The sequence below is a fragment of the Roseateles hydrophilus genome (genome assembly GCF_026712245.1).
Taxonomy (GTDB): Bacteria; Pseudomonadota; Gammaproteobacteria; order Burkholderiales; family Burkholderiaceae_C; genus Pelomonas; species Pelomonas hydrophilus.
The window spans coordinates 510,784-566,798 of sequence record NZ_JAPPUY010000004.1 but is presented as its reverse complement, the minus strand read 5'-3'; the positions used below and the strand labels follow the sequence as shown (position 1 = coordinate 566,798).

The window sequence follows — 56,015 nt, the reverse complement described above, 5'->3', positions numbered from 1 at the left end:
TGCCCAAGGCGCGCCAGACGCTGCTGTTCTCGGCGACCTTCTCGCCGGAGATCAAGCGGCTGGCACAGAGCTATCTGCAGGACCCCATCCTCGTGGAGACTGCCCGTCCCAACCAGACGGCATCGACGGTCGAGCAGCGCTTCATTAGCGCCACCGACGACGACAAGCGCGCCATCATCAAGCAGATCCTGAAGGAGCGTGAGATCCGCCAGGCCATCGTCTTCGGCAACTCCAAGCTCGGCGTGGCGCGCCTGGCGCGTTCGTTCGAGCGCGATGGCTTGCGCACGGCGGCGCTGCATGGGGACAAGTCGCAGGACGAGCGCCTGAAGTCGCTGGATGCGTTCAAGCGCGGCGAGGTGGACCTGCTGGTGGCGACCGATGTGGCCGCCCGTGGGCTGGACATTGCCGACCTGCCGGCGGTCTTCAATTTCGACGTGCCATTCAACGCGGAGGACTATGTCCATCGCATCGGCCGCACGGGGCGCGCTGGCGCATCGGGGCTGGCGGTCACGCTGGTCACCAAGTCGGACGCTCGACTGGTGGCGGATATCGAGAAGCTGATCAAGCGCACCATCACGCTGGACACGTTCGAGGTGGAGCCTGAGCGTCCTCGCTTCGAGCGCCGCCGTCGGGACGAGTCTGTCGAGCGTGAGGATCGGCCGGCGCGGGCCGCAAGCCCGGCCTTGCGCACGCCGGCGCCGTCGACGGCCGATCCGTTCTTCAACAAGCCCTACGAGGCCAGCTCGCGCGACGAGCCGCCGGCGTGGGAAAAGGCCAAGGCTGCCTCGCCGGTCAAGGGCCTGTCGAGCTATATCAAGCCGAAGCGGCAGGTGGCGGCGTTGTTTGGTGCCAAGAAGCCGGCGCCTGCCGAGGGCTAGGCCAGCAGCGCGAACACCGCCGGAATGCGGTCGGGGAGGGCCGTGTTGCTGCGCTTCCAGTCCGCCACGGTGGCGGTGCGCGTCCAGCCGCCGGGCAGCGTCAGGCCGACGCTGATGGACAGGCGTGTGCCGGGCTTGAGGGCGCTCAGCAGCGCCTGGCGCATGGCGTCGTTGCGATATGGGGTCTCGATGAGCAGCTGGGTCTGCTGGGCCTTGGCTGACAAGGACTCCAGTTCGCGGATGCGCGCGGCCCGGCTGGCGCTGTCGACCGGCAGGTAACCGACAAACGCAAAGCTCTGTCCGTTCAGTCCGCTGGCTGCCAGCGCGAGCAGCAGTGAGCTGGGGCCGGACAGCGGCGTCACCTCGATGCCTGCTTCGTGGGCGAGGGCGACCAGGCGTGCGCCTGGGTCGGCCACGGCCGGCAGGCCAGCCTCGGAAATCAACCCCAGATCTGCGCCCTCCATGGCGGGGGCGAGTAGCGCGCGCCAGGCGGCTGTGTCGTCGCCGGCTGACTTGCCACCTTTCGGCGGCCGTGGCAGTTCGCTGATCTGGATGGCTTGCAGCGGCTGCGCGAGGGGTGAGATGGCGTCCACCCGCTTCAGCAAGGCGCGAGTCGTCTTGGCGCTCTCCGCGGCCCAGTGGGTCAGTCGCGCGGCCGTCTCGATGATGCGCTGGGGCAGCACCTCGCGCAGGTCCAGCGAGTCGTCAACGCCGAAGTCCAGCGTGTTGGGCATCAGGATCAGGCGTCCGCGTGTCATGCCAGTGGCTCCAGGCCGGCGCGGCGCAGCAGCGCGCAGGTGCGGATCAGCGGGAGGCCGATCAGCGCGGTGGGGTCGTCGGATTCGACAGCGTCCAGCAGTGCGATGCCCAGGCTCTCCACCTTGGCGCTGCCGGCGCAGTCGTAGGGCGTGTCGGCGCGCAGGTAGGCCTCGATGGCCGCGTCGCTCAGTTCGCGCACCCGCACCCGCACCTCGGCCCGCTCGATGGCAGCGAAGCCGGGGGCAACCACGGCCACGGCAGTCTGGAACACGACCTCGCGGCCACTCATGCGGCGCAGTTGCGCGGCGGCGGCGTCGTGGGTGCCCGGCTTGCCCATGGCCTCGCCCGCCAGGTCGGCGACCTGGTCGGACCCGATGACGATGGCGCCCGGGTGTTGCGCCGCCACGGCCCGGGCCTTGGCCAGCGCCAGGCGCTCGGCCAGCGCCGCCGGTGCCTCGCCGGGCAGGGCGGCTTCATCGACGTGTGGCGCCATGGCGTCAAAGGGCAGGCGCAGCCGGGCCAGCAATTCCTGGCGGTAGCGCGATGTCGAGGCGAGGATCAATCGGGGCATCGCAATATTTTCGCCCGCCTAAACTTCGGCCCATGAAACAGCGTGCCTTTGTTCCCGAGAAGCTTGGCCTTGCCGCCTTTGCCCGAGATGGGGCCAGCCTGGAGGGCGAGTGGCCGGCGGCGGCGTTCGAGCGCTTGGCGGAGTCGGGGGCGCCCGAGTCCCCGGCCTCGCAGTGGCCGGCGTTGCGTTGGTCGCTGCATGCGGAGTTGCGCCAGCCCAAGGGCGGCAAGGTGCAGACTTGGCTGCACGTGGCGGCGCATGCGCAGGTGGCGCAGACCTGCCAGCGATGTTTGCAGCCGGTGCAGGAGTCGCTGGTGGTGGATCGCTGGATCCGGTTCGTCGAGACCGAGGCCGAGGCCGCCGAACTGGATGCGGACAGCGACGACGATGTGCTGGCCATGCCGCGCCACCTCGATGCACGCGAGCTCATTGAAGACGAGTTGCTGCTGGCATTGCCGCTGGTGCCTCGGCATGAGGTCTGCCCCGAGCCGCTGCCGCAGCCCGATGCGGATGTGCCGGACGCCGCCGAGGATGGGCGCCCGAATCCGTTCGCCGCGTTGGCCGCGTTGAAGCAAAGCGGCAAGGCCTGAGGCCATGGGCGATCGGGCGCTTGCCCGTCCGGCGGCGGTGGGGGCTTGGCGACTTCAGCAAGCAGCGCTATACTCGCGGGCTTTTCTGCGGCCTGGAGTTCGAGCCTTGTTCTCACTCCCCGGGGTCGCAAGCCCCAACCCCGCAGATTTCGGAGAATTTCATGGCCGTTCAGCAAAACAAGAAGTCGCCTTCCAAGCGCGGCATGCACCGTTCCCACAACGCCCTGGTCACCCCGGGCACGGCCATCGAGCCGACGACGGGCGAAGTGCACCTGCGTCACCACATCAGCCCCACCGGTTTCTACCGTGGCCGCAAGGTGCTGAAGAGCAAGGCCGACGCGGCCTGAGCCCGGCCAGGCCTGTGACGGGCCTGAGGCTGACGCGCTGCACTGCCGTGGCGCGCACCGATGAATTTGCCGACCCGGCCTGCGCCCAGCGCTGTGCCGGGTTTGGTCTTTTCTGAGTAGCTTTCGTCTCGATGACCCACGCGCCCCTGCCCGATCCCGTTCGCCTTGTCGTCGACTGCATGGGCGGCGATCACGGCCCCTCGGTCACGCTGCCCGCCTGCCGGGCCTTCCTCGACAAGCATCCGGCGGCGGAGCTCATCCTCGTGGGCCAGCCGGAAGCGCTGAAGGCGGCTGTCGCCTGGCCGCGTTGCCGCATCGTGGCAGCCAGCGAGGTGGTCACGATGGACGATCCCATTGAGGTGGCCCTGCGCCGCAAGCGGGATTCGTCCATGCGCGTGGCCATCCAGCAGTTGAAGGCGGGGCGCGACGGTGAGGCGCCGCTGGCGCATGCCTGCGTCTCGGCCGGCAACACCGGCGCGCTGATGGCCGTGGCCAAGGTGCTGCTGAAGACCGTGGCCGGCATCGATCGCCCGGCCATCGCGGCTGTCATGCCCAATGCCAACGGGGGCTTCACCACGGTGTTGGACCTGGGGGCCAACGTCGACTCGTCGGCCGAGAACCTGCTGCAGTTCGCGGTGCTGGGCAGCGCGCTGGTGTCGGCCGTGGACGGCATCGAGGAGCCGAGCGTGGGCCTGCTCAACATCGGCGAGGAAGCCATCAAGGGCAGCGAGACCATCAAGCAGGCCGGCGAACTGTTGCGCGCTGCCGGCGGTGCTGGTCAGCTCAACTTCTACGGCAACGTCGAAGGCAACGACATCTTCAAGGGCACGACGGACATCGTCGTCTGCGACGGCTTCGTCGGCAACGTCATGCTCAAGGCCTCCGAGGGGCTGGCCGGCATGATGGGCGGCTTCATCAAGGCCGAGTTCACGCGTGACTGGCTGAGCATGCTCGGTGGCTTGCTGGCCAAGCCGGTGCTCAACCGCTTCAAGCGTCGCGTGGACCACCGCCGCTTCAATGGCGCGGCACTGCTGGGCCTGCGCGGCCTGGTGTTCAAGAGCCACGGTTCGGCCGACGCGTTCGCGTTCGAGAACGCGCTGGCCCGCGCTTATGATGCCGCCCGCAACCGGCTGCTTGACCGGGTACACGAGCGCATCGTCGCCACGCTGCAGGCCTCCACGGGCGCGGTGGCAGCCGATGCCGGAGACAAGGCGGCGCCCGCTGCCCAGGCTGCATGAGCCCCAACGCACACTCCTCTCCCCGCCATTCCCGCATCCTCGGCACCGGCAGTTTCCTGCCTGCCGACAGGCTGACCAACCAAGCGCTCGCCGACCGCCTCGCGGCCGACGGCATCGACACATCCGACGAATGGATCGTCGAGCGCACTGGCATCCGCGCGCGCCATTTCGCGGCGCCTGACCAGGCCTCCAGCGATCTCGCGCTGCCGGCCGCGCAGTCGGCGTTGCAGGCGGCAGGCATCACGGCCGACGATCTCGATCTCATCATCGTCGCCACGTCCACGCCCGACATGGTGTTCCCGTCCACCGCCTGCCTGCTGCAGAAGAAGCTCGGCGCGTTCGGCTGCGCGGCCTTCGACGTGCAGGCTGTCTGTTCGGGCTTTGTCTACGCGCTCAGCGTGGCCGATTCGATGATCAAGAGCGGCGCCGCCAACAAGGCGCTGGTCGTCGGCGCCGAGGTGTTCTCGCGCATCCTCGACTTCAAGGACCGCACCACCTGCGTGCTGTTCGGCGACGGCGCTGGCGCCGTGGTGCTGGGCGTCAGCGACACGCCGGGCATCCTCGCTACCGAGCTGCACGCCGACGCGCGCCACAGCGACATCCTGTGCACGCCCGGCACCGTGTCCGGCGGCCAGGTGCTGGGCTCGCCGCTGCTGCGCATGGACGGCCAGGCCGTCTTCAAGCTCGCCGTCGGCGTGCTGGAGAAGGTGGCCCGCTCGGTGCTCGACAAGGCCGGCATGACCGATGCCGACATCGACTGGCTCATCCCCCACCAGGCCAACATCCGCATCATGCAGGGCACGGCCAAGAAGCTGCGCATGTCGCTGGACAAGCTCATCGTCACCGTCGACGAGCATGGCAACACGTCGGCGGCCTCCGTGCCGCTGGCGCTGGACGCCGCCGTGCGCAGTGGCCGCATCCAGCGCGGCGATACCGTGATGCTGGAAGGCGTCGGCGGCGGCTTCACCTGGGGCGCTGCCCTGCTGAACTACTGAGATCTTTATGATTGCACCTTTTGCTGTTGTCTTCCCGGGACAAGGCTCGCAGGCCGTCGGCATGCTCGACGCCTTTGGCGACCACCCGGAAGTCCGCCGCACGCTGGACGAAGCCTCCGCCGCCCTCGGCGAGGACGTCGCCGCGCTGATCCATGCCGGCCCCAAGGACCAGCTGGACCTGACCACCAACACCCAGCCCGTCATGCTGACGGCCGGCATCGCCTGCTGGCGAGCCTTCGTCGCCGAGACGGGCCTGGTGCCCGTGGCTGCCGCCGGCCATTCGCTGGGCGAGTACACGGCGCTGGTAGCTGCCGGCGCGCTAAGCCTGGCCGACGCGCTGCCGCTGGTGCGCTTCCGCGCCCAGGCCATGCAGGAGGCCGTGCCCGTGGGCGTGGGCGCGATGTACGCCATCCTGGGCCTGGACGGCGACGCCGTGCGCGCCGGCTGCGCGCAGGCTGCCGCCGAGACGGGTGAGGCCATCGAGGCGGTCAACTTCAACGACCCCAAGCAGACGGTCATCGCCGGCAGCAAGGCCGGCGCCGAGAAGGCCGCCGAACTCCTGAAGGCCGCGGGCGCCAAGCGCGCGCTGCCGCTGCCGGTGTCCGCGCCGTTCCACTCCAGCCTGATGAAGCCGGCCGCCGAGCGGCTGAAGGAAAAGCTGGCGACGGTGCAGTTCGCCGCCGCTGCCTTTCCGGTCATCAACAACATCGACGTGGCCATCACCGACAACGCCGATGCGCTGCGCGACGCGCTGTACCGCCAGGCCTTCGGCCCGGTGCGCTGGGTCGAGGTCGTGCAGGCGCTCAAGGCGCGCGGCGTGGGCCACGTCATCGAGGCCGGCCCCGGCAAGGTGCTGACCGGCATGGCCAAGCGCATCGACGCCGAGCTGCAGGCCGCCTGCGTGTTCGACCCCGCCTCGCTGGCCGAGGCCCGCGCCCTGCTGGGAGCCTGAATCCATGACTGAATCCGCATCCAACGGCGTCGCCCTCGTCACCGGCGCCAGCCGCGGCATCGGCCGTGCCATCGCGCTGAACCTGGCCCAGGCCGGCTGGCGCGTCATCGGCACTGCCACGACCGAGTCCGGCGCCGCCGCCATCACCGAGGCGCTCGCTGCGCACGGCGGCCGCGGCATCGCGCTGAACGTGACCGACGCCGCCGCCAGCCAGGCCGCCGTGGACGACATCGTCGCCAAGGAAGGCCGCCTGGACGTGCTGGTCAACAACGCCGGCATCACGCGCGACACGCTGTCCATGCGCATGAAGGACGAGGATTGGGACGCGGTGCTGGACACCAACCTCAAGGCCGTGTTCCGCCTCGCCCGTGCCGTCACCAAGCCGATGATGAAGCAGCGCGCCGGCCGCATCATCAACATCACCTCCGTCGTGGGTGCGTCCGGCAATGCCGGCCAGGCCAACTACGCCGCCGCCAAGGCCGGCGTGGCGGGTCTGACGCGCTCGCTGGCCCGCGAACTGGGCAGCCGCGGCATCACCGTCAACTGTGTCGCGCCGGGCTTCATCGCCACCGACATGACCGAGGGGCTGCCCGAGGCCCAGAAGGCCGCGCTGCTGAGCCAGATCCCGCTGGGGCGCCTCGGTGCACCCGAGGAAATCGCCGCCGCCGTGGCCTTCCTGGCTTCGCCGGGCGGCGCCTACATCACCGGCACCGAACTGCATGTCAACGGCGGCATGTACATGGCCTGAGCCTGTGTGCGCCTGAGGCGCCACAGCCTGCCGACAGAGCAACAAGGCTGATCGAAAGTTTGGCCCGGGCGCACCGGTTTAGGGGCGCCCATCTAGAGCCCGTAGAATGCTGGGCTGTTTTCTGCAAACCTCTCCTGGAGGAGTTCATGAGCGATATCGAAGCACGAGTCAAGAAGATCATTGCCGAGCAACTTGGCGTGGCGGAAGCCGACGTCACCAACGAGAAGGCTTTCGTTGCTGACCTGGGCGCCGATTCTCTGGACACCGTGGAACTGGTGATGGCCCTCGAAGACGAGTTCGGCATCGAGATTCCCGACGAAGAAGCCGAGAAGATCACCACCGTCCAGCTGGCGATCGACTACGCCGTCAAGCACCAGAAGGCCTGAGCGCCTTTTTTCTCTCGCAACTCTGATCCGCACCGCATGACCCGTCGCCGTGTTGTTGTCACCGGCCTTGGCCTCATCAGTCCCGTCGGCAATACCGTTGCCGAAGGCTGGGCCAACATCCTTGCTGGTCGTTCCGGCATTGCCACCGTCACCCGCTTTGATGCCAGCAACCTGGCTTGCCACTTCGCGGGTGAGGTCAAGGGCTTCAACATCGAGGACTACATCCCCGCCAAGGAAGCCCGCCACATGGACGGCTTCATCCATTACGGGCTGGCGGCGGCGTTCCAGGCGGTGCGTGATTCCGGCATCCCCACCGGGGATCAGCTGACCGAAGAGCAGGCCGAGCGCATCGGCGTGCTCGTGGGGTCGGGCATCGGCGGCCTGCCGCTGATCGAAGACACCCACACCGAACTGATGAACCGCGGCCCGCGCCGCATTTCTCCGTTCTTCATTCCGGCCTCGATCATCAACATGATCTCGGGCCATGTCTCCATCAATTTCGGCTTCCAGGGCCCCAACCTGGCGATCGTGACGGCCTGCACCACGGGCCTGCATGCGATCGGTGAAGCCGGCCGCCTCATCGAGTACGGCGACGCCGACGTGATGATCGCGGGCGGCGCCGAGGGGGCGGTCTCGCCGCTGGGCATCGGTGGCTTCGCGGCTGCCCGTGCGCTGTCCACCCGCAACGACGACCCCGCGACCGCGTCCCGCCCTTGGGACAAGGATCGCGACGGCTTCGTGCTGGGCGAGGGCGCCGGGGTGCTGGTGCTCGAAGAGTACGAACATGCCAAGAAGCGCGGCGCCAAGATCTACTGCGAACTGGCGGGTTTCGGCATGGGTGCGGACGCGTACCACATGACCGCGCCCAACGTCGACGGCCCGAAGCGCTCCATGCGCGCGGCGCTGCGCAACGCGGGCATGAACCCTGACCAGGTCAACTACATGAACGCGCACGGCACGTCCACGCCGCTGGGCGACGTGAACGAGACCAACGCGATCAAGCTGGCCTTCGGCGATCACGCCAAGCAGATGGTGATCAGCTCGACCAAGTCCATGACCGGCCACCTGCTGGGCGGTGCGGGCGGCATCGAGTCCGTTTTTACGGCGCTGGCCATCCGTGACCAGGTCGCCCCGCCGACCATCAACATCTTCAACCAGGATCCCGAGTGCGACCTGGACTACTGCGCCAACGAGGCGCGGCCGATGAAGATCGATGTCGCGGCAAAGAACAACTTCGGCTTCGGCGGCACCAACGGCACGCTGATCTTCAAGCGCGTCTGAGCGCCTGTCGGCGATGCGCCGCACGCCGCCTGTCGTCGTGCACCTGTTGCCGCAGCCGGTCGTCCAGGGCGTGGTGGCCGGTCTTGTGATGCTTGCGGCGGCGGGGCTTGCTGCTTGGGCCTGCTCGCACGACCTGCGCGCCTGGCCCTTGTGGCTGGCCGTGCTGCCGGCCGCCGCGTGGGGCTGGCGGGCTTCGGTCGTTGAACGTCGGCGCTTGCGCTGGGATGGCGAGACCTGGTGGCTGTCCGATGTGGAGCGAGGCGACGAACTCCCAGTCCGCGTGGCTGTGCTGATCGATCTGGACGCCTGGCTGCTGCTGCAGGCCAGTCCCGGGCCGCACTGGCTGCCGCTATCGCGCCGCCAGCAGCCGCAGTGGGGCGCCCTGCGCGCCACGTTGTTTTCGGCGGCGAACGGCGCCGTGCGTCAGCGATGAGTGCCGATGCCGATGCGCTGCTGGTGCGCGAAGCCCAGGCGGGCAGCCGGGCAGCCTTCGACATGCTGGTGCTGAGATACCAGCGGCGCGTCGAGCGCCTGCTCGCGCGCAGTGTGCGCGATCCGGCCGATGTGGCCGACCTGTGCCAGGACACCTTCCTCGCCGCTTATCGCGCCTTGCCGGCCTTCCGTGGCGAGAGCGCCTTCTACACCTGGCTCTACCGCATTGCGATCAACGCGGCGCAGCGCCACCGCGCGCGGCGGCGGCCTGAGCAGCCGCTGGGCGAGGAGGAGGGAACTTTCGTCACCGACCTCGCTCCAACCGACGATGCGACCCCGGAAGCCGTCCTTGCAAGTCGCCAGTTGGCGCAAGGGCTGGATGAAGCGGTCGATGGCCTGGTGGATGAACAACGCCGGGCGCTGCTGCTTCGCGAGGTGGATGGTTTGAGCTACGACGAAATTGCCGATCTGATGAATTGCCCGCCCGGCACCGTGCGGTCCCGCATCTTCCGCGCCCGCGAGGCGTTGGCCTCACGGCTGCGGCCGCTGCTCACCGGTGGAGGCTGGCGATGAGGCCGGTCGACCCGGCGCTGGACGCCGCGCTCAGCGCCGTGATGGATGGCGCCGCGACGGCAGCGGACTGGGCGCGCGTCAACGCCGCCTGGGCAACGGACCCTGCACTGCGCGAGCGCTGGGCCTTGTGGCATGCGGCGGGTGACGGTCTGCGTTCGGCCGAGCTGCCGGCGCTGCACCGTGCGCCTGAATCCTTGCTGGCCGGGTTGCATGCACGCCTGCCCGTTGGTGGCGAACGTGCCCAGGCGCGTCGATCGGCGTCGGCCTGGTTGCCGCCGCTGGCGGTCGCCGCGAGCTTTGTGGCGTTGGCCATGGGGCTGGCGCCGCTGCATGCGCCGCCCGCAGCGGACGCCAGGGTGGCCCAGGCTGTGCCGACGGCCTGGCTGGGCCAGGGGCTTGCCGGGGCCAGCTTTGCACAGACGGCCGCAGGCCGTACGCTGCCAGCTGTGGTGCCTGATCGCGAAGGCGCCTGGCTGATGGACCCTGCGCCCGACACGGCCGCTTGGGAAACCCCGCCACCTGCTGTGCCTGCCGCCAGCCGATAGTCTCGATACCTCTTGTTGCCTGCTGAACCTGGAACCGTCTATGCCTGCTGAGAACCGCCTCCCTTCCGCGCGTGCAAGCCTGCTGCTGTCCGGCACTGCGCTGGCGCTGTCCCTCGCGCTGAGCCCTGTGCCGGCCACGGCCCAGGCGCGCGAACTGCCCGACTTTTCTCAGCTGGTGGAGCGCGTCGGGCCGGCCGTCGTCAACATCCGCACGGCCGAGAAGGTGAAGGCGCCCGAGGGCCAGGCCGAGATGAACGAGCAGATGCAGGAGTTGCTGCGCCGTTTCGGCCTGCCCGTGCCCAACCAGCGCCGGGGCGCGCCACGCGGCGCTGTGCCGGACGATGATGAGGGCCCGATGCGCCGTGGTGTCGGCTCCGGCTTCATCCTGAGTGCCGACGGCTATGTGTTGACCAACGCCCACGTCGTGCAAGGGGCCGATGAAGTCATCGTCACGATGACCGACAAGCGCGAGTTCAAGGCCAAGATCATCGGCGCCGATCAGCGCTCCGACGTGGCCGTCGTGAAGGTCGAGGCCACGGGCCTGCCAGTCGTCAAGGTGGGCGACAGCAACAAGGCCAAGGTCGGCGAGTGGGTCATGGCCATCGGCTCGCCCTTCGGGCTGGAGAACACCGTCACGGCCGGCATCATCAGCGCCAAGCAGCGGGACACGGGCGAGCTGCTGCCGCTGATCCAGACCGATGTGGCCATCAACCCGGGCAACTCGGGCGGCCCGCTGGTCAACATGCGCGGCGAGGTGATCGGCATCAACTCGCAGATCTACAGCCAGAGCGGTGGCTACATGGGCATCGCGTTCGCGATTCCGATCGCCGACGCCATCCGTGTCGCCAATGACCTGCGAGCCGGTGGCCGCGTGGTGCGCGGCTACCTGGGCGTGTTGCCCGACGACATCACCAAGGAGATTGCCGAGGCCATTGGCCTGGGCAAGGCGCAGGGCGCGGTGATCCGCTCCGTCATCGCGGGCAGCCCGGCCGAGAAGGCCGGCGTCGAGGGCGGCGACGTCGTTGTCAAGGTCGACGGCAAGATCGTGGAGAAGGCGGCCGACCTGCGCCGCCTGGTGGCGGCCGTGAAGCCGGGCGCCAAGACCACGCTGACCGTGTTCCGCCGTGGCGAGACCCGTGACCTCATCGTCACCATCGGCGAGGACGAGCGCAGCAAGCGGCCGGGCGCGGACAGCGAGTCGGCCGGCGAGGGTGCGGCCGCTGCCGCGCCCAGCGCCGCGCTGGGACTCAAGGTGTCGGACCTGACCGAGGCTCAGCGCAAGGAGCTCAAGCTGAAGTCTGGTGTGAAGGTGGACGCCGTCACCGGTGCCGCCGCGCGTGCCGGCCTGCGCGAGGGGGACCTCATCCTCTCGGTCGACAATGTCGAGGTCGCCTCGGTCAAGGCCTTCCAGGCGCAGGTTGCGAAGGCTGACAAGGCCAAAGCGCTGAGCCTGGTGGTGCGCCGCGAGGATGTGACCAGCTTCGTGCTGCTCAAGCCCTCCCGTTGAGTCTGACGGGGCGCGCTGGCACTGCAAAGCGGTGCTGTCGGCGCGGGCTTTTCGCCATGCGACAAGCCGGTGGCGGACGGGCGCCGGGGTTGTCCACCGTTTGTGGAAGTTGGCGCCGGCTAACTTTTTGCCGCGGCTGCGGATTGTTCGCACAGCCCGCTAAAATCGAGGGCTGACGCACCCCCGATAGGGCTGTCCGGCGATGCAATCGTGGACTGCTGGCAACGGCTGAATTCGATCCACAGGCCATCCACAAGAACTTGTGGATAAGTTGTGGATGAAAATCCATGTTGGCAGCCTGCAACGGCCGGAAAACCAATGCTGGTGCGGTTTCCCGGCCGACCCTTTTGGCTACAATGGAAGCCCAACAAGCAGTTGCCATACCTTTTGTTGGAAGGCGCGTCACCTCTTCGACGTGCCTTTTTTTTATCTTCGGCACGGCCCTGACGGGCCCTCACGACGCGGCTGCGCCGTGAGCTCTGGACGCAGCGGATTTGGCCGCCGCGCCGTCAGTGCCGAGCGCAGTTCCGACGCATGAACCACATCCGCAACTTCTCCATCATTGCCCACATCGACCACGGCAAGAGCACGCTGGCCGATCGCATCATCCAGCGCTGCGGCGGCCTGTCGGATCGCGAGATGGAAGCGCAGGTGCTGGACTCCATGGACCTGGAGCGCGAGCGCGGCATCACCATCAAGGCGCAGACCGCCGCGCTGCAGTACAAAGCCCAGGACGGCCAGGTCTACAACCTCAACCTCATCGACACGCCGGGGCACGTGGACTTCTCGTACGAAGTCAGCCGCTCGCTGTCCGCTTGCGAAGGCGCGCTGCTGGTGGTGGACGCCTCGCAGGGTGTGGAAGCGCAGACGGTGGCCAACTGCTACACGGCGCTGGACCTGGGTGTCGAGGTCGTGCCGGTGCTCAACAAGATGGACCTCCCATCTGCCGACCCGGACAACGCCAAGGCCGAGATCGAGGACGTCATCGGCATCGACGCCGACGACGCGATCCCCTGCTCGGCCAAGACCGGCATGGGCATCGACGAGATCCTGGAAGCCGTCATCGCCAAGATGCCGCCGCCCAAGGGCAATCCGGACGCCCCGCCGCGGGCGATGATCATCGACGCCTGGTTCGACAACTACGTCGGCGTGGTGATGCTGGTGCGCGTGGTGGACGGTGAACTGCGCAAGAGCGAGCGCATCCGCATGATGGCGACCAACTCGGTCTACCCCATCGAGCACCTGGGTGTGTTCACGCCCAAGAGCGAGAACCGCGAGGCCCTCAAGGCCGGCGAGGTGGGTTTCATCATCTGCGGCATCAAGGAACTGGCCGCTGCCAAGGTGGGCGACACCGTCACTTTGGAAAAGAAGCTGCCCAACAACGCAGGTCCTGCGACCGAGGCACTGCCGGGCTTCAAGGAGATCCAGCCGCAGGTGTTCGCCGGCCTGTACCCGACCGAGGCCAGCGAGTACGACCAGCTGCGCGATGCGCTCGAGAAGCTGTGCCTGAACGACGCATCCATCCGCTACGAGCCGGAAGTCAGCCAGGCGTTGGGCTTCGGCTTCCGCGTCGGCTTCCTGGGCCTGCTGCACATGGAGATCGTGCAGGAGCGCCTGGAGCGTGAGTTCGACCAGGACCTCGTGACGACGGCGCCCAGCGTCATCTACGAGGTGGAGCTGAATGACGGCGAGGTCATCCAGGTCGAGAACCCGTCCAAGATGCCCGACGTGGGCCGCATCCGCGAGATCCGCGAGCCCATCGTGACCGTGCACCTGTACATGCCGCAGGACTACGTCGGCGTCGTGATGACGTTGGCCAACCAGAAGCGCGGCGTGCAGCTCAACATGGCCTACCACGGCAAGCAGGTCATGCTGACCTACGAGATCCCGCTGGCCGAGATCGTGCTGGACTTCTTCGACAAGCTGAAGTCGGCCTCGCGCGGCTACGCGTCCATGGACTACGAGTTCAAGGAGTACCGCGCGGCGGACGTCGTCAAGGTCGACATCATGATCAACGGCGACAAGGTCGACCCGCTGGCCATGATCGTGCACCGCAGCCAGAGCCAGTACCGCGGCCGCGGTGTGGCCGCCAAGATGCGCGAGCAGATCCCGCGTCAGATGTACGACGTGGCCATCCAGGCGGCCATCGGCGCCAACATCATCGCCCGCGAGAACATCAAGGCGCTGCGCAAGAACGTGCTGGCAAAATGCTACGGCGGCGACATCACCCGCAAGCGCAAGCTGCTGGAAAAGCAAAAGGCCGGCAAGAAGCGCATGAAGCAGATCGGCTCGGTCGAGGTGCCCCAAGAGGCCTTCCTCGCCATCCTGCAGGTCGATGACTGACCCCTCCACCGCACGAATCCCTGCCTTGAACACGTCCCTGATGAGCGCACTGACCGGTGTTTTGTACGCGGCCCTGGTGGCCTACCTCGGCGGCTGGTACGTCGGCCGCTGGAGTGGCAACTTCGCGCTGCTGCTGTTCGTGCTGACCTTCGTCACCATGCTGTACTGGCTGGCCGAGCGTTTCCACTTCGCCCCGGCCCGTCGCGCGGCGGCGCAGCGCCTGGCCGACGACGACGCCAAGCGCCGCGAGGCGCTGGCCGCGCAGGGCATCAACCGCGTGGATGGCGACATCGAGCCGGCCCGCCAGCAACTGCTGCAGCAGCCCTGGTGGCTGGACTGGACCGCCGGGCTGTTCCCGGTGATCCTGGTCGTGTTCCTGCTGCGCTCATTCCTGTTCGAGCCGTTCAAGATCCCGTCCGGCTCCATGGTGCCCACGCTGCTGGTGGGTGACCTCATCCTCGTCAACAAGTTCCACTACGGTGTGCGCTTGCCGGTGATCAACAAAAAGATCATTGCCAACAATGACGTCAAGCGTGGCGATGTGATGGTGTTCCGTTACCCCGAGGACACCAGCACCGACTTCATCAAGCGCGTGGCAGCCATCCCCGGCGACGAGGTCAGCTACATCAACCAAAAGCTCTACATCAACGGCCATCCGGCGCCGCTTCAGGCCCAGGGCAACTTCTACGACGACGACGCGCGTGTCTACCGCCAGCGTTTCCTCGAGAAGCTGGGCGAGCGCGAGCATCAGATCCTCGTCGAGCCCGGCGCGCCGCGCATGTTCCGCCCCGACCGCATTGATGGCCCGTTCCCCTTCCAGGACAACTGCCGCTACACCGTCGAGGGCGTGACCTGCAAGGTGCCTGCTGGCCACTACTTCATGCTGGGCGACAACCGCGACAACTCGCGGGACTCGCGCTTCTGGGGCTTCGTGCCCGACGAGAACATCGTGGGCAGGGCCTTCTTGGTGTGGATGAATTTCGGTAACCTCAAGCGCGTCGGTACTTTCTTCGATTGATGCCCAGATGACTTGCTGCCGTCGTTCGTCCTCGCGCTCTTGCGCTGCGTCGCTCCGTGATCGCCAGCGCGGTCTGACCCTGATCGGCCTGCTGTTCTGGGGTGCCGTCATCGCCATGCTGGCCGTGGTGGCCATGAAGGTCTTCCCGACGGTGCTGGAGTACTACACCGTCAAGAGCGTGGTGAACCGCATCGCGTCGGGCAACCCGCCCACGGTGCCCGCTGCGCGCGCCGAGTTCGATCGCGCCACCATCACCGAATACTCCATCCAGAGCATCAAGAGCGGGGACCTCGTCATCAGCAAGGATGGCAACGACAAGGTCGTCATCGAGTTCGGCTGGGACAAGGAGATCGACCTCTTCGGCCCGGTCTACCTCGTCATCAAGTACCGAGGTTCATCGCGTTGACGCTGCTGCTGCCGGCGCCCGGACCATGAACGCCGCGCTTGATGCCCTTGAACGCCGCCTGGGCCACCGCTTCCAGCGCCCGGAACTGCTCGCGCGGGCCCTGACGCACCGCAGCTACGGCGCGGATCACAACGAACGCCTGGAGTTCCTCGGCGACGCGGTGCTCAGCCTGGCCGTGTCCAGCCTGCTGTACGAGCGCTACGCCGGTTCCGACGAGGGCGACCTGACGCGCGTGCGCGCCCACCTGGTGCGCGAGGACAGCCTGCACAAGCTGGGCCTGGCGCTGGGCCTGCCGGCGGTGCTGAAGATGTCTGACGGCGAGGCGCGCGGCGGCGGCGCGCAGCGGCCGTCCATCCTGGCCGATGCCGTGGAGGCTGTGCTGGGCGCGGCCTACATGGATGCTGGCTACGACGCCGCACTGGCCATCGTGCGCCGGTTGCTGGGCGACACCATCGCCACCGCCGCCAGTGCCGGCGACTTCGGCAAGGACGCCAAGACCGCCTTGCAGGAATGGCTGCAGGCGCGCCGCATCGCCGTGCCGAGCTACCGCATCGTGGCCACCCGCGGCCAGGCCCATGCGCAGACCTTCGAGGTCGAGTGCGCGGTGCCGGCGCTGGACGTGGCTGAACTGGGCGAGGGCCGTTCGCGCCGCGCCGCCGAGCAAGAGGCCGCACGGCGCTTGCTCGACAGACTTACCGCCGAACGAGGCAAAACATGACCGAGACCAGCAAGCCTGAATCCGACCTCCCGCAGCGCTGTGGCCTCATCGCCATCGTCGGCCGCCCCAACGTGGGCAAGTCCACGCTGCTGAACGCGCTTGTGGGCCAGAAGGTCAGCATCACGTCCGACAAGGCGCAGACGACGCGCCACCGCATCACCGGCGTGCGCACGGTGGACGAGGCGCAGTTCGTCTTCGTCGACACGCCGGGCTTCCAGACCAAGCACAACGCCGCGCTGAACCGCACGCTGAACCGCACCGTGCATGGCGTGCTGGCCGACGTGGACCTGGTGCTGTTCGTCGTCGAGGCCGGCCGCTTCGGCCTGGACGATGCCAAGGTGCTGGGCCTGCTGCCCGAGGACAAGCCGGTCGTGCTGATTGCCAACAAGCTGGATGCCGTGCACCGCCGCGCCGAACTGGCGCCGTGGCTCAAGGGCATGCAGGAGCGCCGCAACTTCGCCGAGTTCGTGCCGCTGTCGGCCAAGAAGGAGGCCGACGTCACGCGCCTGTTCAAGATCCTCAAGCCCTACCTGCCCGAGCAGGGCTGGTTCTACGACGGCGAAGCGCTGACCGACCGCAGCGAGAAGTTCCTGGCCAGCGAAATCATCCGCGAGAAGCTGTTCCGCCTGACCGGCGACGAGTTGCCCTACACCTCCACCGTCGTCATCGACAAATGGGAAGACGAGGGCGAACTGCGCCGCATCAGCGCCAGCATCGTCGTCGAGCGCGACGCGCACAAGGGCATGATCATCGGCCAGGGCGGCGAGCGCCTGAAGCGCATCGGCTCGGAGTCGCGCCAGGAGCTGGAGCACCTGATGGACGGCCGCGTGTTCCTGGAGCTGTGGGTCAAGGTGCGCTCGGGCTGGGCAGATACCGAAGAGCATCTGCGCTCGTACGGCTACGAGTAAGGGATGCGGCTGACGCGCCCTCCGGCGGTCCAGCCGGCCTACGTGCTGCACCAGCACGACTGGAGCGAGACCAGCCTGATCCTGGACCTGTTCACGCGCGAATCCGGCCGCGTGGCCGTGGCGGCCAAGGGCGCCAAGCGCCCGTACTCGCAGCTGCGCGCGGTGCTGCTGCCGCTGCAGCGCATCTCGGTGAGCCTGTCCAAGCCAGCGAAGGCCGAGGGCGGCGAGGTGCAGACGCTGCGCACCGCCGAGTGGGGCGGCGGGGCGACGTTGCCGGCCGGCGCCGCGCTGTTCTCGGGCTACTACCTGAACGAGCTGCTGCTGAAGCTGCTCGCGCGGCACGACCCGCATGCGCCGCTGTTCGATGCCTATGCCGACACGCTGGCGCACCTGGCCGCGGGCGACGAGGTGCTGCGCGCCTTCGAGCTCAAGCTGCTGGCCGAGCTGGGCCTGCTGCCCGACCTGAGCGTCGTCACGCCCACGCAGGCTGCGGTTGACCCCGTGCGCCGCTACCTGCTGTCGCCGGAGTCCGGCGTCATCCCGCCCAGCGGCGAGGCCGGCTTGCCGGGCGCGCTGCTGATCCAGCTGCAGGCCGCGCTGCTGCACGGCAGCATGGCCGCGCTGCGCCAGGCCTGCACGGCCGAACCGCAAGGCTTGAAGACGACGCTGCGCGGGCTGCTCCTCTACCATCTCGGCCACCAGCCGCTGCGCACGCGCGCGCTGATGGTCGACGTGCAACAACTGCTCGACACCTGACATGAATCCTCTTGCCCACGCTGGCGCTCGCTGCGCGCTGTCGGTCAACGTCAACAAGGTCGCGCTGCTGCGCAACACCCGGCACCTCGGCATCCCGTCGGTGCTGCGGGCCGCCGAGCACTGCCTGCTGGCCGGCGCGCAGGGCATCACCGTGCATCCGCGGCCCGACGCGCGCCACATCCGCGCGGGTGACGTGGACGACCTGGCGGCCTTCCTCAAGGACTGGCCCCAGGCCGAGTTCAACATCGAGGGCAACCCGACGCAGAACCTGATGGACTTCGTGCGCCAGCACCGCCCGCACCAGGTCACGTTCGTGCCGGACTCGGAAGACCAGTTCACCTCTGACCATGGCTGGACACTGCCGCAGGATGCCGCCCGCCTGAAGCCGCTGATCCAGGAGGCCCAGGACCTCGGCGTGCGCGTCAGCCTGTTCATGGACCCCGACCCCGCCGCCATGGCCGCCGTGGCCGAGCTGGGCGCTGACCGCATCGAGCTCTACACCGAGACCTTCGCCAGCGCCTTTGGCACCGAGCGCCAGGCCGCCGTGCTGGACGGCTTCACGGCCACCGCGCAGGCCGCGCTGAGCGTGGGCTTGGGGCTGAACGCCGGCCACGACCTGAACCGCGACAACTTGAGCCTGTTCCTGCGCCACGTGCCGGGTGTGCAGGAGGTGTCCATCGGCCACGCACTGATCGCCGACGCGCTGGAGCTGGGCTACGCCGAGACGGTGCGGGCCTACCAGCGCGTCATCGCGACCGCCTACACATGACGCTGCGCCGCGCCAGCGCGCAGGACGCGCCGCAGCTCGCGGCGCTGGCGCAGTGGGTGTGGCTGGACAGTTATGCCAGTGGCGGCGTCGAGCCGCGCTTCCTGCCCTGCCTGGCCGAGTCCTTCACGCCAGCGGCCTTCGAGCGTGCCATCGCAGACCGGCAGCAGGCGCTGTGGCTGGTGGAGGAGGGCGCGGCGTTGCAGGGCTTTGCCCAGCTGCAGCAGGGCGCACCGGCGCCGACGGCCTGCGACGCGCGGGTGGAGCTGGTGCGGCTCTATGTCGCGCCGCCCTGCACCGGCCGTGGCCTTGGCGCGCAGTTGCTGCAGGCGGCCCGCAACACCTGGCCCGGTGAAGGCCTGTGGCTCAGCGTCTGGGTCGGCAACGAAGGCGCACTGCGCTTCTACGCCCGCGAGGGCGGCCGGCTCGTCGGCCAGACCCAGTTCATGCTTGATGGCCAGGCCATCGCCAACCACGTCATCGCCTTCCCATGATCTACGGCATCGGCACCGACATCTGCGACATCCGCCGCATCCGCGACACGCTGGCCCGGCGTGGCGAGCGCTTTGCCGAGAAGGTGCTGGGCCCGCACGAGATGGCCGTGTTCCGCGAGCGCCACGCCAAGGTGGCCGCGCGCGGCGAGGCCTACCTGGCCACGCGCTTTGCGGCCAAGGAGGCCTTCTCCAAGGCCATCGGGATGGGCATGCGCATGCCCATGACCTGGCGGGCCATGGAGGTCGTCAAGGCGCGCAGCGGCAAGCCCGAGGTGGCCCTGCACGGCGAGCTGGCCGAGTGGTTCAAGGCGCAGCGGCTGAGCGCCCATGTGACGGTCAGCGACGAGCAGGACTACGCCGTCGCCTTCGTCGTCGTCGAGCGACAGGCCTGACCCGGCAGTGCTCAGCGCCGCGGCTGGAAGGCCAGCCGCTCCGCCAACTCGCGGCGCGCCGGGGGCTGGCCGGCGAAGCGGTCCAGCAGCGCGATGACGGGCTCGCAGGCCGGGCCCGTGCTGGTGGGTTCGGGTGTGTCGGCCCACAGCTGCGACAGCACGCCCAGCGCCGCGCGGCCCACTGAGCGGTCCAGCACCTCGATCTCCAGCGCACTGGCCGGCTTGGGCAGCCAGCGCGGGGGCGGCGCTTCGGCGGCGTCCATCAGCCACTCGGTCTCGCGGATCTGCAGCGCCGTCGGCAGCTGGCGGCGCACCGCGAGATGGCCCTGCAGCAGGCTGCGGCAGGCGGGCGTGCCCTTCAGGGCGCGCAGCTGGTCGGCCGCCAGCTGCACATAGCGACGGCGTGCCTGGGGCGCGGCGTTGGCGATCAGCGCGGGCATCCTCTCGGCCAGCGGGGGCAGGGCGGCCGCCTGCACGTCGTCCTCCGGCGCGCCGGTCTGGTGGGCGGCCCACATGAGCCGGGCCACGGTGTCGATGAAGCCCGGCGTGTGGCGGTCCAGCGCCTCCCACACGGGGTGCAGGCGCAGCGCATCGTCGATGTCGGGCAGGCTGGCCTTGCCCGCCGGGGGCAGCGGAATGGCCAGCGTCTGCGGCAGCGGCGCGATCAGGGCGTGCGCGATGAGCTCCTCGCGCGGCGCGAACCACATGCTGCGCGACGGCGTGTCCAGCGTCCGGTCGATCATGGTCTCCGGCAGGCCCAGGCTGCGGTAGGTGGCGGCGAGCTTCTGGTTGGCCAACTCTTCGAAGACCGGGTTGTAGGTGCCTGTGGACGCGCGGTGGAAGCCCAGGCGCGCGCCCGGCGTCAGCTGGCGCGACTTGCCGGCCAGGAACACCACCGTGCAGGCGCTGGCGCAGGTGCCGACGGCGCGCACGTCATGCCCGCGCGCCTTCAGCGCCGCGGCCATCTGCTCCGCCTCATGCAGGCGGCCGCCGGGCGAGATCAGCTCCACGCGCTTGAGCCCGCGGGCGCTGTCGCTCTCCAGCACCGTGCGCAGGCGCCGCGCGTCGCCCATGCCGATGGCGCCGTCCAGGCGCAGGCTGCGGCCGTCGGGTGACAGGCTCAGCGTGGCGTGGCCGATGGGGTCGATGCCGCGCGCCATCTGCCAGTAGCTGCCCAGGCTGGGCAGCACGCCCAGCAGCACCGACGCGGCCAGCTGCAGCGTGCCCAGGATCAGCGTGATGCGCGCCAGCCAGCCCCACAGCGCTGAGCCCTGGTCGCGCAGGTAGTTCGTGGCCGAGCGCCAGGCGCCGACGATGCACCACACATCCAGCGCCAGCAGCAGCGGCAACACCGCCAGCAGCGCGATGGCGCTGACCTGCAGCGACTCGCCCTTGACGCTGATCCACGTCATCAGCCCGGTCAGCAGCAGGGCCAGCGGCGCGGCCACGAGCAGGTGATTGACCCAGTAGCTGCGCACCAGGCTCATCTCGCCGGCCCAGTGGCGGGCGATGTAGCTGCCGCCGGTGGCTGCCGTTGGCACGCGGGCGGGGCGCGGGCGCTGGCCCGGAGCCGGGCGAGGGCGGGCCGAGGCCTGCTGCCAGGACGCCACCGGCTCGGGCGCGCGGGCGGCCTGCTGGTCGGCGGCGGCCGAGGTGGGGTCGATGTAGGGGCGGTGCGGGCGAGGGTCGCTCATGGCACGGTCGGGCTGGCCAAGAAAAATGCCGCCGGGCTGGCAGCCGGGCGGCATGGTAGGGGGCGCAGGCGGCGCCCGACGCGTTCATCCCGTGGGGAATTCACCCCGCAGGCATCAATCGCGGTAGTTGTTCAGCATCGGGTAGCGCCGCGCCACCAGCGCGAACAGCAGCGCCGCCAGCAAGGCGAAGCCAGCGAAGAAGAACATCAGGCAGGCCGTCTCGCTGTAGCCGGTGGACTGGATGGCCGACAGCGCCTGCGGGCTCTTGATGCTGACGTTGGACAGCAGCACCCACAGGTTGCCCACCGTCACCGACAGGCTCCAGAACGCCATGATGGTGCCCTTCATGGACTGCGGCGCCTGGCTGTACGCGAACTCCAGGCCGGTGGCCGACACCAGCACCTCGCCCAGCGTCAGCAGCGCATAGGGCAGCACCTGCCAGACGATGCTGACCGCGTCGCCCGCATCCAGCCACAGTTGCAGCATGCCGGCGGCAATCCACGCCAAGCCCGCCAGCGCGATGCCCGCGCCCATGCGGCGCAGCGGCGTCACGCGCAGGCCGGCGCGCTCCAGCAGCGGGTAGAGCACCAGGTTGTTGAACGGGATGAGGATCATCACCAGCAGCGGGTTCAGCGCCTGCATCATGGAGGACTGGAACCACGCGGGCTTGGTCATCTGGTCGGCCTGCAGCACCCAGGTGGAGGCCTTCTGGTCGAACAGCGACCAGAACGGCGTGACGAGTGCAAACAGCACCAGCACGCGCAGCACCGAGCGCACGCCGTCCACCGCCTCGTCGGGGTGGTGGCCGCGGGCGCGGTCCAGCTGCAGCCAGGCGCCGGCGCCGCCGAAGCCCATCACCAGCACCAGCGCCAGGCACACCGAGGCCACGATGCCCAGCGAGCCCATGCGACTCAGGCTCGCGGCCGCGCCCAGCAGGCCCAGCGCCGCCACGGCCATGCCCAGCCCGCCGGCCTTCAGTGCCGTCCACACCACCCACAGAAAGCTGTGCGGGTTGGCGCCGCGCGCCGGCTGGTGCACGTACTTCTTGCGGCCGCTCCACAGGATCAGCGTGGCCAGCCCCATCAGGATGCCCGGCAGGCCGAAGGCCACGCTGGCGCCGAATTCCTTGAGCATCACCGGCATCAGCAGCGTCGCGAAGAAGCTGCCGAAGTTGATGATCCAGTAGAAGGCGTCGTACACCTTCTGCGCGAGCGACCGGTTGCTCTTGTCGAACTGGTCGCCGACGAAGCTGGTGACCAGCGGCTTGATGCCGCCCGAGCCCAGCGAGATCAGGAACAAGCCGAAGTAGAAGCCGCGGATGTTGTTCTCGAAGATCGCCAGGCAGGCGTGGCCCGCGCAGTAGACGATGCTGAGCCAGAAGATGGTCGGGTACTTGCCGAAGAAGCGGTCGGCCAGCCAGCCGCCCAGCAGCGGGAAGAAGTACACGCCGATGACGAAGCTGTGGAACACCTCCTTGGCTTCAGCGCGGCGGTGTTCCTCGGGGATGGCCAGCAGCAGGCTGGTCATCATGAACACCGTCAGGATGTTGCGCATGCCGTAGAAGCTGAAGCGCTCGCAGCCTTCGTTGCCGATGATGTAGGGGATCTGCGGCGGCATCTTGGCCGCGGGTGCGGCGCCGGCGCTGACGTGGTGTGTCGTCATGGTGGCCTGGGGTGAGGGCTAAGAGAAACGCCGCGCGGCTTGTGGCCGGCGGCGTTCGGGGTGGGTCAGGAACCCGGGGTCAGGCGAGGGTCAGGCCTCGAAGGGCAGCTTCACCTGGCTGAGGTCCTTGCGCGTCTCGACGAGCACCAGCGGGCCCTCATCGACGATCACGACCGGTGCCGGCTCGCGGCCCAGCGGCGCGGGGGCCGGCTCGGCCGCGATGGCGGCCTGGGCGGCAGCGATCTTGTCGGCATCGGAGTTGACCCACTGCAGACCGGCGCGCTCGGCGATGGCCTGCAGCTCGCCCATGGGCAGCTGGAAGGCCTCGACGACCGGTGCGGGTGCCGGTGCCGGCGTCGGCTCGGGGGCCGGCGGCGGCGGAGCGACCACGGCGACCGGTGCCGGCGCAACGTCAGCGCTGGCCATAGCGGTCTCGATCAGCGAGCCCTGCACCGGGGCAGCAGCCTGCTCGGCGGCCGGGGCCTCCTGGCCGTCGACGGCAGCTTCCTCGCGGCGGTTGCGGTTGCGATTGCGGCCACCGCGGCGGCGGCTTTCGCGGGCCTGGCCTTCGCCGGTGTCGTCGCCCTCGGCGGCCGGTGCCGCATCGACGGTGTCGGCGCTGGACTCGACCGGGCTGGCGGCTTCGGCCGGCACCTCGGCGCCGGCGTCCACGCTGCCTTCGACGTTCGTGGCCTGCTCGTCACCGCGGTCGCGGCCACCACGGCGGCGGCGGCGGCCGCGGCCCTGGCGCTCCTCGCCAGCCGGCGTGTCGCCGGTGGGCGGCAGGCCAGCTTCGGCCTGGCTGTCGACGAAGGCGGGCGGCGCGTCATGCAGGGCGGCCTGCTCGTCGGTCAGCGGCGCGGCCACGGGCAGCGCGGCCTCGACCGGTGCCTTGTCCTGGCGCTCGCCGCGCGGGCGGCGTTCGCCACGCTCACCGCGTTCACCGCGCTCGCCACGTTCCTGGCGCTCGCCGCGCTCGGCACGCTGCTGCTGTTCGGGCTTGTCGCCGCCTTCGGTGCGCGGCTTGCGATCACCACGCTCCGGACGGTCGCCGCGCTCAGCGCGCTCGCCACGGGCTTCCTGCGGCTTGCCGTCGCGGCGGCCACCCTGGCCGCGCTCACCACGCTCGCCACGGTCACCACGGCGGCCGTCGCGGCGGCCATCGCGGCCACCTTCACGTTTGGGCTTGTCGCCCGTGGTGGCAGCGGCCGGTGCCGGCGCTTCGACCACCGGTGCAGGCGCCGGGGCGGCGGTGTCGCCACCGCTGAAGAAACTGAACAGGCGGCTGAAGAAGCCCTTGGGCGCCGGGGCGGCCACAACGGGCGCCGGTGCCGGTGCCGGCGGCGGCGGTGCCACGACCGGGGCCGGTGCGGCCACGGGCGCCGGCTGCTCGGGCAGGATGCCCTTGATCACCGGCTCCTGCTTGTTCTTCTTCTCGACGTCGCCACGACGCGTGATGCCCACCTCGTCGGTCGGCTCCTCGATCATCGTGTAGCTGGCCTGCAGGTTCTCCAGGCGCGGGTCGTCGTGGCGCAGGCGCTCCAGCTTGTAGTTCGGCGTCTCGAGGTGCTTGTTGGGCACCAGCAGCACGGTCACGCGCTGCTTCAGTTCGATCTTGGTGATCTCGGTGCGCTTCTCGTTCAGCAGGAAGGACGTGACCTCCACCGGCACCTGCACGTGCACGGCGGCGGTGTTGTCCTTCATCGCCTCTTCCTGGACCATGCGCAGGATCTGCAGTGCCGAGGACTCGGTGTCGCGGATGTGGCCGGTGCCGTTGCAGCGCGGGCAGGTGATGTGGTTGCCTTCGGACAGCGCCGGGCGCAGGCGCTGGCGGCTCATTTCCAGCAGGCCGAACTTGCTGATGGAGGCGAACTGCACGCGGGCGCGGTCGTTGCGCAGCGCATCGCGCAGGCGCTGTTCCACGTCACGGCGGTTCTTGCTCTCCTCCATGTCGATGAAGTCGACGACGATCAGGCCGCCCAGGTCGCGCAGACGCATCTGGCGGGCGATCTCATCGGCCGCTTCGAGGTTGGTGCGGGTCGCGGTTTCCTCGATGTCGCCGCCACGGGTGGCGCGCGCCGAGTTCACGTCGACGGACACCAGCGCTTCGGTGTGGTCGATGACGATGGCGCCGCCCGAGGGCAGGTTCACCGTGCGGCTGTGGGCCGTCTCGATCTGGTGCTCGATCTGGAAGCGGCTGAACAGCGGCGCGTCATCGCGGTAGCGCTTCACGCGATGGCCCTGGTCGGGCATCACGTGGTTCATGAACTGGTGGGCCTGCTCGAACAGGTCGTCCGTGTCGATCAGGATCTCGCCGATGTCGGCGGTGAAGTAGTCGCGGATCGCGCGGATCACCAGGCTGGACTCCTGGTAGATCAGGTAGGCACCCTTGCCGCCCTTGGCCGCCTCGTCGATGGCAGACCACAGCTTGAGCATGTAGTTCAGGTCCCACTGCAGTTCTGCAGCGGAACGGCCGATGCCAGCGGTGCGGGCGATCAGGCTCATGCCCTTGGGGTACTCGAGCTGGTCGAGGTTCTCCTTCAGCTCTTCGCGGTCCTCGCCCTCGATGCGGCGGCTCACGCCACCGCCGCGCGGGTTGTTGGGCATCAGCACCAGGTAGCGGCCGGCCAGCGAGATGAAGGTCGTCAGCGCCGCGCCCTTGTTGCCGCGCTCTTCCTTCTCGACCTGGACCAGCAGTTCCTGGCCCTCCTTGATCGCGTCCTTGATGGTCGCGTTCTTGACGTCGGTGCCCTCGCGGAAGAACTGGCGCGAGATTTCCTTGAACGGCAGGAAGCCGTGGCGGTCCTCGCCGTAGTCCACGAAGCAGGCTTCGAGCGAGGGCTCGACCCGCGTCACGACCGCCTTGTAGATGTTGCCCTTGCGCTGTTCGCGGCCTTCGATTTCGGTTTCGAAGTCCAGCAGCTTTTGCCCGTCAACGATCGCGAGGCGCCGTTCTTCCGGCTGCGTCGCGTTGATCAGCATGCGTTTCATGTCATCACTCCTTCGCGCGCCCCGTGTGGGAGCGCGCCACGTCATGCCACCCGGAGGTGGCGTTCAAGACGCACGAGCGACAGCGTGGAACCGTGGAAGGAGTGCCCTGGACCGCTCGGGTTTCTGACGGAGGTCAGACGCCGAGCGGCGTTGGCGCATGCGACCGTGCCACCACCTCTCGGGTGTGCCCTGTCTCGACCCGGCCGCATGCAGGCGCGCCGGAGCGCACGACCACCGCAGCTTCTGGCTGGGGTCGCGCGGCGGGGCGCAGCGGGAGGGGGAGGGAAGGGCTCATCCGCGAAGGAGGGCTGGACGCTGGCGCGAGCTGTTGCGGTGCGAACCGCGCGCTCTCACGCCGTGAAAACCTTGTTTGGCCACCGGGCCCTGGTGGAGGGGCCGGAGGGTTCCGTGTGTCATCGCTCTGCCGCACCGCGCCGCCGACCGCCGCTTCACTTGGGGAAGCTGCCTGCCGGCTTCAGGATGCGTTGCATCGCCTGTGTGTGGCCCGTGGGCAAACCCGCCGGGCCCCGCGTTGTCGCCGCTAAAATCAAAAAAATCAAACACTTACGGCAGCAACGTGGTGAAAAGGATTATAGGGGCAGGCCCTGCGGCCCCGGCCACGGGGTTGACAGCCGCCCAGGGTACGGACAAACCCGTGGTCAGGCGGGTGCTTGTGGACGAGGGGTCGGCCGGCCAGCGGCTGGACAATTTTCTGCTGCGCGAGCTCAAAGGCGTGCCCAAGACGCATGTCTACCGCGTCATCCGCGCCGGTGAGGTGCGCGTGAACAAGGGCCGTGCGCAGGCCGACACGCGGCTGGAACTCGGCGACGAGGTGCGCATCCCGCCGGTGCGCGTGCCGGAGAAGGCCGAGGCGCCCGCGGTGCCGGCGCGAGAGTTCCCGGTGGTGTTCGAGGATGAGCACCTGCTGGTCATCGACAAGCCGGCCGGCGTGGCCGTGCACGGCGGCTCGGGCGTCAGCTACGGCGTCATCGAGGCGCTGCGCCGCGCGCGGCCAACGGCCAAGTTCCTGGAACTCGTGCACCGGCTGGACAAGGAGACCTCGGGCCTGCTGATGATCGCCAAGAAGCGCAGCGCACTCGTGAACCTGCAGGATCAGTTGCGCGAGCGAGAGACCGGCAAGACCTATGCCGCCTTGGTGTGGGGCGAGTGGCCGGCCAAGCTCAAGGTCATCGACGTGCCGCTGGTGAAGTTCATCGGCAGCGACGGCGAGCGCTGGGTGCGCCCCGGCAAGGCCGACGAGCCCGACGCCAAGCGGTCCATCAGCCTCGTCAAGGTCATGCAGAAGACGCCGCGCTTCAGCCTGCTGGACGTGACCATCAAGACCGGCCGCACGCACCAGATCCGCGTGCACCTGCAGCAGGCCGGCCACGCCATCGTGGGCGACCCGAAGTACGGCGACTTCGACAAGAACCGCGAGCTGGCCCGCGGGGCGGCCAAGTTCGACCGCATGTTCCTGCATGCACGACGGCTGACTTTCCAGCATCCGGCCACCGGTGAGACGGTGACCTGCGAAGCGCCTTTGCCGGCAGACTGCCAAGCCGTGCTGACCGCCTGACTCGCAGGCGCGAGGGTCAGAACACCTGCCCGACGTTGAGCAGCGTCAGCACGCCCAGCACCGCGAAGATGGCCGCCGCGATGCCATGGACCAGCGGCATGGAGACGCGCTTGGCGATGCGGTCGCCCAGGAAGACGGCGGGCGCGTTCGCCAGCATCATGCCTAGCGTGGTGCCCAGCACCACCTGCACCACCTCGGTGTAGCGGGCCGCCAGCGCGACGGTGGCGATCTGGGTCTTGTCGCCCATCTCCGCGAGGAAGAAGGCGATCACGGTCGTGCCGAACACGCCGAAGCGCCGGCCGCGCTGGGCCTCGTCGTCATCCAGCTTGTCGGGGATCAGCATCCAGCCGGCCATTGCGATGAAAGACAGGCCGACGACCCAGCGCAGCGCGTCCGGCCCCAGCGCCTGGGCCACCCAGCCGCCCAGCAGGCCGGCGGCGGCGTGGTTGAGCACGGTGGCCACGAAGATGCCCAGCAGGATGGGCAGCGGACGGCGGAAGGTGGCGGCCAGCACCATGGCCAGCAACTGCGTCTTGTCGCCCATTTCACCGAGCGCGACGACGCCCGTGGACACGAGGAATGCTTCCAAAACAATCTCCAAAGGGCCGAACGGAAACCAACGACCGCGCGCCTCCCGGCCCTTCCCGGAGGCAGTGCGGTCAAAGGTCTTGCCAGGCTGTTGGAGCTGCCTGCGCCATGGCCCATCGAGCCAAGTGTGTTGACGCAGGCTCCTGCAGGCGCAGGACGGCTACTCCCCAATGACGAGGGGCGCATTCTAGGCGCGCCGCGTGAAGGCTCGCGGGCTGCGCCGACAATGCGGCCATGAGCATGCGACCCCAACGCTTCGACCTGATCGCCTTTGACTGGGACGGCACCCTGTTCGACTCCACCGCGCTGATCGCGCGCAGCATCCAGCGCGCGGCGGTGGACATCGGCCTGCCCGAGCCGGAGTTCGAGCGTGCCAAGTACGTCATCGGCCTGGGCCTGCGCGATGCGCTGGAGCATGTGGTGCCCAACCTGCCGGCCGAGCGCTACCAGGAGTTGGGCCTGCGCTACCGCCACCACTACCTGGCGTCCGAGAACGATGTGACGCTGTTCGACGGCAGCCTGGCCATGCTGCAGGCGCTGAAGGCGCGCCACCACTGGCTGGCCGTGGCCACCGGCAAGAACCGCGTGGGCCTGGACCGCGTGCTGGCGCATGCCGAGCTGACCCGCATGTTCGACGCAACCCGCACCGCCGACGAGACGCGCTCCAAGCCGCATCCGCAGATGCTGCTGGAACTGATGCGCGAGTTCGGCGTGGAGCCCGAGCGCACGCTGATGATCGGCGACACCACGCATGACCTGCTGCTGGCCCAGAACGCCGGCGTGGCGAGCGTGGGCGTGAGCTTCGGTGCGCATGATCACGAGACCTTCGCCGCGCACAACCCGCTGTTCGTGGCCCACTCGACGCGCGAACTGCATGACTGGCTGATCACGCATGCCTGAGTCTGATCCACGGCCGCTGCAGCGCCTGTGCGCCTCAGCCGATCTGGCCGAGCGCGGCAAGGCGGTGAGCTTCGACGTCATCCAGTGGCGCGAGCCGGTGCGTGCCTTCGCACTGCGCTACGAGGGCCAGGCGGTGGCGTACCTGAACCGCTGCGCCCACGTGCCGACCGAGATGGACTGGCAGGAGGGTGAGTTCCTGGACCGCGACCGCCGCTACATCATGTGCAGCATCCACGGCGCGGCCTACGAGCCGCTGACGGGCCACTGCGTGATAGGCCCCTGCCAGCGCGGCCGCTTGACCAAGATCGAACTGACGGAGCGCGAGGGTGAGGTCTACTGGCACCCCACGCGCGACACCCAACCCGCTTTTGAAGACTGAGATGAGCAGCTCCTCCGACGACACCCTGCCGCCCCCGATGCCCGAGCCGGTCGGCGTCCCCGCCGCGCCGGCCGCCACGGCGGCGGCGCCCGCCGCGACGCCCAACGAGGTGCTGCTGGCGCAACTGGCGCGCGACTTCCTGCGCGAGCGGCGGCTGGAGCGGCGCTGGCGCACGGTGTTCCGGCTGTTCTGGCTGGGGCTGGCGGCGCTGCTGGTCTACAGCCTGTGGCAGCAGGGCCGGCATGTGACGCCGACGACCGTGCCGCACACGGCGCTGGTGGAGGTGCGCGGCGAGATCGCCGTGGACACCGAGGCCAGCGCAGAACTGCTGCTCGCGGCACTGAAGGATGCCTTCAAGGACGAGGCCGCGCAGGCCGTCGTGCTGCGCATCAACTCGCCTGGCGGCAGCCCGGTGCAGGCCGGCATCGTGCATGACGAGATCAAGCGGCTGAAGAAGCTGCACGGCAAGCCGGTGTACGCCGTGGTCGAGGAGATCTGCGCCTCGGGCGCCTACTACATTGCCGCGGCGGCCGACGAGATCTACGTGGACAAGGCCTCGGTGGTGGGCTCCATCGGCGTGCTGATGGACGGCTTCGGCTTCACCGGGCTGATGAGCAAGCTGGGCGTCGAGCGCCGGCTGCTGACAGCGGGTGACAACAAGGGCATGCTGGACCCGTTCAGCCCCGTCAACCCGCGCCAGCAGGCCTATGCCCAGGCCATGCTGGATCAGATCCACCATCAGTTCATCACGGTCGTTCGTGACGGCCGTGGCAAGCGGCTCAAGGAAACGCCGGAAACCTTCTCCGGCCTGTTCTGGAACGGCGAGCAGGCGGTGGCCATGGGGCTGGCCGACGACTACGGCAACCTCGACCATGTGGCCCGCGAGGTCGTCAAGGCCGAGGAGGTGATTGACTACACGCCGCGCGACAACGTCGCCGAGCGGCTGGTCAAGCGCTTCGGTGCCAGCGTGGGCGCGGGCGCGGTGCGGGCGCTGCGCGAGGTCGCGCCCATCCGCTGAGGCTCAGAGGGCGCGGCGACGGGCCAGGCCTGCAGCCGCCAGCGCCAAGCCGGCGAGCAGCAGCGAGGCCGGCTCGGGCAGTTGCTGCGTCGAGCCCGAGACCGGCGGGGTCGGCACACGCAGCGGCGCGTCATTGACCTGCACGCTGCTGTTCCAGTCCTTCACGATCACCTGGCCGTTGATCTGGCCCCAGCCCTGCGCGACGCTGGCCCGCGTGGCCAGCAGTGATGCGTTGATGCCGCCGTTGAGGATGACCTGCGTGGCGTCCGGCAGGTTGAACAAGACCTGACCCTTGTTGAAGCCGGTATACCCGTGGTTGCCGAAGTCCACGCTGCTGCCGTGGATGTTGATGAGGACCTGCGCGCCGTCGGCGAGGTTGTCGATCTGCAGATTGCGGGCGGCGTCGGCGGCCAGGATGTCGAACACGGCCAGCATCTGCCCGGCAGCGTCGAAGTGCAGCGTGCCCCATTGGTTGACGGCCGAGCCGGTGTTGGCGCGGGCATCCAGCGATTGCGACAGCGCCGTGAGCCGCTGCTGCTCGGTGGCGAAGGCGAAGCCCTCGCCGGTGGCGGGCGTGCCCATCAGGTTGCCGCTGCTGCTGGGCGTGTACTGGCCGCCCACGGTGGCGCCGCCCCAGATGGTGCCGTTGGTGAAGCTGAGGTTGCCGCCCACCACCAGGCCGGTGCCGGCATACAGCGCGGCGGCGCCGGTCTTGGTGTTGATCGAGTAGCCGTTGATGCTGGCATTGCCCCCCACGGCCACGCGGCCTTCCACGTCGCTGCTGGCCACGCTCATGTGGCCGAAGGCCAGCAGATTGAGGCTGGGGTCCAGGCCAAGGTTGATCGGCGCAGCATGGGCGGCGGCCGCGGCCGAGAGGGCGGTGAGGGCGAGCAGGCGGGTCAGGAAATGCATGGCCGGCAGTCTAGGAAGCGGCCCGCGATCGCGTCACGCCTCGACGCGGGGGTGGCCGATGCGTTTCGCGACGCAGTTCACGACCCACCCTGGCACTCCATCACGAAAAAGGCCGCAGCCGGTGAGGGCTGCGGCCTGCGCCGAGCGCGTTTGCGCTTACGGCGTCTTGGTGTCGGGCTTGGCGGCGACCTTCACGTCAGCGGCGACCTCGGCCTTCTTGACGGCGGCCTTGTCGGTCTTGGCAGCCGCCGGCTTGGCGGTTGCAGGCTTCGTCGCGGCCACGTCGGTTGCGGCGACGGCGGGTGCCGTCTTGGCAGCGGGTGCTGCGGTAGGGGCGGCGGTGGGGGCAGTCGCAGTCGCGGTCGCGGCGGGCGTGGCAGCCGGCGTTGCGGTGGGGGCCGGTGTGGCCGCAGTGGTGGCTGTCGCGGCGGCCTGGGCCATGGCAACGCCCGAGGCGAGCGTGATGAGGGCGGTGGCGATGGTGGTCTTCAGCGTGTTCATCAAAGTGCTCCTGGGAAGGTTTCGGGGGATTCGGCTTCGCGAAAGCTTGTGACCACAACGACCCCTCGGCGCCGCACGTTGACGGCGTTGCAAAGCCTTACACCCCGCGCAGAATCCGGGTCATGACTACCCCGCACCGCTTTGACTGGCGCACCGGCTATCTCAGCCAGCGCAGCCCCTTGTTCGCGCGCAACATCGTGTCCACCTCGCATCCGCTGGCGGCGCAGGCCGGCCTGCAGGTGATGCGCCAGGGGGGCAACGCGGTGGACGCAGCCATCGCCACGGCCGCCTGCATGACGCTGGTGGAGCCCTGCAGCAACGGCCTGGGCTCGGACGCGTTCTGCATCCTGTGGGACGGCCGGCAGTTGCACGGCCTGAACGCCTCGGGCCCGGCTCCGGCGGCCTGGACGCCGGGCTTCTTCGAGGGTCAGGTCATGCCCCGGCGCGGCTGGGGCTCGGTGACGGTGCCGGGCGCCGTGGGTGGCTGGGTGGCGCTCAGCGAGCGCTTCGGCCGGCTGCCGTTTGCCGACCTGATGCAGCCCGCCATCGAGATCGCCGAGCGCGGCTACGCCGTGCCGCCCATCGTGGCCGGCAAGTGGGCGATGGCGGCGGCCCTGCCCGAGCTCACTGGGCAGCCCGGTTTCGCGCAGGCGTTTCTGCCGCACGGCCGGGCCCCGGCCGTTGGGGAACTGTTCCGCTTCGCCGAGGCTGCGCGCAGCCTGCGCCTCATCGCCGAGACCCGCGGCGAGGCCTTCTACCGGGGCGAGATCGCGCAAGCGCTGGCCCGCTTCGCGCGTGACAACGGCGGGGCGCTGACCGAGGCCGACCTGGCCGCCTACCGGCCCGAGTGGGTCACGCCGCTGGCCAAGGACTTTGCGGGTCACACGCTGCACGAGATCCCGCCCAACGGCCAGGGCATCGCAGCGCAGATGGCGCTGGGCCTGCTGGCCCGTTGCCGCGTGACCGACCACGCGGTGGACAGCCCCGAGGCGCAGCACCTGATGATCGAGGCGATGAAGCTGGCCTTTGCCGATGTCTACCGCTTCGTCGCCGAGCCCGGCGCGATGACGGTCAGCCCGGCGCAGCTGCTGGATGACGACTACCTCGCGCAGCGCGCCAAGCTCATCGATCCCACGCGGGCGCAGGTCTTCGGCGCCGGCAACCCCGTCAAGGGCGGCACCATCTACCTGACGGCGGCCGACGAGTCCGGGATGATGGTGAGCTTCATCCAGAGCAACTACATGGGCTTCGGCTCGGGCCTGGTGTTGCCTGGTTATGGCGTGAGCCTGCAGAACCGTGGCCACTGCTTCACGCTGGAGGCGGGCCATCCCAATCAAGTAGCCCCGGGCAAGCGGCCGTTCCACACCATCATCCCCGCGTTCCTGACGAAGGACGGCGCCCCCGTCATGAGCTTCGGCGTCATGGGCGGCAACATGCAGCCTCAGGGCCACATGCAGACGCTGGTGCGCATGCTGAGCTACGGCCAGAACCCGCAGGCGGCCTGCGATGCGCCGCGCTGGCGTTTCAACGAGGGCCTGTCCATCAACGTGGAGCCGCACATGCCTGCGGCCACCATCCAGGGTCTGAGCGATCGCGGCCACCAGGTCGGCGACATCCACGACAGCTACCAGGACTTCGGAGCGGGCCAGTTCATCTGGCGGCTGGGCGACCCGGGCACGGCAGGCTATGTGGCGGCCAGCGACCCGCGCCGTGACGGTGCAGCGGTGGGGTGGTAGGCCGGGCGCCGCGAGCTTCGCGCGTGCGACAGCTGGCGCCTGACCACGCTGCTAGCATGGCACGCGTGACCAAGCTGCTCGATCTCGACTGACGCGCCTGCGCCGCGTCGCCGCGCCCCGCCGGGGCGCTTTTGCTCCGTCGAGCCTGCCAGTCCTTGCCGTCATGTTGTCCCGCCTGCGTTCCTTCTTCGCCCTCGCTCCCAACGACCTGCTGCGCGACGCCGTCTACCGGCGCCTGTGGACGTCCATCCTGTGCGCGTCGCTGGGCGGCCAGATCACGCTGCTGGCGCTGCCGCTGACGGCCGCCGTGCTGCTGGACGCCAGCCCCACGCAGATGGGCCTGCTGCAGGCGCTGGGCGTGCTGCCGTTCGCGCTGTTCTCGCTGCCCTCCGGCGTGCTGCTGGACCGGGTGCGCAAGCTGCCGGTCTACATCGTCGGCGAGGCCGTGCTGGCACTGGCTGTGGCATCCGTGCCGCTGGCGGCCTGGCTGGGCCTGCTGGGCATGCCGTGGCTGTATCTGGTCAGCTTCGTCATCGGCACCGTGCACACCACGGCGGGCAGCGCCGCGCAGATCGTGCTGACGCAGGTGGTGCCGCGCGAGCGCCTGGTGGAGGCGCATGCCAAGAACGCGCTGGCCTCGTCGGGCGCGGAGGTGGCCGGGCCGGGCCTCGCCGGCCTGCTGATCAAGCTGGTGGGTGCGCCGCTGGCGCTGGCGGTGGACGCGCTGATGCTGGCGCTGTCCGTGCTCATCCTGCGCGGCATCCGCGTCGAAGAGACGCTGCCCGTGCGCCAGGCGCAGGACTTCTGGCGCGAGCTGAAGGCCGGCCTGCATTTCGTGCGCGAGCGGCGGTTGCTGGTGACCATGGCCATGCTGATGGCCTGCTGGAACCTCTTCCACAACGCCGCGCTGGTGACGCAGATCCTGCTGGCCACGCGCGAGCTCAAGCTGGCGCCGCAGACGGTGGGCTGGTCCTACGTCGCCATCGGCGCCGGCACGGTGCTGGCTAGCGTGCTGGGCCACCGCATCAGCCGCCGCATGGGGCCCGGGCCCTGCCTGCTGCTGGGCTTTCTGCTGTGCGGCCTGGCCTGGCTGCAGCTGGCCTTTGCGCCGGCCGGCGGCTGGGGCGTGGCCAGCTTCGCGCTGATGCTGTTCACCTGGGGCGTCGGCGCGGTGCTGATGTTCATCAACTTCCTGTCGCTGCGCCAGGCCGTCACGCCCGCGCCCATGCTGGGCCGCATGACGAGCACCATGCGCTGGCTCATCCTGCTGCCGGCAGCACCCGGCGCGCTGCTGGGCGGCTGGCTGGGCGAGCACCTGGGCCTGCGCGCGGCGCTGGGCTTTGCCGGCGCGGGCTGCGTGCTGGTGGGGCTGTGGGCCTGGCGGCACCCGGTGCTGCGCAGCGTGCGCGAACTGCCCAAGCCGGTGGAGGTGGCCACGGCATGAGCGACCCGGTGCTGCTGGACGTGCCGGAGCGGCTGGACGGACCGCGCACGCTGCTGCTGATGCCGCGTGCCGGCGCAGGCGCCGAGATGGCGCTGGTGGTCACGCAGTCGCTGTCGCACCTGCGGCCGTGGATGGCCTGGGCGCAGGAGCCACCCTCGGCCGCCAGCGCCGAGGCCGTGGTGCGCCGCATGCATGCGGACTTCATCGCGCGGCGGGATCTCTGCTTTCACCTCCATGCCCGCCGCGCCGATGGCAGCCCGGGGCGGCTGCTGGGCGGCACGGGCCTGCACCGCATCGACTGGACGGTGCGCCGCTTCGAGATCGGCTACTGGATACGGCCCGATGCGGCCGGCCAGGGCCTGGTGGGCGAGGCCGTGCAGCTGTTGACGGCACTGGCCTTTGACCGGCTCGCGGCGCTGCGCGTGGAGATCCGCTGCGACGCGCGCAACACGCGCAGTCGCGCGGTGGCCGAGCGCGCGGGCTTCGCGCTGGAGGGCGTGCTGCGCCACGATGCGCTGGGTGTGGACGGCACGCCGCGCGACACCGCGGTCTACGCGCGCATCGCCGGCTGAGGTGCCATGAAAAACGGGCTCCGTCGGGAGCCCGTGTTCAAGCGGCGTGCGGCCGGTTCGACGATCACTCGGCCGGCTTGGCCTCGGCCTTGCGCTCGGTCGCGGCCTTGGCTGCGATGACGGGCTGGCCCTTGAGCTTGTTCAGCGCTTGTGCGAGCTGGAAGTCCTCCGTCGAGCCGAACTCCGGCAGCGGCTTGGGCGGTTCGGCGCGTTTGGCGTACTCGGCCTCCAGCTTGGCGCGTGCTTCCTCGCGGGCCTTCTGGCGGGCGTCGTTATCTTCGGGGCCGTTGGCGAGGTGCTTTTCCAGGTCGGCTTCGCGCGTGCGCAGTGCGGCGAAAACGTTGCCCTCGGCGGTCTCGTCCAGCAGCACGTCGGGCGTGATGCCCTTGGCCTGGATGGCGCGGCCCTGCGGCGTGAAGTAGCGGGCGGTGGTGATCTTCAGCGCGGTTTCCGGGCCGAGCTGGCGGATGGTCTGCACCGAGCCCTTGCCGAAGGTCTGGGCGCCCATGATGGTGGCGCGCTTGTGGTCCTGCAGTGCGCCGGCCACGATCTCGCTGGCGCTGGCCGAACCCTCGTTGACCAGCACCACCAGCGGCACGGTCTTCAGCGCGACGGGCAGGCGCTTGAGCGGGTCGTCACCGCCGCGGCGGCGGTAATCGTCGGGGTCGGCCTTGTAGGTGGCCTTGGACTCGGGGATCTGGCCGTTGGTGGACACCACCTCCACCCCCTTGGGCAGAAAGGCTGCCGAGATGGCCACGGCGCCTTCCAGCAGGCCACCGGGGTCGTTGCGCAGGTCCAGCACCAGGCCCTTGAGCTTGGGCTCTTGCTTGTAGATCTCCTCGACCTTCTTGACGAAGGCATCGACCGTCGGCTCCTGGAACTGGCTCACGCGAACCCAGGCGTAGCCGGGCTCCACCACCTTGGCGCGCACGCTCTGCACCTTGATTTCCTCGCGCACGATGGTGACGGGGAAGCTGCGGTTCTCCGCCTTGCGGTAGATGGTGAGATTGACCTTGGTGGCCGGGTCGCCGCGCATCTTCTTGACGGCCTGGTCGATGGACAGGCCGCGCACGGCGGTGTCGTCGATGCGGCTGATGAGGTCGCCGCTCTTCAGACCGGCGCGGAAGGCGGGCGAGCCTTCGATGGGCGAGACGATCTTGACCAGGCCGTCTTCCATGCCGATCTCGATGCCCACGCCGACGAACTTGCCGGACGTGCCTTCACGGAATTCCTTGAAGGACTTCTTGTCGAAGAACTGGGAATGCGGGTCCAGGCCGGACACCATGCCGGAGATGGCGTCGTTGATGAGCTTTTTCTCGTCGACCGGCTCGACGTACTCCGCCTTGACGAGTCCGAACACGGCGGCGAGCTGCTGCATTTCATCCAGCGGCAGCGGGGACAGGCTGCTGCGCGCATTGGCCTGCAGTTGCATGGTGGTCAGGCCACCCGCCAGCGCCCCCAGGGCCACCCAACCAGCGACTTTCAACTTCGAGCTCATGCGGCCGAGTCCTCTATCTGCGTGATCCTGTCGACACACCTTGACAGGTGGCCCGAGTGTAAGCGTGGGGGTGGCGGCAGACGGCCGATTTACCCGCCGGAAACCCTTCAGATACGGGCCGAATTGGCGGATTGGCCGGCTGTTGCGGCCGCCGCGCGGCCCCGGCCGGGTGCCGGAAGTCAGGCCGGGCAGCGGCCGTCAACAGCGCAGCTTCTGGCCCGCCAGCGTGCAGCTGGCCAGCGGCTGGCCCAGCGCGTCGTAGGCCTGCAGCCGCCAGCCCTGCGGCGTGGCGCTGAGCAGCGTGAAGCCGAAGTCGGTGTGGCTCTGGAAGGTTTCCACGCGGGCGCCAGGCAGTGGCTGTGCCTGCTGCGCGGTACGCGCGTCCAGGCGGCCCTCGGCGGCCGAGCCGCCATTGCCGATGACCAGGCTGGCCGGGTGGTTGCTGGCGAAGCCCAGCAGCTGGTGGATGTGCAGGTGGCCGTGCAGCGTGGCCTGCACGCCGGGCGGGAACAGGCGTCCGGGCTGGGCGTCCTGCAGCAGCGGCGTGAGGCCGGAGCGGGCTGGCTCGGGGCGGCCGCTGGTGCTGGGGCCGAAGGCCAGGCTGGGGTGGTGGCTGACGAACAGGCTCTGCGCACGCTGGCCCGCCAGCAGCGCCACCTGGTCGAGCTGCTCGCGCCAGCGCGTCCAGGCGCTCGAGCCGCGCGCTGGGGGTCGGCTGCCCACGTCGGCCGAGTCGAACACGATGAGCTGGCTGCGCGAGGACAGCGGCACGGCAAACGGCGCCGTGAAGTCGCCCTCGTCGACGCCGTCGGCGGCCGGCGCGCAGGCGCGGGCGGCGCCGGTCTGCGCGTCCAGGTAGCGCAGCCAGCCCTGGCCGGCGCGCCGGCAGGACTCGTGGTTGCCACGCACGAACACCCAGGGCGCAGCGGCCAGCAGCGCGCGGGCGGGGCGGAAGAAGTCGGCCTGCCAGGCGTCGTCGCCATAGCCCCAGGGGCTGGCGGCGCAGCCGGGCTGGCTGGCCGGGCAGGGGCTCTCGCGGTAGTGGTAGTCGCCCACGTGCACCACCAGGTCGGGCTTGAGCGCGACCGCGCGCGCCACGATGCGGGCGAAGGGCCACTGGCCAGGGTCGTTGCAGGGCTGCCAGGCGTCATCTGAGGCCTTCAAGCGGCAGCCCGTGTCGCCGATGACGACGATGCGGCGCAGTTCCCGCGCCGGTGCGCGCAGCGTGAACTGGCCCAACTGCACGCTGGCGACGCCCACCGGCCATGCGGCCTCGCAGGCCCGCAGCGTGAAGCTGGTGGGCTTGCGCTCGGGCTGGGTGTTGCCGGGCGGCGGCGGCACCTCGCCGGGCTCGCTGCGCGGTGTCATCGGGGCCTGGCCGCCGGCCCAGCTCAGCATGGGGCAGCTGGCCTCGTCGGTCAGGGCGCGCACCTGCCAGCCGGGGCCGGCCACGGCCTGCACCCAGGCTTGCTGTACGCCCAGCGGTACGGGCGCGGCGGGCGGTGCAGGCGGCGGCGGGTGGGCGCAGCCGGCCACGGCCAGCAGGGTGGTCAGGGCGGGCCCGGCCCAGAAACGCGCGCGATGAATCATGTGTCGATCAACTGTGTGAGCGGCGGGAGATTAGCGCCCGGCGCAGGGCGCGCGGCCGCTAGATTGCCGGCCACGCCCACTTCGCTGCCCGCCATGCCTCTCGCCCACCGTCTTGCCGTGCTTGCGCTGGCATTGTCCTCGTCGGCCTTCGCCGCCCAGATCGGCACCATCCCGCCTGCCGAGGCGCTGACCACCGCACGCGTGGCGGCCCTGCCTCTCGCCGAGCGGGCGGCCTGGCTGGCCTACCTGGCGCGCTCCGATGCGCAGCGCGCTGCCGACCGCGCTGCGCTGGCCGCCGAGCGCCAGGGCCTGGCCGAGCTGCCGGCGCCGCCGCAGAGCGGCAATGGCGCGGCCAGCATGCCGCTGGACCGGCCGACAGACTGGTACGCCAGCGAGCCCGCACGGGCCGTGGCCCGCAACATCCTGAGCTACCAGACGCCGGCCGGCGGCTGGGGCAAGAACCAGCCGCGCGACGCCGCGCCCCGCCAGCGTGGCCAGGCCTATGTGGCCGACGGCAACCCCAAGGCGCCGTCGCCGGGCGACTTCGACAAGCCCGGCCACTGGAGCTACGTGGGCACCATCGACAACGACGCGACGACCTGGGAGATCCGCTTCCTGGCGCGCATGGCGCAGGCGCACCCGGGCGACGCGGGCGCCGCCTACCGTCAGGCGGCCGAGCGCGGCCTGCGCTATCTGCTGGCGGCGCAGTACCCCAACGGCGGCTGGCCGCAGGTGTGGCCGCTGCAGGGCGGCTATCACGATGCCATCACGCTGAACGACAACGCCATGATCGACGTGATGGCGCTGCTGGGCATGGCGTCGCGCGGCGAGGCCGGCTTGGCCTTCCTGGGCGGCGCGCTGCGCGCCGAGCTGGCCGCGGCTGAGGCACGTGCGGTGCAGTTGCTGCTGGCCCTGCAGGTCCGCATCGACGGCCAGCCTGCGCTGTGGGCACAGCAGCACGACGTGCTGACGCTGGTGCCCACCTCGGCCCGCAACTACGAGCCGCCCGCGCTCAGCAGCGGCGAGAGCGCGCAGGTGCTGGCCTACCTGATGGCCATGCCCGCGCCGTCGCCGGCCGTCGTGGCGGCCGTGAAGGGTGGCGTGGCGATGCTCAAGCGCCTGGCGGTGCGCGACCGCGTCTGGGTGATGGTGGACGCGCAGCAGGGCAAGCGCCTCGTCGAGCAGCCCGGCGCCGGCCCGCTGTGGTCGCGCTACTACGACGCCGCCACGCTGAAGCCGGTGTTCGGCGACCGTGACAAGTCGCTGCACGACGACGTGCACGACATCAGCGCCGAGCGCCGCCGCGGCTATGCCTGGTGGGGCAGCTGGCCGCAGAAGACGCTGGACGCCTACGAGGCCTGGGCCCCGCGCTGAGCGCAGGGGCGCCCGGTCTGATCAGGCCTGGGTGTAGGCCGTCTTGACCGTTGTGTAGAACTCGGCGGCATGCCGGCCCTGCTCGCGCGGGCCGTAGCTGCTGCCCTTGCGGCCACCGAAGGGCACGTGATAGTCCACACCCGCCGTCGGCAGGTTGACCATCACCATGCCGGCCTGCGAGTGGCGCTTGAAGTGCGTGGCGTGCTTCAGCGACGTGGTCGCGATGCCTGCGGCCAGGCCGAAGGGCGTGTCGTTGGCGAGTGCCAGCGCGTGCTCGTAGTCGCGGGCGCGGATGACGCTGACGACCGGGCCGAACACTTCCTCGCGGTTGATGCGCATCTCGGGCGTCGTGCCCGTGATCAACGCGGGCGTCAGGTAGAAGCCCGGCGCGCCGTCGGCGTTGGTCTCGATGCGCTCGCCGCCTTGCGCCAGCGTGCCGCCTTCAGCCTTGGCGATGCCGATGTAGTCGACGTCCTGGCCGAGCTGGCTGGCGTCGACGACGGGGCCGATGTCAGTGCCGGCCTTGCGGGCGTCGTCGATCTTCAGCGCCTTCATCTTCTCGACCATGGCGGCGATGAAGCGGTCGTGGATGCCGTCGGTGACGATGAGGCGGCTGGACGCCGTGCAGCGCTGGCCCGTCGAGAAGAAGCCGCTGTTGACAGCGGCGTTCACCGCGACGCCCAGGTCGGCATCGTCCAGCACGATCATCGGGTTCTTGCCGCCCATTTCCAGCTGGAACTTGGCCATGCGGGACACGCAGGCGGCGGCGACCTTCTGCCCCGTGGCGACCGAGCCGGTGAAGCTGACGGCCGCCACGCGCGGGTCGTGCAGCAGGCGCTCGCCGACCACCGAACCGCGGCCCATGACGAGGTTGAACACGCCGGCCGGCAGGCCCGCGCGCGACAGGATTTCGGCCAGCGCCCAGGCCGAGCCCGGCACCAGGTCGGCCGGCTTGAAGACCACTGTGTTGCCCCAGGCCAGCGCCGGTGCGATCTTCCAGGCCGGAATGGCGATGGGGAAGTTCCACGGCGTGATGAGGCCGACGACGCCGATGGCTTCGCGCGTCACTTCCACGCCGACGCCGGGGCGCACCGAGGGCAGGCTCTCGCCGCCCGGGCGAAGCGCCTCACCGGCGAAGAACTTGAAGATGTTGCCGGCGCGCACGACCTCGCCGATGGCCTCGGGCAGCGTCTTGCCTTCCTCACGGGCCAGCAGGTCACCGAGCTCGGCGCGGCGGGCCAGGATCTCGGTGCCCACGGCGTCCAGGATGTCGAAGCGCTGCTGTGGCGTGCTCAGGCTCCAGGCCGGGAAGGCGGCCGTGGCGGCCGTGATGGCCAGGTCGGCCTGGGCCGCGTCGGCCTGGGCGTACTCGCCGATCAGGTCACGCGTGTCGGACGGGTTGATGTTGCGCGAGACGCTGTGGCCTTCCAGCCATTCGCCGTTGATCAAGTTCTTGTACATCGCAGACTCTCAGAGGTGTTCAGTGAAGGGCCGCTGTGCGGCCCGGTCCCTCAAGCGGCACCCGTGGCGCTGGCTTTGCCAGGCCACGGGGTGCGCCCCCTTGAGGGGGCCCGCGAAGCGGGTCGGGGGTGGGCTAGTTTCTAGCGATCGAGCGCGGGGCGCTTGGGGTTGAAGGTCCAGCCGGGGATCAGGTATTGCATCGCGATCGCATCATCGCGCGCGCCCAGGCCGTGCTGCTTGTACAGCTGGTGGGCCTTCTCGACCTCCGCCATGTCCAGTTCCACGCCCAGGCCCGGCTTCTTGGGCACCGCCACATGGCCACCGACGATCTGCAGCGGCTCCTTGGTGAGCCGCTGGCCGTCCTGCCAGATCCAGTGCGTGTCGATGGCCGTGACCTTGCCCGGCGCGGCGGCGCCGACGTGCGTGAACATCGCCAGCGACACGTCGAAGTGGTTGTTGGAGTGGCTGCCCCAGGTCAGGCCCCAGTCGCGGCAGGTCTGGGCCACGCGCACGGAGCCGGCCATGGTCCAGAAATGCGGGTCGGCCAGCGGAATGTCCACGCTTTGCAGCGACAGCGCGTGCTGGAACTGGCGCCAGTCGGTGGCCACCATGTTGGTGGCCGTGGGCAGGCCGGTGGCGCGCCGGAACTCGGCCATCACCTCGCGGCCCGAGAAGCCCTCCTCGGCGCCGCAGGGGTCTTCGGCGTAGGCGACGACGCCGCGCATCTGCTGGCCCAGGCGGATGGCGTCCTTCAGCAGCCAGCCGCCGTTCGGGTCCAGCGTCACGCGGGCGTCGGGGAAGCGCTCGTGCAGCGCGCGCACGGCGTCCACTTCCTCGTCGCCGCGCAGCACGCCGCCCTTCAACTTGAAGTCGTTGAAGCCGTAGCGCTCGCGCGCCGCCTCGGCCAGCTTGACGATGGCCTCGGGCGTCATCGCCGTTTCGTGGCGCAGGCGGCACCAGGCGTTGTCGGCGTCGGGCTCCGAGTGGTAGGGCAGGTCGGTCTTGGTGCGGTCGCCGATGAAGAACAGGTAGCCCAGCATCTCCACCGACTCGCGCTGCTGGCCCTCGCCCAGCAGGGCCGCCACCGGCAGGCCCAGGTGCTGGCCCAGCAGGTCCAGGAAGGCCGACTCGATCGCCGCGGCGGCGTGGATGGTGGTGCGCAGGTCAAAGGTCTGCAGGCCGCGGCCACCGCGGTCGCGGTCGGCGAAGGCCTGGCTCACGCGCTGCAGCACGTTGAGGTGCGAACCCACCGGCTGGCCCACGACCAGCGGCCGGGCGTCCTCCAGCGTCTGGCGGATCTTCTCGCCGCCCGGCACCTCGCCGACGCCGGTGTTGCCGGCGCTGTCGGTGAGGATGAGCAGGTTGCGCGTGAAGAAGGGCGCATGCGCGCCGCTGAGGTTCAGCAGCATGCCGTCACGCCCGGCGACCGGGATGACACGCAGCTCTTTGATGACGGGGGTCGAGGTCATATCAGTACTTCAAAGATGTAGTGCCCCACCAAGTGGCACCCATGGAACTGGCTTTGCCAGGCCATTGGGTGCGCCCCCTTGAGGGGGAGGCGCGTGAGCGCCTCGGGGGTGGGCTCAATCAATCTGCAGTGATCTTGCGATCGGTGATGACCTTCTTCCAGCGCTCGAACTCGGCGGCCTGGAAGGCGGTGAACTGCTCGGGCGTGTTGGCCACGATCTCGAAGCCCTGCTCCAGCAGCTTGGGTTTCACGTCCGCCGCGTTCAGCGTGGCGACGATGGCCGCGTGCAGCTTGCCCTTGATGTCGGCCGGCAGACCCTTGGGCGCGGCCACGGCCTGCCACGAGTAGACCTGCAGGCCCTTGATGCCCAGCTCGTCCATGGTCGGCACGTCGGGCTGCACCGGCGAACGCTTGGCGCTCGTGATGCCCAGCGCGCGCAGCTTGCCGGCCTTGATCTGCGGCAGCGCGGTGTTGATGTTCATGAAGCTGGCGTCCACCTGGTTGCCCAGCAGGTCGGTCATCACGGGGCCGCCGCCCTTGTAGGGAATGTGCAGGCCGGAGGTGCCGGTCTGCTGCCAGAACAGCTCGGCGGTGATGTGGTCGCTGGAGCCGTTGCCCGACGACGCGAAGCTCATCTTCTCGGGGTGGGCCTTCAGGAAGGCGAGCACCTCGGCCATGGTCTTGTGCGGCGACGCGGCGGGCACCACCAGCACATTCGGCGCCTGCACGGCGACGGTCACGTAGTCCAGGTCCTTGGTCGGGTCGTAGGGCAGGTTCTTCAGCAGGTGCGGGCCGATGACCAGCGGGCCCAGCGATGTGACCAGCACCGTGTAGCCATCGGGCGCGGCGCGCTTGACGGCCGTGGTGCCGATGGTGCCGCCTGCGCCGCCGCGGTTGTCGATGACGAAGCTGCCGCCCAGGCGCTCCTGCAGCTTGTTGCCCAGCACGCGGGCGATGGCGTCGGTGGAGCCGCCGGGCGGGAAGGGCACCAGCAGCGTCACGGGTTTGGCAGGCCAGGCCTGGGCCAGTGCGGCGCCGGTGGCGGCAAGGCTCAGCAGCACGGAGGTCAGCAGTCGCTTCATGGGTTGTCTCCTGGGGATGTGTTTTGTCGTGGTGGGGCCGCGGGCGCGTTACTGCGGGCCCAGCTTGGCGATCAGGGCGGACAGCGCTTCCACCTCGGCCGGCAGCAGGTCCGACAGCGGCGGGCGCACCGGGCCGGCGCTGTGGCCGATCAGCGTGGCGCCGGCCTTCACGATGGACACGGCATAGCCCTCGCCCTTGTTGCGGATGGCCAGGTAGGGCAGGAAGAAGTCGCGGATCAGGCGGTCGCAGGTGGCCGTGTCGTTCGCGGCGTGCGCGTTGTAGAACTCCATCGCCGTCTTGGGGATGAAGTTGAAGACGGCGGACGAGTACACCGGGCAGCCCATGGCCTTGTAGGCACCGGCGAAGACCTCGGCCGTCGGCAGGCCGCCGAGGTAGGCGAAGCGGTTGCCCAGCGTCTGGCGGATGGCGACGAACTTCTCGATGTCGCCCAGGCCGTCCTTGAAGCCGATCAGGTTGGGGCAGCGGTCGGCCAGGATCTGCAGCGATTGCGGCGTCAGCTTGCAGGCGCCGCGGTTGTAGACGACGACGCCGAACTTCACGCTCTTGCAGACGGCCTCGACGTGATTGATGAGGCCTTCCTGGCTGGCTTCGGTCAGGTAGTGCGGCAGCAGCAGGATGCCTTGCGCGCCCAGCGCTTCAGCCTCCTGCGCGTACTGGATGGCGACGCGCGTGCCACCGCCGGCGCCGGCCAGGATGGGTGTGCGGCCGCGGCAGGTGTCCAGTGCCACCTTGATGATGTCGCTGTACTCGCCCGGCTCCAGCGAGAAGAACTCGCCCGTGCCGCCGGCCGCGAACAACGCCGAGGCGCCGTAGGGCTGCAGCCACTCCAGACGGTCGGCATAGCCCTTGGGGTTGAAGTTCAGCTGGGCGTCGAAGTCGGTCAGCGGGAAGGACAGCAGGCCGGCTTCGAGGACGGCTTTGAGTTCTTGGGGTGACATGGGCGGGTCTCCGTGGAAGTGATGACGAATAAGTTGTAGGTCATCGTACAACTTGAATCAAATCCACACGGATTGGAGGAAACCCGCACTTCGTTTTGCTTTGCGGGCCGAGCGCCGGGCCGCCCCAAGCCGGCCCGCTTTGGGCGATGTGCTTGCGGCTCAACGCCGCAAGCAGCGCCGTCCCCTCGGGGGACCGGCTGGGCTCGCCAGCGTTCAGCCGGGCGAGACCGGACGAGGGGCCTCAGTTGCTCGGCGGCGGCGTTCGCGGCTGTTGGACAGGTGGGTGCGCATGGCTGCGCGCGCCGATTCGACGTCCTGGCTGGCGATGGCGTCCAGGATGTTCTCGTGCTCGGTGTTGACGCGGCGCATGTAGGCCTGGCGCTCGGCGCTCATCTCCGCCGCCGGCTCCAGCCGCGCACGCGGGATGATCTGCGCGCCCAGCGTGGTCATCAGGTCGGCGAAGTGGCTGTTCTGCGTCGCGCGGGCGATCTCCAGGTGGAACTGGAAATCGGCCGCCACCGAGTCCTGCCCGGCCTCGACGGCCGCGATCACCGCGTCCAAGGCCCGGCGCAGCGAGGCCAGGTTCTCCGGCGTGCGGCGCTGCGCGGCCAGGCCGGCAGCCTCGGTCTCCAGGCCGATGCGCAGCTCCAGCACCGCGATGACGTCCTGCAGCGTGCCGAACTGCTCCGGCGTGATCTTGAACGACGGCCCGTCCCCGGGCCCGAGCACGAAGGTGCCGATGCCGTGGCGGGTCTCCACCAGGCCGGCGGCCTGCAGCTTGGACAGGGCCTCGCGCACCACCGTGCGGCTGACCTCGAAGTCCGCCATGATGGCCGCCTCGGTGGGCAGCTTCTCGCCGGCCTGCAACTGCCCGCCGCGGATGCGGTCGCTGAAACGTTCGACGAGTTCAAGGGCCAGCGTGCGCGGGCGGCGGCGGGCGGTGGAAGCGTGCATTCGCGGGTTTTCCCGGGGATTTGAAACAGGCAAGGCGTCTACAGTGAGGTGAGTTGTACGACAACTAGACGACGTACAACAGAAGCTGTTCCCACTGTAGCCACTGCGACGCCCGCCATGAATGCCGTAAACCCCCCGCTGACCATCCGCATGCGCGACGAGGACAACGTCGCCATCGTCGCCAACGACGGTGGCCTGCCGGCAGGTACCGTGCTGCCGGCCGGGGTGCCCGGCGCCGGCCTGGTGCTGCGGGACAAGGTGCCGCAAGGCCACAAGGTCGCGCTGACGGACTTCGCCGAAGGCGACGTGGTGCTGCGCTACGGCGTGCCCATCGGCTACGCGCTCAAGGCCATCCCCGCCGGCAGCTGGGTGCACGAGCGCCTGCTGCAGATGCCTTCGGCCCGCGCGCTGGAGGGCCTGCCCCTGGCGACGGTCACGCCGCCCGTGCACGCGCCGCTGGACGGCTACACCTTCGAGGGCTACCGCAATGCCGACGGCTCGGTGGGCACGCGCAACATCCTGGCCATCACCACCACCGTGCAGTGCGTGGCCGGCGTCGTCGCGCAGGCCGTGGCGCGCATCAAGGCCGAGCTGCTGCCGCTGTATCCCAACGTCGACGACGTCATCGGCCTGGAGCACAGCTACGGCTGCGGCGTGGCCATCGACGCGCCGGACGCCATCATCCCCATCCGCACGCTGAAGAACATCTCGCTGAACCCCAACTTCGGCGGCGAGGTCATGGTGGTGAGCCTGGGCTGCGAGAAGCTGCAGCCCGCGCGCCTGCTGCCGCCGGGCTCCTTCCCCATCACCGACGAGCGCGGCGCCGACGCCGGCCCCGAGACGGTCTGCCTGCAGGACGATGCGCACGTCGGCTTCATGTCCATGCTGGATGACATCCTGCAGACCGCGAAGCCGCACCTCGAACGCCTGAACGCGCGCCGCCGCGAGACCGTGCCGGCGAGTGAGCTCATCGTCGGCGTGCAGTGCGGTGGCAGCGACGCCTTCTCCGGCGTGACGGCCAACCCGGCCGTGGGCTTTTGCGCGGACCTGCTGGTGCGGGCCGGTGCCACCGTCATGTTCAGCGAGAACACCGAGGTGCGTGACGCCGTGGAGCAGCTCACCAGCCGCGCCGCCAACGCGGAAGTGGCCGAGGCCATCATCCGCGAGCTCGGCTGGTACGACCGCTACCTGGACCGCGGCCGTGTCGACCGCGCCGCCAACACCACGCCTGGCAACAAGGCCGGCGGCCTCTCCAACATCGCCGAGAAGGCCATGGGCTCCATCATCAAGAGCGGCAGCTCGGCCATCAGCCATGTGCTGTCGCCCGGCGAGAAGCTGCGCCGTGACCAGCGCGGCCTGGTCTACGCCGCCACGCCGGCGAGCGACTTCATCTGCGGTACGCTGCAGCTGGCCGCCGGCATGAACCTGCACATCTTCACCACCGGCCGCGGCACGCCCTACGGCCTGGCCGAATGCCCGGTCGTCAAGGTCGCCACGCGCAGCGACCTGGCACGCCGCTGGCACGACCTGATGGACATCAACGCCGGCCGCATCGCCGATGGCGAAGCGACGATCGAGGAAACCGGCTGGGCCATGTTCCAGTTCCTGCTCGATGTGGCCTCGGGCCGCAAGAAGACCTGGGCCGAGCACTGGAAGCTGCACAACGCGCTGGTGCTGTTCAATCCGGCGCCGGTGACCTGATCACGATCTATGCTGGCGCCTCCATCACACGGAGGTCGCGAGTGAAGCAGGACAACCCGGTCGTCGTGTTCGACGGCGTGACCCAAGTCGTCGCCGAGCCCCTGCGCTTCAAGGCCAAGCTCGCCATCGGCGAGAACGCCTACAAGTCGCTGCGCATGATCAACCGCACCCGCGAGATCTGGGACGTGCTGGGTGCCGCTGGCGGCGGCGCCGCCTTGGCCAAGGCGGCCGCGATGGGGCTGGGCGCAGCCGCCACGCCGGTGGGCTGGGTCGCCATCGCCGCGCTGGCGTCGGGCGGTGCCTGCTACGGCCTGTACCGCTGGCTGGGCAACACCAAGGGCGAGCGTGTCATCGAGATCCCGAAGTTCCTGAACACGCCGCTGGACACGCTGGGCCTGGCGCTGTTCGACCTCATCGCGCCGCTGGCGCTGCGACTGGCGGCGGTGGACGGGGCCATCGAGCCGGCCGAGCGCGCCGCGCTGGCCGCGCACCTGGTGGACGACTGGGGCCTGGATGCCGGCTTCGTGGCGCGCGCCATCGAGCGCATCGAGCCCGGCGTCATGCAGGGCTCGGTGGACGAGATGGCGGCCGAGCTGTCCGCCTTCCTGCATGCCAACCCCGACTGCAACCACCGGGCCATCGCCACCGATGTCGGCCAGTTCCTGCGCCGGCTGCTGGAGGCGGGTGGCCCGCTGACGAGCGCCGAGGAGGCCGCGCTGGCCGCCAGCTTGGCCCTGTTGCTCGAGGAGCCGGATGGCCCGCTCGCCAAGGCCTGGGCCACGGCGAGGTCGGGTGCTGGCCAGGCGGTCGAGCAACTGGGCACGTCGGCCAAGGATGCGGCCGACTGGACACGCGCGCGCCTGCCCACGCCAGAACAGTTGCAGGCGGCGACCAGCATGGCTGCGAGCCAGGTCGAGCAGGGCGTGCAGAAGGCTGCCGCCTGGGCGCAGGAGAAGCTGCCCTCGGCAGATCAGGTCGAGGGCGCCGCCAAGCGCACGCTGGACCTGGCCAAGGCCGGCATCGAGCGGATCAAGAAGCGCTCGGGTTGATGGCGCCAGGCGTGATGCGCCCTACGCCAGCGTCGGCTGCGTGAGCCGGTAGCCGGCCAGCGCGGCGGCGCCGACGGCGATGGCGTCCGCGCCGAAGCGGGCCACGCGCAGCGCAGGCTCGGGCAGGCCGGCGGCCTGCGCGTATTCGGCCAGCGTGTCGCGCACCGGCGTCAGCAGCGCGTCGCCCAGCGCCATGGCCGGGCCGCCGAGCACGATGCAACCGGGGTCGTAGGCGGCCGAGAGGTTTTGCAGCAGCACGCCGAGGTACTGGCCGGCCTGGGCCACGGCCGCCGGTGCGGGTGTCTTGCCCGGCTGCAGCAGCGCACGGCTGCCGATCAGCGCCTCGGCGCAGCCGCGCCGGCCGCAGGAGCAGCGGGGGCCGTCCACCTGCAGCACCATGTGGCCCACCTCGCCGGCCAGGCCGCGCACGCCGGTCAGCAGGCGCCCGCCGACGACGAGGCCGGCGCCCACGCCTTCGCCCACCAGCACCAGCAGCAGCGGGTCGGCCTGCGGCGTGGGGTTGAACTCGGTCTCGCCGAGTGCGGCCACGTCGGCGTCGTTCTGCAGGAAGACCGCCACGCCAGCCAGCGGCGTGCCGTGCAGCGCCTGCCGCAGCAGCGCCCCGAACGGCACGTGATGCCAGTTCACATGCGGGGCGAAGACGAGCTGGTCGCGCGCCTGGTCCACGCCGCCGGGCAGGCCGACGCCGATGCCGATGATGCGCTGCGTCGTCTGGCACAGGCGGGTGGTGGCCAGCAGCGTGCGTTTCAGCAGCTGGATGCAGGCCTCAACGTCCTGGCCGGTGTCGTACTGCGCGTTCTGCGCGGCCAGCACCTCGCCGGTCAGCGAGGTCAGCACCACGCGCACATGGCCGATGCCGACCTGCGTGCCCAGCAGCAGCAGCCGTGTGGGGTCGATGAACAGTGGTGTGGGGCGGCGCCCGATGTCGCCGGTGACGAGCACCTCGCGCTCCAGCAGCCAGCCTTCGTCAATGAGTTCGCGCGTCAGCGCGCTGACGGTGGACTTGGTCAGGTCCAGCGCCTGCGCCAGCTCCACGCGCGACTGGCCGGGCTGTACCCGCAGCTGGCGGATGATGGCCATGCGGTTGCCATGCTTGAGCTGGGCCTGGCCGGTGGCGCTGGCGGTGTTCATCAGCATCAGCGGCCCTGTTCGGCGCGCCAGGCGGCGAACTGGTCGGCGACCTCGGCGTCGGTGGGCGGGTACAGCCCCAGCACGCTGCGCCCGGCCAGCACCTGCTGTTGCACGAAGTCCTCGAACACCGTCATCTCGACCGCCTCGTCGGCGATCTCGTCGGCCAGGTGGGCGGGGATGACGATGACGCCTTCGGCATCACCGACGATGACGTCGCCCGGGAACACCGGCGCGTCGCCGCAGCCGATGGGCTCGTTGAGGGCGATGGCCTGGTGCAGCGTCAGGTTGGTGGGGGCGCTGGGGCGCGCGTGGTATGCCGGCATCGTGTACTTGGCGATGTCGGGGCTGTCGCGAAAGCCGCCGTCGGTGACGACGCCGGCCACGCCGCGCACCATCAGCCGCGCGACGAGGATGCCGCCGGCCGACGCGGCGCGTGCGTCCTTGCGGCTGTCGATGACGAGCACGGCGCCGGGCGGACATTGCTCGACGGCGACGCGCTGCGGGTGGCTGCGGTCCTTGAAGACCTCGATGCCGTTCAGGTCCTCGCGCGCCGGGATGTAGCGCAGCGTGTAGGCCGGGCCCACCATGGTGGGCAGGCCGGGGTTCAGCGGCAGCACGCCCTGGATGAACTGGTGCTTCAGGCCCCGCTTGAACAGCGCGGTGCACAGCGTGGCGGTGCTGACGCCCATCAGCTTCTTGCGGGTGTCGGGGTTCATGTTCAGTAGATGACGGGTTCAGGCACGGGCGCGCCGAACTGGGTTTCGAGGAAGTCGAAGTCGCAGCCCTCGTGGGCCTGCAGGATGTGGCGGCCGAACATCCAGCCGTAGCCGCGCTCATAGCGCGCGGGCGGCGGCGTCCAGGCGGCACGGCGCGCGGCCAGTTCTTCGTCGCTGACGTCGAGATGGATCGTGCGTCCGGGCACGTCGACGGTGATGCGGTCGCCCGTCTTCACCAGCGCCAGTGGCCCGCCAACGAAGGCCTCGGGACTGCAGTGCAGCAGGCAGCCGCCGTAGCTGGTGCCGCTCATGCGTGCGTCGGACAGGCGCAGCATGTCGGTCACGCCCTGCTTCAACAGCTTGGTCGGGATGGGCAGCATGCCCCACTCGGGCATGCCGGCGCCCTTCGGTCCTGCGTTGCGCAAGACCAGGATGTCGTCGCCGGTGACGTCCAGGTCCGGGTCGTCCACAGCTGCCTTCAGGCTCGGGTAGTCATCGAACACCAGCGCGCGGCCGGTGTGCTGCAGCAGGTGCGGCGCGACCGCGCTGGGCTTGATGACGACGCCATCGGGCGCGAGGTTGCCGCGCAGCACGGCCAGCGCCCCTTCGGCGTAGATGGGTTTGTCCAGCGGGCGGATGACGTCGTCGTTGAACACCTCGGCGCCGGTGATGTTCTCGGCCACGGTCTTGCCGTTGACGGTCAGCGCGCTGAGGTCCAGTTTGTCGCGCATGACGTTCATCATCGCCGGCAGGCCGCCCGCGTAGAAGAAGTCTTCCATCAGGTAGCGGTCGCCGCTGGGTCGGATGTTGGCGATGACGCCGATGTGGCGGCTGGCGGCGTCGAAGTCGTCGAGCGTGACGGGCAGACCCGCGCGGCGGCTGATGGCGACCAGGTGAATGATGGCGTTGGTGCTGCAGCCCATGGCCATCGCGACGGCGATGGCGTTCTGGAAGCTGCCCTGGCTGAGCAGCTTGGCCGGCGTCAGGTCGTCCCACACCATCTGCACGATGCGGCGGCCGCAGTCGGCGGACATGCGGATGTGGTTGGCGTCAGGCGCGGGAATGCTGGACGCACCCGGCAGCGTGACGCCCAGCGCCTCGGCGATGCCCATCATGGTGGCGGCCGTGCCCATGGTCATGCAGGTGCCGTGGCTGCGGGCGATGCCAGCTTCCATCTCGGCCCAGGCCTGGTCGCTCAGCCGCCCGGCGCGGCGCTCGTCCCAGTACTTGAAGGCATCCGACCCCGAGCCCAGCACCTGGCCGCGCCAGTTGCCGCGCAGCATGGGGCCGGCGGGCAGGTAGATCAGCGGCAGGCCCATGCTGATGGCGCCCATCAAGAGGCCGGGCGTGGTCTTGTCGCAGCCGCCCATCAGCACCGCGCCGTCGACCGGGTGGCTGCGCAGCAGCTCCTCGGTCTCCATCGCGAGGAAGTTGCGGTAGAGCATGGAGGTGGGCTTGACCATGCTCTCGCTCAGCGAGATCGCTGGCAATTCCAGCGGCCAGCCGCCCATCTGCAGGATGCCGCGCTTGACGTCCTCCACGCGCTGCTTGAAGTGGGTGTGGCACTGGTTGGCATCGCTCCAGGTGTTGACGATGGCAATCACCGGCTTGCCGATGAAGTCTTCGGGCGAATAGCCCATCTGCAGCACGCGGCTGCGGTGGCCGAAGCTGCGGAAGTCGTCCTTGGCGAACCAGCGCGCGCTGCGCAAACCCTCGGGGTGCTTGCTCATGTCAACGGGCGGGCGTGGCGCGCAGCGCGTCCGCGATGGCGGTGCGCAGCAGCTTGGGCTGGCGCTCGTCGTCGTAGGGCAGGGGGCGTTGCGGCAGCGTGTCGTCGCGCGGGTCGAAGCCGTGCAGCCAGCTGTGCTTGTCCATCAGCCCCCAGCACAGCAGGCGGCGCAGCCGCGGTGCGGCCAGCGTGACGTCCAGCCAGTCGCGCGCCACGGCGGCCACGCCGGCATCGCGCTGCGCAAAGTCGGCGGGCAGGCCCTTGTCGTTGACGTCGAACTCCGTGATGAGCAGGTCCAGGTCCAGCGCCTGCACCTCGTCCAGCCAGCGGCGCCACTCGGTCACGTCGGCCGCGCTGGCCTGCGGCCGCGCGACGATGTGGCCCTGGATGCCCAGCGCCTGCACCGGCGTGCCCAGGCGCTTGAGCTCGGTCAGCAGCTTCAACACGCCGCTGCGGTGGCGGGCGTTGTTGCCGCCGCCCCAGCTCATGTAGTCGTTGTAGACCAGCTGCGCTCGGGGCGCGTGTTCGCGCGCGAGGCGGAAACACAGGTCGATCTGCGCCACACCGCCAATGGGCGCGCTGAACACATTGCGGCGCAGCTCGCCGGTCTCGGGTGCGATGGCTTCGTTGACGACATCCCAGCTCTCGATGCTGTCGCCGAAATGGCGGCAGGTGGTGCTCACATGCTCGGCCAGCACGCGCCGGGCGGCCTCGCCATCGGTCGCGCCGAAGTTCAGCGCATTGACCCAGGCCGGCAGCCACTTGGGCTCCAGCCACAGCAGCGTGTGGCCGCGCAGCGCCATGCCCTGGGCGCGCGCCCAGCTGAACATCTCGTCGGCGGCAGCGAAGTTGTAGGCCTTGCCCGGGTCGGGGCGCAGGGCTTGCCACTTGGTTTCGTTCTCGGCCACGAGCACGCTGCACTCGCGGGCCGTGAGCTCGCGGTAGGCCAGGTCGTGAAAGCGCGAGCTGCGGCCCAGGCTGCCCAGCGTGCTGCCGAAGCGCAGGCCCTTGGCGCGGGCCAGCGCATCCAGCGACGGTTCCGCCGCGGGCGCGGGTGTGCCAGCCGGCGTGGGTGTGGCCAACGGCGTGGTGCAGCCGGCCAGCGCCAGGCCGGCGGCGCCGAGGGCCAGGCCCTGGGTTGCGAGGCGTCGAGAGAGGGGCATGCCTGTCCAAGCGGGTTGTCTTGTTGGTATCGCTATCATAGAAATCGACGCGAATCTCGGGCTTAGTGGTTTGCCAGGGTGTCTGGCTCGCAGGGTCGGCTCTTAAACTCAAAATGATTGCGCAAACATTCAGAGACATGATCACGATTCTCAAAATGCCAGGCCTTGCTTGGCGGGCGCCGCTGCGGGGCCTCGCACTCGGGCTGGCGTTCTGCAGCGCTGGCGCGTTGGCCTGCGACACGCCGGCCTCCGTCTGCGACCGCGACGCGGGCCACAGCTTTGGCCTGGTGCGCGGCGGGCAGCCGGCGGCTGTGGTCGTGGAGGCCGGCGCCGACCCCGCGCTGCAACACCTGGGCCGCAGCCTGGCGGGCGACTTGCAACGCGTGGCGGGTCGCCCGGCAGCGCTGCTGGACGGCGTGGCCCGGGCGCCGCGCGAGCTGGTGCTGGTGGCGCAGCTGGGCCGCAGTCCGCTGCTGGCCGCCCTGGCTCAGGCCGGCAAGCTGCAGACGGCGGACCTGGCCGGGCAGTGGGAGGCGTTCCGGCAGGTGGTGGTGGAGCAGCCCTTCCCGGGCGTGGACCGCGCGCTGGTCATCGCGGGCTCGGACCGGCGCGGAGCCGTGTTCGGCGGCTATGACCTGTCGGCCCGCATCGGCGTCAGCCCCTGGCACTGGTGGGCCGACGTGCCGGTGGCGCGCCGGGCCGATGTGTTCATCACGCCGGGCGCGCGGCGCGACCAGCCGGGCGTCAAGTACCGCGGCATCTTCATCAACGATGAGGCGCCCGCGCTCAGCACCTGGGCCCAGGCCAAGTTCGGCGGCGCGAACGCGAAGATGTATGCGCATGTCTTCGAGCTGCTGCTGCGCCTGAAGGCCAACTACCTGTGGCCGGCGATGTGGGCGCCGCGCGCCTTCAACGCGGATGACCCGCGCAACATGGTGCTGGCCGACGAGATGGGCATCGTGATGGGCACCTCCCACCACGAGCCCATGAGCCGCGCGCACGACGAATGGCAGCGCTTCAAGGGCGGCGCCTGGGACTACACCAGGAACGCGCCGCAGCTGCGCGAGTTCTGGCGCGGTGGCATCCAGCGCATGATGGGCCGGCCCGACGGCAGCGCCTTCGACACGCTGGTCACCGTGGGCATGCGTGGCGACGGCGACGAGCCCATGAGCGAGCACACCGCCACCACGCTGCTGGAAACCATCGTCAAGGACCAGCGCCGCCTCATTGCCGAGGTGACCAAGCAGCCGGCCGACAAGACGCCGCAGATGTGGGCGCTCTACAAGGAGGTGCAGGACTACTACGACGCCGGGCTCAAGGTGCCCGACGACGTGCTGCTGCTGTTCGCCGACGACAACTGGGGCCAGATCCGCCGCCTGCCCGACCCGGCCGCGCCCCGGCGGCCCGGCGGCTACGGCGTGTACTACCACTTCGACTACGTCGGCGGCCCGCGCAACTACAAGTGGCTGAACACCAACCAGATCGAGAAGACCTGGCAGCAGATGGACCTGGCCCGCGCGCATGGCGCCGATGCGCTGTGGATCGTCAACGTGGGCGATATCAAGCCGGTGGAGTTCCCCACGCACTTCTTCCTCGACATGGCCTGGGCGCCCCAGGCCATGACGCCGGACGCGCTGAAGGCCTACCCGCGCCACTGGGCGGCATCCACCTTCGGCGCCGCACAGGCGGCCGAGATTGCCGAGCTGGTCACGCGCTACAGCCAGTACGCCGCGCGCCGCAAGCCAGAGCTGGTGGATGCGAACAGCTTCCGTCTCGGGCCCATCACGCCTGACGCGCTGGTGGGCGGTGACTTCGGCCGCCGCATCGCCGAGTGGGACGTGCTGGAAGCCCGCGTCGCCCAGGTCAAGGCGCAGCTGCGGCCGGACCAGCTCGACGCCTACTTCCAGCTCGTCGAGCACCCGGTCATCGCGTTGGCCAACCTCTACCGGCTCTACTACGCCGTGGCCTGGAACCGCGCGCTGGCCGCCAAGAACGACCCGCGCGCCAACGTGTTTGCCGACCAGGCCGAGGCGCTGTTCAAGCGCGACCAGGCCATCAGCGACCAGTACCACGCGCTGGCCGGCGGCAAGTGGGCCGGCATGATGCTGCAGGTCCACATCGGCTACACGACCTGGCAGCAGCCCGAGAAGAACCTCATGCCGGCCGTGAAGCGCGTGGCCGGCTCGGTGGATGCCGCGGTGGTGCAGCGGCAGCTGACCCACGCCCAGCCCGCCGGGCCCTTCGCGCCGCAGGTCGTCGAGGCCACGCAGTACGTGCGCGCCCACAACGCCAAGGGCCTGAGCTGGACGGCCATCCCCAATCTCGGCCAGCACCAAGGCGCCGTGCTCTCGCTGCCGCAGGGCCGTGCCGCCACCACGCTGGCCGACGACGTCAGGCTGGAGTACGAGGTGCAGACCGAGCAGCCCCAGCGCTGGACGCTGGAGCTGCACATGGTGCCCACCGTCGACGTGCGCAAGGCCGGCGGCATCCGCATCGCCGTGGCCATCGGCGACCGGGCGCCGCAGACGCTGACGCTGCAGCT

General features: G+C 69.7%; 52 protein-coding genes and 1 riboswitch (2 of these 53 only partly in view). Of the genes, 33 read left to right on the top strand and 19 right to left on the bottom strand.

All coding sequences use genetic code 11. From position 1 onward, the window contains the following. On the top strand, positions 1–878 hold the 3' portion of the coding sequence (locus NYO99_RS17605; RefSeq protein ID WP_268168552.1) for a DEAD/DEAH box helicase. Its footprint begins 598 nt before the window's first position; only the last 878 of its 1,476 coding nucleotides appear in the window; its start codon lies off the left edge, out of view; it ends in the stop codon at positions 876–878. On the opposite strand, the gene NYO99_RS17600 is transcribed toward NYO99_RS17605, so the two are convergent. Together NYO99_RS17600 and NYO99_RS17595 are read right to left on the bottom strand one after the other, a co-directional pair. Then, entirely contained in the window at positions 875–1,636 is a 762-nt protein-coding gene (locus tag NYO99_RS17600) for an SAM-dependent methyltransferase (protein WP_268168551.1), read from the bottom strand. The two genes, NYO99_RS17605 and NYO99_RS17600, sit on opposite strands and share 4 nt — an antisense overlap. Continuing rightward, complete coding sequence (locus tag NYO99_RS17595; protein ID WP_268168550.1) at positions 1,633–2,208, bottom strand: Maf family nucleotide pyrophosphatase; 576 nt, start codon at positions 2,206–2,208, stop codon at positions 1,633–1,635. Before NYO99_RS17595 ends, NYO99_RS17600 begins: the two co-directional genes overlap by 4 nt. A 32-nt stretch (positions 2,209–2,240) precedes the next feature. Here NYO99_RS17595 and NYO99_RS17590 point away from each other — a divergent pair, with 32 nt between their 5' ends. The 21 genes from NYO99_RS17590 (at position 2,241) to acpS (ending at position 19,603) form a co-directional block, all read left to right on the top strand. Beyond that, positions 2,241–2,798, top strand: coding sequence for a YceD family protein (locus tag NYO99_RS17590; RefSeq protein WP_268168549.1), 558 nt, complete (start codon positions 2,241–2,243; stop codon positions 2,796–2,798). A 161-nt stretch (positions 2,799–2,959) separates the two neighbouring features. Further along, positions 2,960–3,145, top strand: coding sequence for a 50S ribosomal protein L32 (gene rpmF / locus NYO99_RS17585; protein ID WP_056876082.1), 186 nt, complete (start codon positions 2,960–2,962; stop codon positions 3,143–3,145). Positions 3,146–3,276: 131 nt separating this feature from the next. Next, positions 3,277–4,383: a phosphate acyltransferase PlsX gene (gene plsX, locus NYO99_RS17580; RefSeq protein ID WP_268168548.1), complete on the top strand. Its 1,107-nt coding sequence runs from the start codon at positions 3,277–3,279 to the stop codon at positions 4,381–4,383. After that, entirely contained in the window at positions 4,380–5,378 is a 999-nt protein-coding gene (locus tag NYO99_RS17575; protein WP_268168547.1) for a beta-ketoacyl-ACP synthase III, read from the top strand. Before plsX ends, NYO99_RS17575 begins: the two co-directional genes overlap by 4 nt. Before the next feature lie 10 nt (positions 5,379–5,388). Further along, positions 5,389–6,330, top strand: coding sequence for an ACP S-malonyltransferase (gene fabD, locus NYO99_RS17570; protein ID WP_268168635.1), 942 nt, complete (start codon positions 5,389–5,391; stop codon positions 6,328–6,330). 4 nt (positions 6,331–6,334) lie between these two features. After that, positions 6,335–7,078 (top strand): 3-oxoacyl-ACP reductase FabG, encoded by a 744-nt coding sequence (fabG, locus tag NYO99_RS17565; protein ID WP_268168546.1) that lies wholly within the window; start codon positions 6,335–6,337, stop codon positions 7,076–7,078. Between the two features lie 146 nt (positions 7,079–7,224). Beyond that, positions 7,225–7,464 (top strand): acyl carrier protein, encoded by a 240-nt coding sequence (gene acpP / locus NYO99_RS17560; RefSeq protein ID WP_056204266.1) that lies wholly within the window; start codon positions 7,225–7,227, stop codon positions 7,462–7,464. Between the two features lie 36 nt (positions 7,465–7,500). Beyond that, a complete protein-coding gene (fabF, locus tag NYO99_RS17555) occupies positions 7,501–8,745 on the top strand; it encodes a beta-ketoacyl-ACP synthase II (protein WP_268168545.1) in 1,245 nt (414 codons plus the stop codon). 13 nt (positions 8,746–8,758) lie between these two features. Beyond that, a complete protein-coding gene (locus NYO99_RS17550) occupies positions 8,759–9,178 on the top strand; it encodes a hypothetical protein (protein ID WP_268168544.1) in 420 nt (139 codons plus the stop codon). Next, complete coding sequence (locus NYO99_RS17545) at positions 9,175–9,750, top strand: sigma-70 family RNA polymerase sigma factor (protein WP_268168543.1); 576 nt, start codon at positions 9,175–9,177, stop codon at positions 9,748–9,750. Before NYO99_RS17550 ends, NYO99_RS17545 begins: the two co-directional genes overlap by 4 nt. Further along, on the top strand, positions 9,747–10,295 hold the full coding sequence (locus NYO99_RS17540; protein WP_268168542.1) for a sigma-E factor negative regulatory protein: 549 nt from the start codon (positions 9,747–9,749) through the stop codon (positions 10,293–10,295). Before NYO99_RS17545 ends, NYO99_RS17540 begins: the two co-directional genes overlap by 4 nt. 40 nt (positions 10,296–10,335) lie before the next feature. Beyond that, entirely contained in the window at positions 10,336–11,802 is a 1,467-nt protein-coding gene (locus NYO99_RS17535; RefSeq protein WP_268168541.1) for a Do family serine endopeptidase, read from the top strand. A gap of 534 nt (positions 11,803–12,336) precedes the next feature. Next, positions 12,337–14,145, top strand: a complete 1,809-nt coding sequence (gene lepA / locus NYO99_RS17530; protein WP_268168540.1) for a translation elongation factor 4 — start codon at positions 12,337–12,339, stop codon at positions 14,143–14,145. 40 nt (positions 14,146–14,185) lie between these two features. Beyond that, positions 14,186–15,163, top strand: a complete 978-nt coding sequence (lepB, locus tag NYO99_RS17525) for a signal peptidase I (protein ID WP_268168634.1) — start codon at positions 14,186–14,188, stop codon at positions 15,161–15,163. Between the two features lie 7 nt (positions 15,164–15,170). After that, the gene (locus NYO99_RS17520) at positions 15,171–15,569 is read left to right on the top strand and encodes a DUF4845 domain-containing protein (protein ID WP_268168539.1); all 399 of its coding nucleotides are present in this window, start codon (positions 15,171–15,173) and stop codon (positions 15,567–15,569) included. Between the two features lie 25 nt (positions 15,570–15,594). Beyond that, on the top strand, positions 15,595–16,287 hold the full coding sequence (rnc, locus tag NYO99_RS17515; RefSeq protein WP_268168538.1) for a ribonuclease III: 693 nt from the start codon (positions 15,595–15,597) through the stop codon (positions 16,285–16,287). After that, positions 16,284–17,195 (top strand): GTPase Era, encoded by a 912-nt coding sequence (gene era, locus NYO99_RS17510; protein ID WP_268168537.1) that lies wholly within the window; start codon positions 16,284–16,286, stop codon positions 17,193–17,195. The genes rnc and era overlap by 4 nt, the downstream gene beginning before the upstream one ends. A gap of 3 nt (positions 17,196–17,198) precedes the next feature. Further along, entirely contained in the window at positions 17,199–17,951 is a 753-nt protein-coding gene (gene recO / locus NYO99_RS17505) for a DNA repair protein RecO (protein ID WP_268168536.1), read from the top strand. Position 17,952: 1 nt separating this feature from the next. Beyond that, a complete protein-coding gene (locus NYO99_RS17500; RefSeq protein WP_268168535.1) occupies positions 17,953–18,720 on the top strand; it encodes a pyridoxine 5'-phosphate synthase in 768 nt (255 codons plus the stop codon). Continuing rightward, a complete protein-coding gene (locus NYO99_RS17495) occupies positions 18,717–19,211 on the top strand; it encodes a GNAT family N-acetyltransferase (RefSeq protein WP_268168534.1) in 495 nt (164 codons plus the stop codon). The genes NYO99_RS17500 and NYO99_RS17495 overlap by 4 nt, the downstream gene beginning before the upstream one ends. After that, the gene (gene acpS / locus NYO99_RS17490; RefSeq protein ID WP_268168533.1) at positions 19,208–19,603 is read left to right on the top strand and encodes a holo-ACP synthase; all 396 of its coding nucleotides are present in this window, start codon (positions 19,208–19,210) and stop codon (positions 19,601–19,603) included. The genes NYO99_RS17495 and acpS overlap by 4 nt, the downstream gene beginning before the upstream one ends. Positions 19,604–19,614: 11 nt before the next feature. On the opposite strand, the gene NYO99_RS17485 is transcribed toward acpS, so the two are convergent. The 3 genes from NYO99_RS17485 to NYO99_RS17475 all read right to left on the bottom strand — a co-directional run bounded on the left by NYO99_RS17485 (position 19,615) and on the right by NYO99_RS17475 (position 25,950). Beyond that, positions 19,615–21,297 (bottom strand): hypothetical protein, encoded by a 1,683-nt coding sequence (locus NYO99_RS17485; protein WP_268168532.1) that lies wholly within the window; start codon positions 21,295–21,297, stop codon positions 19,615–19,617. Positions 21,298–21,411: 114 nt separating this feature from the next. After that, complete coding sequence (locus tag NYO99_RS17480) at positions 21,412–22,959, bottom strand: POT-type proton-dependent oligopeptide transporter (protein ID WP_268168531.1); 1,548 nt, start codon at positions 22,957–22,959, stop codon at positions 21,412–21,414. A gap of 90 nt (positions 22,960–23,049) precedes the next feature. Next, positions 23,050–25,950 carry an Rne/Rng family ribonuclease gene (locus NYO99_RS17475; RefSeq protein WP_268168530.1) on the bottom strand — a complete coding sequence of 967 codons (2,901 nt, stop codon included), beginning with the start codon at positions 25,948–25,950 and terminating at the stop codon, positions 23,050–23,052. 580 nt (positions 25,951–26,530) lie between these two features. On the opposite strand from NYO99_RS17475, the gene NYO99_RS17470 reads away from it, so the two are divergent. After that, on the top strand, positions 26,531–27,526 hold the full coding sequence (locus NYO99_RS17470) for an RluA family pseudouridine synthase (protein ID WP_422395516.1): 996 nt from the start codon (positions 26,531–26,533) through the stop codon (positions 27,524–27,526). Positions 27,527–27,542: 16 nt separating this feature from the next. On the opposite strand, the gene NYO99_RS17465 is transcribed toward NYO99_RS17470, so the two are convergent. Beyond that, on the bottom strand, positions 27,543–28,115 hold the full coding sequence (locus tag NYO99_RS17465; RefSeq protein ID WP_268168529.1) for a TMEM165/GDT1 family protein: 573 nt from the start codon (positions 28,113–28,115) through the stop codon (positions 27,543–27,545). A gap of 3 nt (positions 28,116–28,118) precedes the next feature. Next, a riboswitch (yybP-ykoY riboswitch) is annotated at positions 28,119–28,295 on the bottom strand. Between the two features lie 53 nt (positions 28,296–28,348). Here NYO99_RS17465 and NYO99_RS17460 point away from each other — a divergent pair. From NYO99_RS17460 to NYO99_RS17450, 3 genes are read left to right on the top strand one after another with little or no spacing between them, the layout of a single operon-like run. Then, complete coding sequence (locus NYO99_RS17460; RefSeq protein ID WP_268168528.1) at positions 28,349–29,014, top strand: HAD family hydrolase; 666 nt, start codon at positions 28,349–28,351, stop codon at positions 29,012–29,014. Next, complete coding sequence (locus NYO99_RS17455) at positions 29,007–29,393, top strand: Rieske (2Fe-2S) protein (RefSeq protein ID WP_268168527.1); 387 nt, start codon at positions 29,007–29,009, stop codon at positions 29,391–29,393. The genes NYO99_RS17460 and NYO99_RS17455 overlap by 8 nt, the downstream gene beginning before the upstream one ends. A gap of 1 nt (position 29,394) precedes the next feature. Then, positions 29,395–30,411, top strand: a complete 1,017-nt coding sequence (locus NYO99_RS17450) for a S49 family peptidase (RefSeq protein ID WP_268168526.1) — start codon at positions 29,395–29,397, stop codon at positions 30,409–30,411. Positions 30,412–30,414: 3 nt separating this feature from the next. On the opposite strand, the gene NYO99_RS17445 is transcribed toward NYO99_RS17450, so the two are convergent. Then, complete coding sequence (locus NYO99_RS17445; RefSeq protein WP_268168525.1) at positions 30,415–31,323, bottom strand: choice-of-anchor A family protein; 909 nt, start codon at positions 31,321–31,323, stop codon at positions 30,415–30,417. Between the two features lie 156 nt (positions 31,324–31,479). Continuing rightward, positions 31,480–31,824, bottom strand: coding sequence for a hypothetical protein (locus tag NYO99_RS17440; protein WP_268168524.1), 345 nt, complete (start codon positions 31,822–31,824; stop codon positions 31,480–31,482). A 122-nt stretch (positions 31,825–31,946) separates the two neighbouring features. Between NYO99_RS17440 and NYO99_RS17435 the strand changes: the two genes are divergently transcribed. The 3 genes from NYO99_RS17435 to NYO99_RS17425 all read left to right on the top strand — a co-directional run bounded on the left by NYO99_RS17435 (position 31,947) and on the right by NYO99_RS17425 (position 35,576). Continuing rightward, the gene (locus NYO99_RS17435; protein WP_268168523.1) at positions 31,947–33,560 is read left to right on the top strand and encodes a gamma-glutamyltransferase family protein; all 1,614 of its coding nucleotides are present in this window, start codon (positions 31,947–31,949) and stop codon (positions 33,558–33,560) included. Between the two features lie 163 nt (positions 33,561–33,723). Next, positions 33,724–35,004, top strand: a complete 1,281-nt coding sequence (locus NYO99_RS17430; protein WP_268168522.1) for an MFS transporter — start codon at positions 33,724–33,726, stop codon at positions 35,002–35,004. Further along, a complete protein-coding gene (locus NYO99_RS17425; protein ID WP_268168521.1) occupies positions 35,001–35,576 on the top strand; it encodes a GNAT family N-acetyltransferase in 576 nt (191 codons plus the stop codon). The genes NYO99_RS17430 and NYO99_RS17425 overlap by 4 nt, the downstream gene beginning before the upstream one ends. Before the next feature lie 64 nt (positions 35,577–35,640). Here NYO99_RS17425 and NYO99_RS17420 read toward each other — a convergent pair whose 3' ends face one another. Together NYO99_RS17420 and NYO99_RS17415 are read right to left on the bottom strand one after the other, a co-directional pair. Further along, the gene (locus NYO99_RS17420; RefSeq protein WP_268168520.1) at positions 35,641–37,074 is read right to left on the bottom strand and encodes a S41 family peptidase; all 1,434 of its coding nucleotides are present in this window, start codon (positions 37,072–37,074) and stop codon (positions 35,641–35,643) included. A 198-nt stretch (positions 37,075–37,272) separates the two neighbouring features. Further along, on the bottom strand, positions 37,273–38,664 hold the full coding sequence (locus NYO99_RS17415; protein WP_268168519.1) for a metallophosphoesterase family protein: 1,392 nt from the start codon (positions 38,662–38,664) through the stop codon (positions 37,273–37,275). A gap of 93 nt (positions 38,665–38,757) precedes the next feature. On the opposite strand from NYO99_RS17415, the gene pelA reads away from it, so the two are divergent. Beyond that, complete coding sequence (gene pelA / locus NYO99_RS17410; RefSeq protein WP_268168518.1) at positions 38,758–40,038, top strand: pectate lyase; 1,281 nt, start codon at positions 38,758–38,760, stop codon at positions 40,036–40,038. A 21-nt stretch (positions 40,039–40,059) separates the two neighbouring features. On the opposite strand, the gene NYO99_RS17405 is transcribed toward pelA, so the two are convergent. The 5 genes from NYO99_RS17405 to NYO99_RS17385 form a co-directional block, all read right to left on the bottom strand. Beyond that, positions 40,060–41,499, bottom strand: a complete 1,440-nt coding sequence (locus tag NYO99_RS17405) for an aldehyde dehydrogenase family protein (protein ID WP_268168517.1) — start codon at positions 41,497–41,499, stop codon at positions 40,060–40,062. A 140-nt stretch (positions 41,500–41,639) separates the two neighbouring features. Continuing rightward, complete coding sequence (gene gudD, locus NYO99_RS17400) at positions 41,640–42,968, bottom strand: glucarate dehydratase (protein ID WP_268168516.1); 1,329 nt, start codon at positions 42,966–42,968, stop codon at positions 41,640–41,642. Positions 42,969–43,086: 118 nt separating this feature from the next. Then, entirely contained in the window at positions 43,087–44,049 is a 963-nt protein-coding gene (locus NYO99_RS17395; protein ID WP_268168515.1) for a Bug family tripartite tricarboxylate transporter substrate binding protein, read from the bottom strand. A 48-nt stretch (positions 44,050–44,097) separates the two neighbouring features. Beyond that, positions 44,098–45,009 (bottom strand): 5-dehydro-4-deoxyglucarate dehydratase, encoded by a 912-nt coding sequence (kdgD, locus tag NYO99_RS17390; RefSeq protein WP_268168514.1) that lies wholly within the window; start codon positions 45,007–45,009, stop codon positions 44,098–44,100. Between the two features lie 213 nt (positions 45,010–45,222). Continuing rightward, entirely contained in the window at positions 45,223–45,963 is a 741-nt protein-coding gene (locus tag NYO99_RS17385; RefSeq protein WP_268168513.1) for a FadR/GntR family transcriptional regulator, read from the bottom strand. A gap of 117 nt (positions 45,964–46,080) precedes the next feature. Between NYO99_RS17385 and garD the strand changes: the two genes are divergently transcribed. Then, positions 46,081–47,664 carry a galactarate dehydratase gene (gene garD / locus NYO99_RS17380; RefSeq protein WP_268168512.1) on the top strand — a complete coding sequence of 528 codons (1,584 nt, stop codon included), beginning with the start codon at positions 46,081–46,083 and terminating at the stop codon, positions 47,662–47,664. A 41-nt stretch (positions 47,665–47,705) separates the two neighbouring features. Further along, positions 47,706–48,713, top strand: coding sequence for a hypothetical protein (locus tag NYO99_RS17375; RefSeq protein ID WP_268168511.1), 1,008 nt, complete (start codon positions 47,706–47,708; stop codon positions 48,711–48,713). A 21-nt stretch (positions 48,714–48,734) separates the two neighbouring features. Here NYO99_RS17375 and NYO99_RS17370 read toward each other — a convergent pair whose 3' ends face one another. The 4 genes from NYO99_RS17370 to NYO99_RS17355 are packed head-to-tail and all read right to left on the bottom strand — an operon-like array spanning position 48,735 to position 53,473. After that, a complete protein-coding gene (locus NYO99_RS17370; RefSeq protein ID WP_268168510.1) occupies positions 48,735–49,871 on the bottom strand; it encodes an ROK family transcriptional regulator in 1,137 nt (378 codons plus the stop codon). Then, complete coding sequence (locus NYO99_RS17365) at positions 49,871–50,581, bottom strand: ribonuclease activity regulator RraA (protein ID WP_268168509.1); 711 nt, start codon at positions 50,579–50,581, stop codon at positions 49,871–49,873. The genes NYO99_RS17370 and NYO99_RS17365 overlap by 1 nt, the downstream gene beginning before the upstream one ends. Positions 50,582–50,583: 2 nt before the next feature. Next, the gene (gene araD, locus NYO99_RS17360) at positions 50,584–52,311 is read right to left on the bottom strand and encodes an L-arabinonate dehydratase (RefSeq protein ID WP_268168508.1); all 1,728 of its coding nucleotides are present in this window, start codon (positions 52,309–52,311) and stop codon (positions 50,584–50,586) included. A 1-nt stretch (position 52,312) separates the two neighbouring features. After that, on the bottom strand, positions 52,313–53,473 hold the full coding sequence (locus NYO99_RS17355; protein ID WP_268168507.1) for an endo-1,4-beta-xylanase: 1,161 nt from the start codon (positions 53,471–53,473) through the stop codon (positions 52,313–52,315). A gap of 155 nt (positions 53,474–53,628) precedes the next feature. Between NYO99_RS17355 and NYO99_RS17350 the strand changes: the two genes are divergently transcribed. Further along, positions 53,629–56,015, top strand: the 5' portion of a protein-coding gene (locus NYO99_RS17350) for a glycosyl hydrolase family 8 (RefSeq protein ID WP_268168506.1). 1,369 nt of this gene lie beyond the right edge of the window; only the first 2,387 of its 3,756 coding nucleotides appear in the window; it begins with the start codon at positions 53,629–53,631; the stop codon falls past the right edge of the window.

Bases quoted from the DNA above. Each gene is read 5' to 3' on its own strand.
- gudD (WP_268168516.1), bottom strand. From the start codon at position 42,968: ATGACCTCGACCCCCGTCATCAAAGAGCTGCGTGTCATCCCGGTCGCC.
- NYO99_RS17425 (WP_268168521.1), top strand. From the start codon at position 35,001: ATGAGCGACCCGGTGCTGCTGGACGTGCCGGAGCGGCTGGACGGACCG.
- NYO99_RS17485 (WP_268168532.1), bottom strand. From the start codon at position 21,297: ATGAGCGACCCTCGCCCGCACCGCCCCTACATCGACCCCACCTCGGCC.
- NYO99_RS17550 (WP_268168544.1), top strand. From the start codon at position 8,759: ATGCGCCGCACGCCGCCTGTCGTCGTGCACCTGTTGCCGCAGCCGGTC.
- araD (WP_268168508.1), bottom strand. From the start codon at position 52,311: ATGAGCAAGCACCCCGAGGGTTTGCGCAGCGCGCGCTGGTTCGCCAAG.
- NYO99_RS17535 (WP_268168541.1), top strand. From the start codon at position 10,336: ATGCCTGCTGAGAACCGCCTCCCTTCCGCGCGTGCAAGCCTGCTGCTG.
- NYO99_RS17370 (WP_268168510.1), bottom strand. From the start codon at position 49,871: ATGCTGATGAACACCGCCAGCGCCACCGGCCAGGCCCAGCTCAAGCAT.
- fabF (WP_268168545.1), top strand. From the start codon at position 7,501: ATGACCCGTCGCCGTGTTGTTGTCACCGGCCTTGGCCTCATCAGTCCC.
- NYO99_RS17600 (WP_268168551.1), bottom strand. From the start codon at position 1,636: ATGACACGCGGACGCCTGATCCTGATGCCCAACACGCTGGACTTCGGC.
- fabG (WP_268168546.1), top strand. From the start codon at position 6,335: ATGACTGAATCCGCATCCAACGGCGTCGCCCTCGTCACCGGCGCCAGC.
- NYO99_RS17455 (WP_268168527.1), top strand. From the start codon at position 29,007: ATGCCTGAGTCTGATCCACGGCCGCTGCAGCGCCTGTGCGCCTCAGCC.
- NYO99_RS17415 (WP_268168519.1), bottom strand. From the start codon at position 38,664: ATGATTCATCGCGCGCGTTTCTGGGCCGGGCCCGCCCTGACCACCCTG.
- kdgD (WP_268168514.1), bottom strand. From the start codon at position 45,009: ATGTCACCCCAAGAACTCAAAGCCGTCCTCGAAGCCGGCCTGCTGTCC.
- NYO99_RS17355 (WP_268168507.1), bottom strand. From the start codon at position 53,473: ATGCCCCTCTCTCGACGCCTCGCAACCCAGGGCCTGGCCCTCGGCGCC.
- acpP (WP_056204266.1), top strand. From the start codon at position 7,225: ATGAGCGATATCGAAGCACGAGTCAAGAAGATCATTGCCGAGCAACTT.
- NYO99_RS17520 (WP_268168539.1), top strand. From the start codon at position 15,171: ATGACTTGCTGCCGTCGTTCGTCCTCGCGCTCTTGCGCTGCGTCGCTC.
- NYO99_RS17420 (WP_268168520.1), bottom strand. From the start codon at position 37,074: ATGAGCTCGAAGTTGAAAGTCGCTGGTTGGGTGGCCCTGGGGGCGCTG.
- lepB (WP_268168634.1), top strand. From the start codon at position 14,186: ATGAGCGCACTGACCGGTGTTTTGTACGCGGCCCTGGTGGCCTACCTC.
- NYO99_RS17500 (WP_268168535.1), top strand. From the start codon at position 17,953: ATGAATCCTCTTGCCCACGCTGGCGCTCGCTGCGCGCTGTCGGTCAAC.
- rpmF (WP_056876082.1), top strand. From the start codon at position 2,960: ATGGCCGTTCAGCAAAACAAGAAGTCGCCTTCCAAGCGCGGCATGCAC.
- NYO99_RS17405 (WP_268168517.1), bottom strand. From the start codon at position 41,499: ATGTACAAGAACTTGATCAACGGCGAATGGCTGGAAGGCCACAGCGTC.
- acpS (WP_268168533.1), top strand. From the start codon at position 19,208: ATGATCTACGGCATCGGCACCGACATCTGCGACATCCGCCGCATCCGC.
- NYO99_RS17480 (WP_268168531.1), bottom strand. From the start codon at position 22,959: ATGACGACACACCACGTCAGCGCCGGCGCCGCACCCGCGGCCAAGATG.
- plsX (WP_268168548.1), top strand. From the start codon at position 3,277: ATGACCCACGCGCCCCTGCCCGATCCCGTTCGCCTTGTCGTCGACTGC.
- NYO99_RS17395 (WP_268168515.1), bottom strand. From the start codon at position 44,049: ATGAAGCGACTGCTGACCTCCGTGCTGCTGAGCCTTGCCGCCACCGGC.
- NYO99_RS17590 (WP_268168549.1), top strand. From the start codon at position 2,241: ATGAAACAGCGTGCCTTTGTTCCCGAGAAGCTTGGCCTTGCCGCCTTT.
- NYO99_RS17545 (WP_268168543.1), top strand. From the start codon at position 9,175: ATGAGTGCCGATGCCGATGCGCTGCTGGTGCGCGAAGCCCAGGCGGGC.
- NYO99_RS17365 (WP_268168509.1), bottom strand. From the start codon at position 50,581: ATGAACCCCGACACCCGCAAGAAGCTGATGGGCGTCAGCACCGCCACG.
- NYO99_RS17575 (WP_268168547.1), top strand. From the start codon at position 4,380: ATGAGCCCCAACGCACACTCCTCTCCCCGCCATTCCCGCATCCTCGGC.
- pelA (WP_268168518.1), top strand. From the start codon at position 38,758: ATGCCTCTCGCCCACCGTCTTGCCGTGCTTGCGCTGGCATTGTCCTCG.
- NYO99_RS17595 (WP_268168550.1), bottom strand. From the start codon at position 2,208: ATGCCCCGATTGATCCTCGCCTCGACATCGCGCTACCGCCAGGAATTG.
- rnc (WP_268168538.1), top strand. From the start codon at position 15,595: ATGAACGCCGCGCTTGATGCCCTTGAACGCCGCCTGGGCCACCGCTTC.
- NYO99_RS17445 (WP_268168525.1), bottom strand. From the start codon at position 31,323: ATGCATTTCCTGACCCGCCTGCTCGCCCTCACCGCCCTCTCGGCCGCG.
- NYO99_RS17430 (WP_268168522.1), top strand. From the start codon at position 33,724: ATGTTGTCCCGCCTGCGTTCCTTCTTCGCCCTCGCTCCCAACGACCTG.
- NYO99_RS17440 (WP_268168524.1), bottom strand. From the start codon at position 31,824: ATGAACACGCTGAAGACCACCATCGCCACCGCCCTCATCACGCTCGCC.
- NYO99_RS17450 (WP_268168526.1), top strand. From the start codon at position 29,395: ATGAGCAGCTCCTCCGACGACACCCTGCCGCCCCCGATGCCCGAGCCG.
- NYO99_RS17435 (WP_268168523.1), top strand. From the start codon at position 31,947: ATGACTACCCCGCACCGCTTTGACTGGCGCACCGGCTATCTCAGCCAG.
- NYO99_RS17495 (WP_268168534.1), top strand. From the start codon at position 18,717: ATGACGCTGCGCCGCGCCAGCGCGCAGGACGCGCCGCAGCTCGCGGCG.
- NYO99_RS17385 (WP_268168513.1), bottom strand. From the start codon at position 45,963: ATGCACGCTTCCACCGCCCGCCGCCGCCCGCGCACGCTGGCCCTTGAA.
- lepA (WP_268168540.1), top strand. From the start codon at position 12,337: ATGAACCACATCCGCAACTTCTCCATCATTGCCCACATCGACCACGGC.
- NYO99_RS17460 (WP_268168528.1), top strand. From the start codon at position 28,349: ATGAGCATGCGACCCCAACGCTTCGACCTGATCGCCTTTGACTGGGAC.
- garD (WP_268168512.1), top strand. From the start codon at position 46,081: ATGAATGCCGTAAACCCCCCGCTGACCATCCGCATGCGCGACGAGGAC.
- era (WP_268168537.1), top strand. From the start codon at position 16,284: ATGACCGAGACCAGCAAGCCTGAATCCGACCTCCCGCAGCGCTGTGGC.
- recO (WP_268168536.1), top strand. From the start codon at position 17,199: ATGCGGCTGACGCGCCCTCCGGCGGTCCAGCCGGCCTACGTGCTGCAC.
- NYO99_RS17540 (WP_268168542.1), top strand. From the start codon at position 9,747: ATGAGGCCGGTCGACCCGGCGCTGGACGCCGCGCTCAGCGCCGTGATG.
- NYO99_RS17475 (WP_268168530.1), bottom strand. From the start codon at position 25,950: ATGAAACGCATGCTGATCAACGCGACGCAGCCGGAAGAACGGCGCCTC.